Here is a 57671-nt window from a genome sequence, read left to right as displayed (position 1 = left end):
AAGATCTGCTCTGCACCCCTGCGAGGGATGGGCTAGGGTTGAACTACCAGAGCCTACAGCCTGAGTAGATCGAGTGGTTTTTCTGGCCTCGCTCCGGCAGGGCAGATTGAGAACTGTTAAGGTTGCAGGGATCAAAACTGCCATAGCTCAGGCAACCGTTTACCGAGAGCGGGCTTCTGGTTATCCTAAAATTCGGCCTAGGGCAGATGACACTTTTTTTGCCCGAACATTCACTCTGGCGACCTGAAACGCTGAGAGTTGTAGCTCAAACCCTGACTATCGTTGCCGTTGAGGATTTTCTTTGGAAACGCCCCCTTCTAGTTCCCAGTTTTTCAGTTCTCAACTGCCTAACCTGCCTTTAGATATAACCGTTGCCGATCTGCTAGAGCGCTACGCGGCGGGAGAACGAGACTTTCGCGGCATTCAGCTAATTGGCGCTGACCTGAGTCAACAGAACCTCAGCGGGGCAAATTTTCGTCAGTCTAATATGCAAAATACGACCTTTGCTGGAGCCACTTTGGTGGGGGCTAACTTCCGCGAGGCTAAGCTCACCGACGTCAATTTTGACCAAGCCACGCTGATTTTAGCCAACTTAATTGGGGCTGACCTGGCCGATGCTCGCCTAGTAGGAGCCGACCTGAGCGAGGCGGGTATGCGCAGCGCTAACCTGGTGCGAGCCAACCTAACCCAGGCGGTTTTACGCGAAACCAACCTCAACGAAGCCGTGCTCGACCACGCTACGCTGCACAAGGCCATGCTGAGCGAGGCCAGCCTCAGCCGGGGTAGAATGCTGGCGACCGACATGGAAGGCGCTAACTTGGAACACGCCAACATGACCAGCGCGCTAATGAACCGAGCCATCCTGCGGAGAGCTGTGCTGGTGGGGGCGGTGTTCACTGGAGCGACCCTTGAGGGAGCTGATTTTCAGGAGGCCGACCTGAGTCGAGCGAAGCTGACAAGCACAAACCTGGTGAATGTTAATCTATCCCACGCCAATTTGCGCGGGGCCAACCTGAGCTGGAGCTCGCTGCGGGGGGCCAATCTGCGAGGGGCAACCCTATATCGCACCCGTCTGAGCTGGTCAAACCTAAGTGGAGCTGACCTCACCGATGCGGTCATGATCAACGCTAAGCTCGACTACACTAACCTGCGGCGTACCGATGTGCACGGCACGATTATGCCAGATGGGTACACCATGGATTCTTAGGAATAGTGGGTTTTGGGTTGATATCGCTGGCTTCTGCCGACGGGGCTAAGGGGCCAAAACGTAGACCGTCACTGGGAGGCGGCTGGTTTGCTGCCGGGCTGATTGGCCTGCATAGGCAGCTGTGGTACTAAAAAGGGCCAATACACCGCTGTTAGGGAGGGGGGGGAATGACGCAGATAGGCAATCATCTGACGCTGTAGCGCCTGAACCTGGTCTTGAATTGCCAAAGCCTCAAGATGGAGGAGAGAGGGCAGGTAGCTGATCAATCCTTCTTGGCGGTGTGGCCCGCTTTGGCGCAGCCGGGGCCATGCGGCCAGTCCCTCGGGTACGGTTTGACTCAGGCGCAGTGACATTGTAGTAGTCGAAAACGCATGGGCTACTGCGGAGTCCAAAGCTGGAGCGTAGTCTTCGGCTCCAGGAGTCTGTTGCATGATAAAGCTGAAACTCACCCCTTGGAGAAAAATGCGCAGGGGGGCGGTGGTGACGTCGGGCAACTCAGCCATAAACGGAATGCGACCCAAGTCGGCGTTGAGGTTGTTGGGATCGCCGACGCTCAGGTGAGACCCACCCACCACGGTAACGAGATATTTGTCGGTAGGTAGCTGCATGAAGGGACGCAACTGCTGGCTGGCCATGGGCGTGACGGTATCGTGGGTGCCGGCCAGCACCAGGGTGGGCACCCGCACCCGGCTCAGCCCTGCCTCGCCAAACAGCACTCCGGTGAGGGGGTTAGCCACTATCAGCTGGGTAATCCGGTCGTCGCGCAGATTAGCGTATTTGACGGGCAAATCTTGGGCCGCGCACTGAAGCCAGTCAGCGGGGGAGACGGTGACTGGGTTGAGGGTTTGGCAGTAGGCCTCAAGCGATCGCAGATCGAGCGCCGCCCCGGCAAGGGCCAATCCCGTATAGCCGCCGAGGGAATGACCAATGAAGGCTACCTCATCAGTGTTGATGCGATCGCGCAGACTATAGGAGTAGGTGTTGAGTTTCTCCAGGCGATCGAGCACGTAGCTGATATCACGGGGCCGGTCGAGAAACTCGGTGGCGGGTAAAATGCGGCTTTGAGCAGCGGCCTCAGGCAGGTTATCGGTGGGCAGCGAGAGCAGAGCGGCAACATTGCTGCCGGGGTGCTCTACCGAGACTACCGTTAGCCCGTGGGAGGCCAGATGTTTAGCTAAGTAGGCAAAGAAGCGGCGATCGGCCCCAAACCCGTGAGAGATGACCACCAGAGGGCCATGGCTGTCTTTGCTCCAGTAGATATCGAGGGGAATGCTGCGATCGCGGCTGTGATCACGCAGCACCAGCTCCCAGCGCTCGACCTTTGAAGAGCCTGTAGAAAAGGGATCAGTCCCCAGCAGCGGGGCAGGTTCGGCCGCTTCGGTCATGGGGTCTTCACGCAGGACTCGGCCGAGGGCTTTGCTCTCCATCTGCGCCAGGCGAAACTGAGAGGCCAGGGTGAGCAGAGTGCCCACGTCAATCTCTAGAGTGTCTTGGGGCATGGCCCGCAAAATGCCCAGCAGGGTTAGACCAGCCTCCGCCTCCGACACCTGCTCTAGAGTGACGCGCAGGTCGGCAGCAGCCAGGTTGGGCGCGATCGCCCGCAGGGTGTCAAGCAGCCGCGCTCCACCGGGGGTCTGCAAAATTTCATCTAAAATTACCTGACCCACCTCGGGCTCTAGGGCAATTTCGCCCTGAAGCACTTCTTGGAGGCTGGCGTTGAGCAGCGGCCGGTAGAGCCGCAGCGATGGAGGTACCTCACCCGTGGCAGCAAACGCCTGGAGATCGTCAAGGCTCACCGTCTGAGACAGTCGCCCCAGACGCACCGTCACCGAATCCGCTGCCGCTGCCGGGGAGGCCATCGCTAGCCCGCCCGCAAGCAATCCACCGGCTGCGATCGCGCCCCAGCCCCATCGACTAAGGGGGGAGAGAAGACTCAAGCAAGACACTGTAGATCGCACGGCAGAAGGGTTAAACGCAGGGGGCAGCGGACCAGGGTCGAGCAATAGTACAGAGTTAAGCTAGGAGTACAGTACCCAAATTTTCTCTAATCGTTAACTTAATCTAGACGACAGCTCCCCTGGCTGGTGGAAATTCATCGTCAAGTTTTTTTGCGATCACCCATCCGATCAGGTCACCGCCCTTGCCTGCTAAGGGGCCAAGCCAACGGCGCAACTTGGTCAACCACCACCGCACTAACAACCATAACCCCACTGATTAACCAATGGCCTACATCATTATTGGCGTCATGGGACCGGGGATCTCGGCAACCCCGACTCAGATGGAGACAGCCTACGCCCTTGGATATGCCATCGCCTCTAGCGGATGGGTATTGCTCACCGGAGGACGTCAGGTGGGCGTCATGGAGGCGGCCTGCCAGGGGGCCAAGGCAGCGGGCGGGCTCACCGTGGGCATTTTGCCCTCCAACGACGGGACCGATCGGTCAGCTGCTGTAGACATTCCTATACTGACCGGATTAGGGGATGCCCGCAATGCCATTAACGTGTTGTCGAGCCAGGTAGTGGTGGCCTGCGGGCTCGGCCCCGGCACCGCCTCTGAAATTGCCCTTGCCCTCAAGGCCCAGCGACCCGTCATTTTGATGGCAATGCCCCCTGGCGCGATCGCCCTGTGGCAGAGTTTAGCGACCGGGCCATTGGCGATCGCCGGCACCGTTGCCGCTGCCCTAGAGCAAATTCAGCAGTGGCTGGCGTCGTGACCCTGTTGACCGGCAGCAGCTAGCACGCCAATGTTCTCGCCAGGCGCTGTTACACGAAACCAGCGGTGGGTATTGCGAACGACAGTTGGGTCGCGATCGCCGCCAGTAGGGAAGAATTTATCTAATGTAAGGTAAGAGCTATGCCCTCCACCCGCTGGTGCCATGACCGACAACCAACCATCCCCTAAGGAAAATTTTCTCTTCCCCCGCAGTAAGTACTGGGGTGAATTTACGCCGCAGCAGCTAGCCTTTAACGCCAACTTGCAAGAGTTTGCTCAGCGGGTTTCCTTAGTTTGTAATCTTGAAACCGGTGGCAAAATGTCGGCTGACGAAGCCTACGACGAAATCAAGCGCCTGTGGAAAGACCTAAAGACGTCTAAGGCCAACCTACTAGATACCAAAGCCTCTCCGCCAGAGCTACCCCCCGAGGTGTAGCGATCTGTTAACGAGAAGAGGGGAGCATAGATTTTTCTGGATGGAGTGTCAACCGCAATAGGCCTTCATCTTTGGTTCTGATGACAGTAGTTAGGGCAAGCCCAAAGGCGTTGCTACAACAGGTCAGATTCCCTTGGTTTTAATGGGCAGAACTGGGAACCTGTTCAGCATTTTGCATAGATGACGATTGGCTAGCTTCAAAAGGCCGAGGAGGCCAACCAAAAGCTCACTAAAAACCCAGCAATAGTTGAGAAGGTCACCGAGCCGCCACCCATTTCGTAGGCCTCGGGCATCATGGTGCTGGCGACCATAGCGAGAATGGCACCACCGGCGGTGGCCTTGGCCATGGCCAGCATCCATTCAGATACCACCGGCACCAGTTGACTGCCGCCCATGGCCACCAACCCGCTAAGCAGCACGGCACCACCCCATAGGGCTAAAATGCGACTGGCCGAGGTGCCCGCTTGGCGCATGCCGATGGAGCTTGACATCGCCTCAGGAATGTTGGAGATAAACACCGCCATCAAAAACGACGCTCCCGTATGGCCTGTGCCTACGTGAAAGCCGATCACCAGGGCTTCAGGAATATTGTCGATCATAGTGCCCACCAAAATGGCCAGAGGGGCAGAGCTTTGGGCCAGCTCCTTAAACTGCTGCTCCGAGATAGGGATATCGACTTCGACGCTGTCGAGCACCTGTCGCCGCCACTGGTCATCATCCACCGGAGCAAGCTTGGCGGTGGACTGGGTGGTTTCACGCAGCCGCCGGGCCAGAATGCGGCTCAGCCCGCTGGAGAGCTGAGGGGCGTAGGTGAGCATGGCGTCAAAATCAGTTTTATCGAGTTCGTAGAGCTCCATGGGGGTTTTGGCCACCACCGTCGCCGATCGCTCCTCGCCGGTCAGCAGCGCCATTTCGCCAAAGATTTCCCCAGAGCCCAGAAAGGCCAATCGTTGGGAGCCTTTGTAGATCTCAGCATCCCCCTCCACAATCAGGAACATGGAGTCACCGGGGGCACCCTCTTGACACAGCACCATCCCCGCCTCGACCTGGAGCGGCTTAAGCAGAGGAATAATCGCCTGCATTTCGTCAGGGGAGAGACTGTGGAGCACTTCGATGTGGCCGATGCGATCGAGCACTTCCGAGGCTTCGTCCTGGCGGTGGTGGTAGAGAAACCGCCGCGACGACGATGGGTGGCGAATAAAGCCCCCCTGGTTGTCGATATAGCCCACGATGACGGTAAACAGGGTGCCGCCCAGAGCAAAGCCCGCCACCAGCGGCAAAAAGCCGCTGCTCTGGTAGGCGGGCAGGGTGATGTCGAAGGCGATCGCAGAGAGCAGAGTGCCGCTGCCAAAGGCCATAATTGCCGCTGTGAGCGATCGCGCGGGTCGCCAGGCAATTCCTAAAATCGCCCCTACCAGCAAACTAGAGGCAGCCAACAACCCTTGAACTAGCGCAGCAACGGGAACACTCATTGACGACATGACAGGGATTATGATCAGGTTACTGCACAATGCTCCGCTTCCTGGCAAACTAGAGCCTAGGATTTTACCGGTCTATGGTCTGTCTGCTATGAACCAACCGACCCAGCGCCGTCGCTCCGGCTTCAACCGTCAACCGCGTCAGCGCGCGGCGAGGCGACCCTCTACCCGCCGTCCTTTTTTTGGGCTGTGGCTGCTGTGCGGCCTGCTCTATGCTATCGCCGGGATGCTTTTGACCGCCCTGGCCAGTCCCTGGGTGTGGCCAGTGGCCGCCGGTGGCACCGTCGTGCAGGGGGTGACCCTGGCGGGTCCCGAGGCGCTGAAGCGGTTTCGGTGGCTGACGGCCAACCTGCTGGTGCTGGGCAGCATTGTGGGGGGCACGGCCCTGGCGGTGGCGCTTTCGATCGCCCTCAACCACCTGGGCACCAACAACCTCGATGAGCTGACCATCGGCAAAGCGTTCCTAGAAATCGCCCTCTACAGCCTGCTGGCAGTACTGCTGGCGGTGCTGTGCAGCCTGACGACAGCAGCCCTGGGCGATCGCCTGCTGCGGCGCAACAAGGGCAGCAAAACCAGTCTAATTTTGCTGCTGACTTGTCTGCTCGGGATGGGGATAGGGGGTGCGATCGGGCTGCTGATTGCCTAGCCTGCCTGTCGCTCAAACATCATGGCTCAGGCAATGGCGTAGCGAAAACTCAGGGTGGCCCAGCGATCGTGGTGCAGGGCGTAATAGTCGGGGGCAGGCTTCTCCTCGTCAGAGCTGGCGCTGAGGTCTTGCAGCAGTGCTTGGGCCAGCTGCAAAGGCTGGGGTACTGGGCGAAAACCCGTGGCCAGCGATGGCGGATCGTCGCCCAGCACAGCCAGGCACTGATCGAGGGGCTGGGTGCTGAGAATGACATAAGCTTCTACCCAAGTGGCTGCCCCCGGCATGGCCCAACCAGCCCCATCGGCGGGGATAGACACAAGCTGCCCCGGTGCTAGGGGCGTGGCAGCAGGGGGCACTTCGGCTCCGTCAGCGGCGATCGGGTCGGGCAGAGTCATCAGGGCATTGCATTCACCCCGGCTGTCAAAACTAATCCACAGCAGGTGCAGGGGCTGGGTCGAAGTGTTGGCCAGGCGGTAGGCAATGCGGCCATCGCGGGGTAGCGTAATTGGGTCATCGGTTGCTGCCTTCTGAGCCTGGCGAATCGCGACTGGCCAGGTGACGGCGGGGCTGCGCTCAGTAAGCTGCACCAGCAGCGGCATGGGCTTGGGCTGCACCGCCTCAAGCAGCGCCGCTATCCCCACCTGAGAAGCAGTGTGGTTTTCGGTCAGTCGCACCAGCTTGAGGGCCAGTAGGGTTTGCAGATAGGGGGCGAGCCGGTTGACTGTTGTTTTCACCGCCTCTTCTTTGGCCAACATGGTGCCGGGCAGCAGGGTGCGGTTAGGGGCAAATAGCCCGTAGCTGCTCTCGGCAGGGCGACTGCTACCTAGCTTGGTTTGGGCCTCACCCGCACTGGACAGGGCAGCGGTCAGAGTGGGAACCGGGCCAATGGGCAGGCGACCAAACAGACAGTCGGCGGCTTTTTCTCCAGCGGTCACCGAGGTCACCAGGGAAATACCCGACAGGGCGCTAGTAGCGTCAACTCGCTCCACCCGCTTGAGCTGGCTATCGAGGGCAACAATTAGATCGATGGTTTGGGGCAACCGCCGCACCTGCTCGAACAGGGGCTGATGGGCGATCGCGGACGGTTCGACCTCACTCTCCAAAGGTCGAACCACGGCTTTTAGGCCTGTACGCGACTCCAGCCGCAAAAGCACGGCCGGTTCACCAGCTCCGGCAACTAAGCGGGAGCCGGGCTGAAGGTAACGCAGCACATAGGGCGGCACACCACCCAGCCACACGGTTAAAGGGCGCTCATCGCTGACCTGCAAAATCACTCCTGCCGCTGGCGGCAGCTGAGGTGGTAGGCCGTAGGTCGCAGGGCTGGTGTGAGGTGGCAGGCGATCGCTCAGACTGGGCTGCTGGTCGGCCCCCACCCATCGCTGTAGTCGCGAACCAGCGCGCTGTATCAACTTAGCCGTGGAGTCAGGTTCTGTTTCTGTTTCCCACAGGCTTTGGGTGAGGGCATAGGTGAAAACCCCGGCGCTAAACCCGTCCCAATGGCTCTCTAACACCAGCCGACCCATGTCAGCCGCCCGCAGCACTAGCCCTGGCCAAGGAGCATCTAACGGGGGGGATATCCCCGTGGGCGACGACACCAAACCCGTGGGCACCGTAGGCCGAGATCTAACTCGAGAATTTCCCCAGCGCAGGTAGCCCGCATCCTGACTGCCGGCATCGATGACGGTGGTCAGGTTGGCAGTGGCCAAAGGTTTGAGCTGAGCAATAATTTCGGCCTCAAGCAGATCGCCCAGGGCAGGATTGGCTTCGCTGGGTAGGCGGCTATCTACTGTTACCCAAGCGGCCTGTAGAGATTCCGAGGCTTCGGCCTTAGCCAGGCGCACCTGACTGCCGTAGCCACTGAAGTGCAGCAGCACCACATCGTTGGCTTGGGCCTGCTGCACCAGATGCTCGTCAATGGCCGTCAGAATGTTGGCGCGGGTGGCCTCTTGGTTGGTCAGAGTAACGACATCGGCGGGCTGAAAGCCGAAGCGATGCACCAACAGCTGTCGCTGTAGTTCCACATCGGTCACGCAGCCTTTCAGAGCGATATCTTGAGCAACACCCGGGTCGAGGGCGCGATCGGGGTAAGCATTAATGCCAATCAACAGAGCCAACCGCCGCTGGGCGGGCTTGGCCAGCGCCGCCTGGTAGCGACTGTAGGTTGCCAGCCAAGCCGACCCGCCTACCCCCAGCGCTCCTAGGGCCAAGCTTGCCTGCTGCAAAAACGCCCGTCGTTTGAGTGTCACCGAGTTGATTGCATCCTACTAGCTGATGGCTTCGGGAACCCGCATGGCCTTAGCCAGCTCCGCCGCCACCTCGGGCCGAGAAAACTCAGGGGGGGGAAGCTCGCCGCGGCGCAGCATCTCCCGTACCTTAGTACCCGACAGGTGAATCCGCTCGTCCTTAGTGCTGGGGCTGGTTTTAGAGGTGGCCATGCCCCCGGTGCGGGTGCAGTAGAAGGCGTGCTCAAACTTCATTGGCACGATGCCCAGCTCCGTCGGCCCAAACTCGTCGAAGATGTACTGAGCGTCGTAGGTGCCATAGTAGTCGCCCACCCCAGCGTGGTCGCGACCCACAATGAAGTGAGTGCAGCCATAGTTCTTGCGGATCAGCGCGTGGAAAATCGCTTCCCTAGGGCCAGCGTAGCGCATTGCGGAGGGATTGATCGCAAGAATCACGCGGTCTTGGGGGAAGTAGTGCTCCACCATAATCTCGTAGCAGCGCATGCGCACATCGGCGGGGATATCGTCGGATTTGGTGGCCCCCACCAGCGGGTGCAGAAACAGCCCATCAACGGTCTCTAGAGCGCATTTTTGAATATATTCGTGGGCCCGGTGGATGGGGTTGCGAGTTTGAAAGCCGACGACGGTCTTCCAGTTGCGATCGCGAAACAGCGTCCGTGAGGCCGCCGGGTCAATCTGGTAGGCGGGGAAGAGGGGATGGGGATCGCGCTGGAGCAGCCACACCGGGCCAGCCAGGTTCACCGCTCCCTGGTCGTAGACCACCTTGACGCCGGGGTGTTTTTCATCGTCGGTGCGGTAGACGTTGACGACCTCGCGGGCTTTGTCATAGGTATATTTTTCTTCCAGTTCCAGCACGCCGACAAACCGACCGCTGGGGTCATCCAATCGCACCAGGCTGCCCTCTTGGAGTGGAGCGGCGGTGGCTTCATCCACTGACAGGGTAACCGGAATTGCCCAGGGCAGGCGGTTAGACAGGCGCATGTCGGTGACCACGGTGTCGTAATCGGCCTGCTTCATAAAGCCGTTGAGGGGGCTAAAGCCGCCGATGGCAATCATGACCAGATCAGAGAAGGCCCGCTCGTCAAGGCCGACCCGAGGCAGGGTGTCGGCCTTGGCTAAGAACTGGGCTTTTTGGTCGGGTGTCGCCAGGCGATCGACCAGAGTGCCTCCGTGGGGGGCAATACCGTCTTTGTGTAGAGTCATGGAGATACCGCTGCCTTCTGCTGATGAAACACGAAAAATTTGAGGCTAAGCCATAGCCTGGCTGACCAAAGCAACTCCGGTTTCCCGCTGGGGAAACGGGGTTAACCGTCTTGTTCTATGAAATTACATCTTGGTACTAATGTCACGCGAGCGCTGAGCCGTCTCTAGGCTGGCCGCCTTTAGTCCTTGATCAAACCGACAGTTCTAGTCGCGATGGATCTGTTTCCAAAGCGGATGGGATGGGCCCTGGGCGGCGATGCGATCGCATAGTTTTTCGAGCCGCTGCTGCTCGTCCTTAGTTATGCCCCACAAAATATAGCGGCTCTCGGCCACCAGTAGGGCAACGGTAAGGCCTACGCACAACCCTAGCCCTACAGCAGCAGGACGGTTATAGGCCAAACCCAGCCGTACTGTTGACCAGGTAAAGTACTGGCGCAGTTGCGCAATTTCAGGCCGCAGGCTCCACAGACTGAGGGGGGCTGCCGTCAGCCACAGCAGGCCGCTAATCGCCCACCAGCGGCGTAGCATAATGGTCCGCAGACGCTCTAGGGGCGCAGGATAACTAGGGGTGCCCATGGTTAAATCGGTCAGCTCTGGGTTTCAGGCTGAGCTTCTACTAAGTCAGGGTCATCGCTGTAGGCTTGACCCGTGCGTTCTCGCCACAGAGCGAGCAGCGAACTGGCCACAAAAATGCTGGAGTAGGCCCCGGCTACAAAGCCCACAATCAGCGCCAGAGCAAAATATTTCAGGGTTGGGCCACCAAAGATGACGATCGCCACCAGCGGCAGCGTTGTCGTCAGCGAGGTATTGAGCGAACGGGCCAGGGTTTGGTTAACAGCGCTGTCAACAATGTCGTTGATGTGGCTGCCAGGGCTGAGCTTCATGTTCTCGCGCACGCGATCGTAAATCACCACCGTGTCATTAACCGAGAAGCCCACGATGGTGAGCAGCGAGACGATGAACAAGCTATCGACCTCGACGCCTAGCACCAGCCCCAAGATGGCAAACACACCAGCGGTAATAGTCACATCGTGGGCCAGGGCCAAAATCGCCAGCAGCGCATAGTCAAGCTTAAAGCGCAGGCTCATGTAAGCCACAATCCCCGCGAAGGAAACCAGCAGAGCCAGCAGGCCCGACACCAATAGCTGTTTTCCCACTACCGGCCCGACGGTATCAATCTGGGTAGAGCCGCTGTCAAAGGGGCCAATGGCCTCGTCGAGCGCGCTTTGCAGAGGGGCCCGCTCCTCTACATTCAGGGTGCGGGTGCGAATCGAGAGCACCTGCTGGTCCTCCCCCAAAAGCTGAAGGCTGCTAGAGTCGAGACCCTGATCCCCCAGCACCTGCCTAACCTCAGCCAGATCTAGCGCTTCGGTACAGCTGTCGGTAGCCACGCAGGCCCGGGTCAGCTGGAGCCTGGTGCCACCAGCAAAATCCAGACCCGGCCTCAGGGGCGCACCCAGCTGCTGCCACGAGATCGCCATAGCCACCAGACTGACCAGCACCAGTACCGTCGAGATTCCCCACCAGAGACCGCGCTGCTGAATAATGTTGAGCTTCATGGGGCACTCCTAGGGACGAACGGGGTCAGGGCGAACGGGGTTTAACCCGGGGCAAAACAGCCTAGGCCGCCGAAACTGCGGCAGGCTAATGGCTAAGAACATCAGAGTACGGGTGCAGGTCAGGGCAGTAAACATGCTGATAATGACGCCGATAGCCAAGGTCAGGGCAAACCCTTTGACGAGCCCGGCTCCAAAGTAAAACAGCGCCAGACAGGAGATTAGGGTAGTGACGTTGCCGTCTAAAATGCTTGAAAAAGCGCGGTAGAAGCCCGATTCAACAGAGCGGTAGAGGGTTTTGCCCGCTTGCAGCTCTTCACGGGTGCGCTCAAAAATCAGCACGTTGGCATCTACGGCCATGCCGATGCTGAGAATAAACCCAGCAATCCCAGGCAAGGTGAGGGTCACCCCCAGCAGGTTGAAGGCCGCCCAGGTGAGCAGGGCGTAGATGACCAGAGCGATATCGGCCAAGATGCCGGGCAAACGGTAGTAGATAGCCATAAATACCAGCACCAGGCCGAGCCCAGCGATGCCAGCGTAGAGGCTGCGCTGAATGCTGTCGCGGCCCAGGGTAGGCCCCACGGTGCGATTCTCGACCACCTCTACGGGTAGAGGCAGGGCACCACCGCGCAGCTGAATTTCCAGGTCGCGGGCTGACTCGGCGGTAAAGTTGCCAGAGATAACAGCGCTGCCCCCGGTAATGCCGGTCTCGGCGTACTGCACGTTCACCGTTGGCGCGCTCAGCAGGCGGTTGTCGAGGAAGATGCCGATGGTGCGACCGGTACCGGCGATCGCCTTACTAATCTCAGCAAATTCGTTGCCGCCCTCGCTGTTGAACTGAATCACCACCTCCCAAAGGGTGCCGCTCGTGGGCCGGGCGATCGCATCGGTTAGCTTATCCCCGCCCAAAGTACTGGGTTCAAACAGAGCCGCCACGGCCTTTTCGCTGCCCGTAATATCGGCCTGGAGCTTGTCGATGCGAGCCTGGGTATCGCTGTTAATCTCCCCATTTGACGGCAGGGAGGCCTGGAGCGCCGCCAGTTCGCCTAGATGACCTTGCAGCACCTGATTTTCAATCTGAAGCTGCTGGTCGGTGCCGGGCCGCTGGGCGCGAAATTCGAGCTGAGCCGTGCCCCCCAACACCCGCTCGGCCTGTTGTGGGTCGCTGACGCCAGGCAGCTGCACCAGCAGCTGGTTGTTGCCTAGCTGCTGCACTACCGCCTCCGAAACGCCCAGGCCGTTGACTCGGCCTTCGACCACGGTTTGCACCGCCTCTAGCTCCCGCTCAGTAATGGTGGGGATAGCTGCGGTGGGCTGCACCTGGATGGTGAGCTGAGAGCCCCCCCGCAGGTCTAACCCTAGACGGGTGGGTATCTGGGTTATCACCACTATAGAAGCGATGGTAAGCACCAAAATAACCCCTAGCCAAGCTCGATATTTTGCCATTGCGATTTGCTGCGGTGTGGGTGCGGATAGTGATCCCTTGGAATGGGCTATGCCCTGGGATCGCGGCGTCAGTTGGGAAGGCTGTTCCTAGGAATTAGGCGGTGGTGGGTGGTGTCCACGCTACAGCGGTCCCTAGACCTTGAGGGCGACCATGTTTTCGACGGCAGCCTCGATTTGTTTGGGCTGCACAATAGTCAGTGTCTCTAGCTTACCGTTGTAAGGGGTAGGGATGTCTTGGGACGACAGGCGCACCACCGGGGCGTCAAGTTCGTCAAAGTAGCGATCGTTAATAGAGGCAATGATTTCGGCACCGATACCGCCGGTTTTCATGCACTCTTCCACAATAATGACCCGGTGGGTCTTCTTAATGGAGGCTCCGATGGTGTCGAAATCTAGCGGCTTGAGGGAAATCAGGTCGATCACCTCAGGGTCAATGCCCTTTTTCTCTAGACCTTTGACCGCCTGGGTGACGTGGTGGCGCATACGGGAGTAGGTAAGAATAGTGACATCCTTGCCGGGGCGCACAATTTCGGCCTTGTCTAGGGGCACTACGTACTCGTGGTTGGGCAGGTCTTCTTTGAGGTTGTAGAGCAGCACGTGCTCAAAGAACAGCACTGGGTTGTCGTCGCGGATAGCGGCCTTGAGCAGCCCCTTGGCGTTGTAGGGGGTCGAGCAGGCCACGATCTTCAGCCCCGGCACTGCCTGAAAATAGGCCTCGAGCCGCTGGGAGTGCTCGGCCCCCAGCTGCCGCCCTACGCCGCCAGGCCCGCGAATCACCATGGGAATTTTGTAGTTGCCGCCCGAGGTGTAGCGCAGCATGCCAGCGTTGTTGGCGATTTGGTTGAAGGCCAACAGCAAGAAGCCCATATTCATGCCCTCGATAATCGGGCGCAGGCCGGTCATGGCAGCACCGACAGCCATGCCGGTGAAGCTGTTTTCGGCGATCGGGGTGTCGAGCACGCGCAGCTCGCCATATTTGTTGTAAAGGTCTTTGGTGACCTTATAGGAACCGCCATAGACACCGACATCTTCGCCTAGGACAAAGACGGTGTCGTCGCGGCCCATCTCTTCATCGATGGCCTCGCGCAGGGCGTTAAATAGGAGGGTTTCTGCCATTGCTTTGGTCTAAATAGGGTAGAGAGTGAATGGGTAGGCAGATGAAGCATCTGCTGAGAGGATGCCGCTGTCCTGAGGACTACTCGTCGGCGAAAATATATTTATAGAGGTCGTCGGGGCTGGGCTCAGGGCTCTCTTCGGCAAAGGTGAGGGCATCGTCGATGCGGGTCTGGATGCGATCGCGCACTTCTTTCAGCGTCCCCTCGTCAGCCAAATTTTGCTCTAGCAGGTAGCCCTCAAATCGCTTGATCGGATCGCGGGCCAGCCAGGCTTCTTTTTCGGCCTTCGATCGCAGCTCGTCAGGGTCAGCCAGCGAGTGGCCCCTAAAGCGATAGGTGAGGGCTTCAATCAGGGTGGGGCCTTCGCCAGCGCGGGCACGGGCGACAGCCTGCTGGGCAACCTCGCGCACGGCCATCACGTCCATGCCATCGACTTCGACGCCGGGCATGCCAAATACTGCGGCTTTTTTATAAATCTCGGGCTGGGAGGTGGCGCGCTCGTGGGCCATGCCGATCGCCCACTTGTTGTTTTCCACCACAAATAAAATCGGCAGCTTCCAAAGGGCAGCCATATTCAGGCACTCAAAGAACTGGCCGTTGTTGGTGGTGCCATCGCCAAAGAAGCAGGCAGTCACTTGGTCGGCGTTGGGATCACCTAGAGCATCGCGGCGGTAGCGCGACTGAAATGCCGCCCCCAAAGCCACGGGAATGCCTTCCCCAATAAAGGCAAAGCCCCCCAGCATATTGTGCTCGCTCGAAAACAGGTGCATCGAGCCGCCCCGCCCCTTGCTACAGCCCGTTTCTTTGCCAAACAGCTCGGCCATGACGTTCTTGGCAGGCACCCCGGCGCTGAGGGCGTGGACGTGATCGCGGTAGGTGCTGCAGACGTAGTCGTCAGACCGCAGCGATTTGATCACCCCGCTAGAGACCGCTTCCTGGCCGTTATAGAGGTGTACGAAACCGAACATCTTGCCCCGGTAATACATCTCGGCGCACTTGTCCTCAAAGAAGCGCCCCAGAATCATGTCTTCGTAGAGCCTCAGCCCTTCTTCGGGGGCAATCTGGGCTGCTGGAGCGTGGAATTGGGGTAACGTCCGTTCTTGAACCATGGGTTTGCTGGGTCCTACGCCGCGATGTCCAACATTTGACTATACCGAAAAGTATCCCCCCTTGGGCAGAGAGCCGGCTGGGATATGCCCTTCATCATACTGACCAAGCCGCTAGGCAATGTGTTCGACTTGATCATGGAGCCAAGATTAACCCCCGTCTGAGGTAACCATACTGATCAATTTTCTCGGCCTCTTTAGGTGCCTGGCGATGGGGATCGGATCTTTATTCAACTTTGCTATATGGATGATGCACCCCAGCAAGCAGTCTTTACCCAATGAGCTTGGACGCTGATACCGCAAACTCACCGAAGCACCTAGCTGATTTAGACTGACTTAATATTGATAAAGCTGCTGGATGTTGTCGGCTGGATTGGTCAAGGGTTGCGATAGCCCTGGCAGCGGCGACGAACATGTGTTATAAACTTCACTTTTGTCCTGATTTTGAGGCAAACGCGATAGGGTGTAGCTATTTCCCAGGCTTCCGTTGGGCCACACAGTGGCACAGTCTAGGGAAAGGGATGGCTGCAATTAGGCCTCAGGCCAGGGATGCAGGGGGCGGGACGTGTTGAAAGTTCGGCGGTTTAGGCAGTCCGCAATAAATCTTTTCGGATACTATTTCGAGTGAATTCGCCGTTGGGGACGTGAGCTGTGCAAATTCCGTTAGACTACTACCGAATTTTGGGATTACCCATCCAGGCGACCGCCGACCAGCTGAAACAGGCCCACCGCGATCGCGGCTTGCAGCTGCCCCGGCGCGAATTCTCCACGGCCGCCATTGAGGCCCGTAAGCAGCTCATCGACGAAGCTTATACGGTATTGTCTGACCGCGATCGCCGCCGCCATTACGACAGCAAGTTTCTGGCCAGCGCCTACACCGTCGACATGTCTCCCGAGCCCCTGCCTGAGGGGCGCATTCCCGGCATAGAGGTGAGTGCCGATGTGGGAGAGGCGGCGCTTAGGTCGCTCGCCACCGAGCCTAGCGGCAGCGAGTCCCAAAGCTCCAGAATTGAGATCGAGAGCGATCAGCTGGTCGGGGCGCTGCTGCTGTTGCTAGAGATGGGCGAATACGAGCAGGTGCTTCAGCTAGGTCAGCCCCAGCTGGTCAACCCCTACGCCAGCGGTGGTTTGGCCACCCCAGAGCCTGCCCAGGATGACGTGGTGCTCACCCTGGCGCTAGCCTGCTTAGAGCTGGGCCGCGAGCAGTGGCAGCAGCGTCAGTACGAAATTGCCGCCGAGTCGCTGCAAACTGGCCACGAGCTGCTGGCCCGAGGCAACCACTTCCCCGCTATTCGAGCTGAAATTCAGACCGAGCTGTACAAGCTGCGGCCCTACCGGGTGCTGGAGCTGCTGGCTCGCCCCCTCGATCAGACCCGCGAGCGCCGCCAGGGGCTCAAACTGCTCAAGACCATGCTCGAAGACCGGGGCGGCATTGAGGGCAGCGAGGACGACCTCTCAGGTCTCGCGATCGACGACTTTTTGCGCTTTATTCAGCAGCTGCGCGACTACCTCACCGCCAGTGAGCAGCAGGAGCTGTTTGAGCACGAGGCCCGTCGGCCCTCGCCCGTGGCTACCTACCTGACCGTGTATGCCCTGCTGGCCCGAGGCTTTGCCCGCCACCAGCCTGCCCTGGTGCGCCGCGCCAAACAGCTGTTGCTGCGCCTAGGGGCTCAGCAAGACGTCCACCTAGAGCAGGCGGTGTGCGCCCTGCTGCTAGGCCAAACTGAAGAGGCTAACCGCGCCCTGGAGATGAGTCAGGAATATGAGCCCCTGGCCTACATTCGCGAGCACTCGCGCCAGTCACCCGACCTGCTGCCGGGGCTGTGCCTCTACGCCGAGCGCTGGCTTAAGGACGAGTTGTTCCCGCACTTTCGCGACTTCAAAGACCAGGAGGCCACCCTCAAAGACTACTTCGCCGATGTTCAGGTGCAGGCCTATTTAGAAACCATGCCTACCGGTTCGGGTGCGGAGCTGCGATCGGAACCGCGCCCGTCACCTGCTTCCCAGGGGGTGTTCGAGCAAACCTCCTTAACCAACGCCTCGGGAACCGGCCAATTTTCAACGGCTCAGTTTCCAACGATTGAGGGGTCGTTGCCCATTGGGGCACCGACCATGCCCAACCCCGCGAATCCATTGGTTCAAGGTGCTCGTCGCCGTCCGCCTGAGCCGGCCCACGGCAGCAGTCGCCGTCCGCCTGAGCCAGCCCACACCAGCAACGGCAACGGTGCTTATCCTACACCGACTGCCCGCAATGGCAATGGTCGCCCCAGTCAGCCCGAACCCCGACTCAGAGTGGCTGAGGAAAATAGTCCTGACCCCGAGCTTTGCAGCGACTACGACGACGAGGATGATCTCTCGGTGGCCGAACGGGTCGCCCAGCTGTCGCCCGAGGGCAAAATGACCGCACCGGGGGGTGAGGCTCCGACTAAGCCCCTGCCCGAACGGCGACCTAGGCCAGAACCAACCGCCTTAGCGTCAGGGCAGGCTCTACCGCCCGCCGTTGCCCCTGGGCGGCGCAGTCGTGGGACGGCCCCTCACTGGGGTCGGTTAGCCCTGGTTGGAGGGGCGGTTGTGCTGGGCATCGGCATTTTGGGCTTTGGCACCATGCAGGCCTTGGGCTGGGTTACGAGCGCCTTCAGCGGCCCTAGAATTTCGGGCAGACCCCTGGCTATTCGCGTTGACCAACCCGCCTTTGAAATTCCAGAAGCGCCGCCTGCCCCCACCGAGATTGGCGTCAACGATATGGCCGGTCGGGTGATCAACGAGTGGCTAGAGATTAAACGGGGGGCGCTAGGCGAAAGCTACCAGGGCGATCGCCTCGACGATATTTTGCTTGAGCCGGTGCTCACCCAGTGGACTCGCCGAGCCGATGCCGCCGCCGCCGAAAGCTGGTATTGGGAATACGAGCACAAGGTGGAGATTGAATCGGTCACCCCCGATGACCCAACCGCTGACAGTTTGCAGGCGATCGCCGTAGTGTCCGAAAAGGCGCAGCTGTTTGAGTTTGGCGTCGAAAACGCTAACGCTGCCTATAACGACACCCTGAGAATGCAGTACGACCTGGTGCGCCAGGATGGTAAGTGGTACATAAAGGGCATGAATAAGTTAGCCGATGTGAATTAGTAGGTAATGATTGGGCTTTCTGTCAGAGGCCGGTTATTGCCCTGACCGCTGCATGAGTTACCATAAACGCCCCTTTCAAAGGCTGTGTTCGGCAATTTCTCCGGACGGTCAGAGCCTGACTGTGTTTTGATAGAATGCTGTTCGTATTAACCCTAGAGCTGAATGCCAGTAGATAGCCCGCCCGCTCCCCAGCCGCCCCTAGTGCTCGACACCCTTGTTAACCCAGGGCTGCCCAGCGATGAATGCCCTCGTCGGGCACGCATTCAGATTGACCTGCTGCTGCTCGCCATTGAGGCCCTCGACCTCGGGGGTGGCGAAGCCATGTTGGGCACCGTCCGCGACCTTGGCTTAGAGGGCTTGGTCAAAGGCCGGGTGCATCTGTGGTTGCTGCGGGGCACTAACCCCATGCGCCGGTACAGTCAGCGGCGGCCTCTAGATATTGAAGAGGCCAAAGCCCTGGTGATCATTATTTGCACCCTGGCGCGGCGGTTGACGGTGGTGGTGCGCCAGCTGCTGGTGGGCTATCAGCAATTGGCCGACAAACAGCTCTCCCCCGAGCACCATTTTCGCTTGGCCGACTACCTGAGCCGCTTTCGCAGCCATTTTCGCGCCCGCATGAACCCGCGCCGGGCCGGGGTGATTGCCTACAGCAGCGACGAAAAACTTGACGAGCTGGCCCTTGAGCTTTTGCAAGAACTGTTGCTTTGTGCTGGGGTGCTCGGCCCCCAGCGTCTGTGGAATAGCCTGTTTGACGGAGAAGTATCATGACCGTTCAACGGCAATACACCTTGCCCCACTGCAACCTGGTTTTGGAGGGGCTCAGCGCTGACGCCAACGACCCCCTGTCGCCCTTGGCGGTGCTGATGAATGCCGAGTGCCACCTGCCCGGTGCCACCGATACCACCCTGACCGGGGGGCGCGAATTTTTAGACAGTTTAGTGGCCGCTGTAAGCCGCTACGGTCAGCAGTTGCTCAGCGGCGTGCCCTACCCCAGGGCGACGGGGGCAGCGCCACCCATGGTGGAGATCAAGCCAGGCGATCTCCCCTACCACCACCATCTAATTGTGCAGCAGCGCCCCCTAGGCGAGCCCATCAACGATGTCAACGCACTGCCGCCGCTAGATATCCAGCTCACCACAGTGCAGTTCTATGACCTGATGGAAGCGGTTGACCAGCTACTGGCTGATACTCAAACGCTGCCCGACATGAAGGCCCAGTTTCAGGCGGTGTCGCGGCGACTGGTGCGGCCCACCGAACCCATGACGAAGCGGGCAGCCCCCGCAGCCCTGGGAGCAGCAGCCCTGGCTGCCGCCGGATTGGCCCTGTTCTTTGTGCCCCTGCCCGAATTTGAGCCCACTCGCCCAGAATCTGAGGCCTCAGCCCCAGCGGCAGCCAGCGCGGTGCCGGGAGATCCCCCCAGAGCCGACGGTGAAACTGGCGCGGCGGTCGCTTCTGATGGCGATGGCCTAGACCGCCTGGAGGGTGCCCCAGCGATTACCGACGCGGCCACCATTGCCCTGTTGCAGTCTGACGTGACCCAGCGGTTGCAGGAGGCCTGGGCCGATGCGCCGCGACCCAGCGGCGACCTGGCCTATCGCATGGCCGTTTCTGAAGACGGCGATATTTTGGGATACCAATACGAGAACGATCTGGCGCTCGAAGAGGTCGATAATACTCCGCTGCCCCAGCTCACCTTTGTGCCCGTAGCAGGCGCAGAGCCGGTGCGGGAGCGCGTGGCCCAGTTTGTTGCAACCTTTACCCCTGACGGGGAAGTGCGGTTAGAGTCGACAGAGACCCCGACGGAGGCTGATGCGTCTGAGGCCGATACGTCTGAGGCCGATGCGGCTGAACTGCCAACTTTAGAGGATAAGGTGACCGACGGCGATCGCATTCGCGAACTCAACAGCGACCTTTACGACAGCATTTTGGCTGAGCTAGAGCCCCTGTCGGCCAATGAAGACCTGCGGTTTCGGGTGCGCTTGACCGAGGCGGGCGAGGTGGTGGGCTATGAGCCTGTGAACGCTGCTGCTGGCCTGTTGGCAAATGAGACCCCCCTGCCCAATTTGGTTACTGCGGCCGACAGCACCGCTAATCAGGCTGACTTTCAGGTGGTGTTTACCGAGAGGGGGGTGCTAGAGGTCAACCCCTGGGATGGCTGGCCCCAATAGCTCCGCTCCTAGCGCTGCCGATGCCCTTATAATGCTGGCCCAATGTTTCTAGCCCGATCGCGTCATGGCTGATTCCCCTGATCTGCCACCGTTGCCCTCAGACCCTGCTCCGGCAGCTCCCCGCTCTGCCCCACTGCCTGCGCCCAAGTCTCGACCTTGGGCGGGGCTGCATGCGCTGTGGACTGTGGTGGTGCGCCTGATTATTTTGGGTGCCGGGGTCAGCTTGGGCTGGCTGGTGGGTATGCTGGTGGCCCAAGCGATGCCCTCCCGTAATCCCGACCCGCCGCTGACGGAAGTGATCCTGCGCCAGGGCAGTCAGACCGGGCGCAAGCTGCGGCAGCTGCCTAGCTGGTGGCAGAGCGATGGCCCAGTTGACGGGGTTGTCGATGAGGTGGCTCCGGCACCAGAGGCTTCCCCATCAGAAGCTTCTGGCGTCACGGCTGCACCAGAGGCTTCACCGCCTGTACCTGAGGCTGAGCGCGATCGCATTCAAACCGACCTCACCGCCCTGCGCCAAGATCTAGCTGGCCTTAATGCCCGCCTGAGCGAGCTAGAAACCAGCCTGGGTGCTACGCCCACCGGTACGCTTGAAGATCGCCTACAGCGTCTTGATCAGCGACTCGGTGCCGAAACTGTACCCAGGGGCGCACCCCAAGCTTCTGCGGCAAAGACTCCAGCGCCTGAGCCACCGCCTGAAGCTGGAACAGATGAGACAGCACCAGCGGCTCGGGTGCCTTACCAGGAGCCGCGCTTTCCGCTGGTGCGCGATCGCGTCGTATTGCCCAGCGCCCTGCTCTTTGCTCCGGGCAGCAGCATTCTCACTCCCTCTGGTCAGCAGCTGCTCGACAGCATTGCCTCCGATCTGCGCCGCTACGGGGCCGCGACCCTGCTAGTGGGCAGTCATACCGACGGTGCGTCATCCCCTGACCTGGCCAGTCAGCTCACCCTGCAACAGGCCGTGGCGGTGCAGCAATACCTGAGCCCTCAGCTAGAGGGCTCAGGTATTCGCTGGGTGCCGGTGGGCTATGGTCAAACCCGGCCCACAGCTGTGGGCACCACCCCCGCCGACCAGCAGCGCAACCAGCGGGTTGAAATCGGCATCGTGCCAGGTAACTAACCAATGCGACTTGTATTTTTTGGAACCCCTCACTTTGCTGTGCCCAGCCTCCAGCGGCTGCTGGCCGAGCCAGGGTTTGAGGTGGCCGCCGTTGTTACTCAGCCCGATCGCCGCCGGGGCAGGGGGAGTCAGGTAGATGCTTCGCCTGTAAAACAGATCGCCCTCCAGGCCAACTGTCCAGTCCTGCAACCCACCCGCATCAAAAAAGATGAGCCGACCCTGACCGCCCTAGAAGCCATCCAGGCCGATGCCTTTGTGGTAGTGGCCTACGGTCAACTGCTCTCCCAACGCATTTTGGATATGCCTCGGCTGGGCTGCATCAACGGCCACGGCTCGCTACTACCCGCCTACCGGGGAGCCGCCCCAATTCAGTGGTGTATCGTCAACGGCGACACCGTCACCGGCATGACCACTATGCTGATGAACCTGGGCATGGATACCGGCGACATGCTGCTCAAGTCAACCTTGCCCATTGGTCTGCTCGATACCGCTGGGGAGGTGGCGACAGCCCTGGCTCAACAGTGCGCCGGTTTGCTGGTAGAAACCCTGCACGGCTTGGCGGCTGAGGTGCTCAGCCCAGTACCCCAGGATGAGGCCCTGGCCACCTACGCGCCCCTGATTCAAAAAGACGATTTTGAGCTGGACTGGGGGAAGACTGCGATCGCAATTCACAACCAGGTACGCGGCTTCTACCCCAACTGCGTCACGACCTTTCGCGGGCAGCCGCTCAAGGTCATGTCTACGGTTCCCCTAGGAGAACCTTACTGGGCAGAACTGCCGTCAGATTTGGTGGCCATGCGGGAGGCGGGGGAGGCAGCGATCGCTGAAGCCATCCAGCACACTTCTCCCCCCGGCACCATCGTGGGATTGCTCAAGGGTCAAGGCCCCCTGGTGCAGACCGGCGACGGGCTGCTGCTGCTGCGCCAGGTCAAACCCAGCGGCAAACAGGCTCAGGTAGGGGGCGATTTCGTCAATGGCAGCCGCCTACAAATTGGCGAATCCCTCGGCTAGGCCAACCGCCTCAAACTCTATGTAGTCAGCTAGATCTATTTGGCCATCCTCTCCGCAGAGATAACGATCGATGGAAAAAGCGCCCTCAGTATCTGCGGCGGTCTATGGCCCCGTACCGGAACATCTGCAAGCCCGCCGAGAAGCCGTGTTTTTGGTGCTGGGAGGGCTGTTCCTTGGCACCCTAGGGATGCTCAACATTCTGGGCATTAGCCGGTTCATTAACATATTCACCTGGGGCGATTTTGCCGTCACCGTGGCGGTAGGGGTGCTGCCCTACCCCCTGACCTTTCTCTGCACCGACCTGATCTCAGAACTCTATGGCAAAGAGCGGGCTAATCAGGTGGTCTGGGTAGGGCTGTTGCTCAATCTGTGGGTGCTGTTTATTGTTTGGCTGGGGGGCGTGCTGCCAGGGCTTGAGGCCACCGACCCAGCCACGGGCGAGCTATTGCGCGATGCCGCCGGGCGACTGCCAGTCTTCTTCGAGATTCGCAATCTCACCTTTGGGGCGGTAACAGCCTCCATGCTGGCCTATCTAATGGCCCAATTTGTCGATGTCTACCTGTTTCACTTCTGGAAGGAGCTGACCAACGGTAAGCATCTGTGGCTACGCAACAACGGATCCACCCTGGTTAGCCAACTGGTCGATACCACCGCCGTAGTGCTGATTACCCACTTTCTCGCCGGAGCGCTGCCCATCGATGCAAGCCAAGAGCTGTGGCCGCAGCTCATTCGCTTTATAGGCTATGGCTACTTGTTTAAGCTAGTAGCCGCCTTGCTCGACACAGGGCCGTTTTACCTAAGCGTATTTTGGCTATCAAACTATTTGGGGTTAGAATCTCCCATTGCCGAAATCAAAGCACCTTCGCCTGAGCCGCCTAGGGCAAAACTAACCGATGGTTCCCGATGATTTTTCTCTAGGATTGTACCTCTACAAGAATTTTTCCTATAAACCATTGCTGGTAGCTCCAGGCATAGTGACTTGGTCTAAAAATGAAGCTCAAAATCAGAAAAATCCATGACTTAGCCATTCTTCCGTCCTATGCTCATCCAGGAGATGCTGGGCTGGATCTCTACTCCATTGACGACGTAGAAATTGCTGCTGGTGATGCCGCTCTCGTCCACACTGGAATCGCGATCGCGCTACCCCAAGGCACTGAAGCTCAAATACGTCCTCGAAGCGGGTTAGCGCTGAAGCACTCGGTGACAGTGCTCAATACCCCAGGCACGATTGATGAAGGGTATCGAGGCGAAATTGGCGTAATTTTAATTAACCATGGCAGGCAAGCCTTTCAGGTCACCAAGGGCATGAAAATTGCTCAAATGGTTATTAAACCAGTACTTCGAGTTGAAATTGAAGAAACCAATGAGCTAACTCAAACCCTAAGAGGCCCGCAAGGATTTGGCTCAACGGGAATGTCATGACCTGATTGTTTTAGAAAACAGTCAGGTCATCGCTAGATCGACTCAATAGAGTTAAATTGGCAGTACAGCCGGTAGGTCTGACACTTTGTTAATCTGCGCTAAGCTGCGGCTCTTAAACTCGGTTTGGGTCAAAAAGCGAAAGGTCTCCTGATACATAGGCTTCCAGTATTCGTTGCTCATGTTTTGGCTCACCTCTAGCGGGTCAACCATCGGATGGGGTACCAAGGCCTCGCTGGGGAAAGTGTACAGGTAGTGGTTGTCGTAGCGCTTGAACATTGAGGGCTGACTGAGAGACTGCGCAAATTTTTGGTTGGTTCGTAGGTCAGCGGCATCTTCGTTTTCGGTCAAAATCATCAGCGTTGGCTGGGAGCGCAGGGCTGCAACGTTGTCTTTACTTTGCACAAACGAACCAAACCGATTGGCGGCCGTAAAACAGCCCAACGGAAACCGTAGTTCATCCCAACCAAATTCTTTGACATCCAACGGGCCAGCTAGGTTGATGTAGCGCTCGCGGGTTTCTCCGCCATACACCTCTAGCAGCGGCGCAAAGGCCACCACTTTGGCAACTCGCTGGGGGTTTTTGGCCCCCAGGGCCAGGGCCACGGCTCCACCAACAGATAGGCCCACTGTATAGATGGGGCCAGGTAGCGCCTCTAGCTCGGCCAGGCGAGCCTGGGCGTCGCTTAGGTAGGCCAGGTGAGACGATACAAAATAGCGGTCAAAGTCAGGGTCGTTTTCGCGCTCGATCGCCGCAATAATATCCAGCAGGCGGGGTTCTAGCTTGCTAAGGCGGGCCATCAGCCCAACCATCTGTACAGGGGTCGGGGTGGTGGCACCCTCGCCCGAGGCCGCCAGGTTGGCAAGAAAGTGTTGCAGCACCGGGTCGGCGCTGACTTTTTTCCGTAGGGGAACCAAAATTTCGGGTTTGAGGTCAACCTGGGGCCAGTTTTGGTCGGGATTGATATAGGCATGGCCCGCCAGCGTCGCCTGATAAACATTGAAGCCATTGCGAAACAGATAGTCGGCCAGACGCGACATCTGGTGGGGTTTGGCACTGAACCCGTGGAACATCAAGACGGTGCCCTTAATTGGGGTGTTGGCCTCGTGAAACAGGTAGTAGGGAAAAGCGCCATCTCGCCGGTCGGGACGGGCGGCAATCGTTTGTACGTAGGTGTCAATGCGCTGCCGCGTAGTCTGGAGCTGATCGTGAGTCGGTGTCGTGGGGCTGGTTTGCAGGGTGACCATGAGCCTAGGGGGGTGAGGACTACATCTGAACTACCGTCGGAAGACTAAAGCCGCCTCCCCCGGTTGCTACAGAGACACTAGCCCAAATTCCACCAGGGCGGGATAAAAATTGCGGTTTTCGTGGCTAGGGCGGCTGAGCTTAATTAGAGCGAAGCGTTGCAGGGGCCGCAGCGATCGCCACTGCTCCAGCCCAATTTCAGCCCCCAGCACCTGCGCCTGCGCCTGCACATCTTCGGGGATGACCTCCCCATTGTGCCAGGGAGGTTGGGGGTCGATGGCGAGGGTAGAGGCGGGGGTGCCCTGAACGCGGTGCACCAGCGTCTGCACGTAGGCGGTATAGGCCACCGTAGAGTCGCGATCGCTGCACTGGAGCTGGGTGAGTTGTTCGCGATCGGCCTCGCTAAACCGATGCCAATGCTCTAGCTTGAGCTTGACGCCACAGGTGTCGAGCTTGAGTCGCACCTGCATGGGAATGCAGCGCAGCGACTCCACAAAGTCAGCCTCAAACTGAAAGAAATCGTTGGTTTCTAGGGATGTATTGGCCTGGGTCATAACGTGTTGGGGCAACGGTCCTAACGGGGCTGAATTGAATGCACGTCGAGCCGATAGGTCTGCCCCTGGTGGGTAATAGTCACCGGGGTAGGGCCAGTCCCAGTAGGCGGTGGCGGAGCCGGTATGGGGGTAAAGGTGACCCGCTCAACCTGGGCACCAGCGGCAGGGGTGAGCGACCCAGCCACCTGGCTGGCCTGCTCTAGCTGGTTGGTCAGCGATACTAGACTATTGAGCCCGTTGATCAAATCGCGCAGGTTGCGACGCAGAACCGGGTCACCGGTCAGCTCATCCACGTCGGCCATCACCTTGTGGGCGCTTTGAAAGACGTTGCGGGCCGAATCTAGGGTTTGCTGGAGCATGACCAAGTTTTCAGCGCTGTTGAAGGTGCCTGTGATCGAGCGAATATCGGCGGCAGCCACAGCGGCATCGGCGGAGAGGCGCTCAAGGTTGGCAATAAATTGGCCCTCCTGAAAGGCCGGACTGAGGGTGGTGGTAATGGACTGAATTTGGGTGGCGCTGCGATCGAGATTGCTGAGGGTATTCACCAGGGTGCCCCGGTTAGTGACCACCAGACGGTTGAGCTCAGTGCCGGTAATTTGAAACTGGGCGGCGGCGCTGCTGACATTGTCAGTGGCCCGGTTGGCTGAAGCCATCAATGGCCTTAGGTCGGTCTGTAGCTGCCGCGACAGCACAATCAGCTCCGTTGACAGCAGGCTGGCGCTCTCGGTCAGGGTGGTGGCATTGTTGAGGGTAACTTTGAGGTCGGCAATCAGCTCTGGATCGGCAAAGGCATTGGCGAGCCTTTCGGCCGAGAGAAGCAGTGACTCGTAGCTGGCTCCCACTTGACCGTTGAGGCGATCGCCATCACAGATAACCATCTGTCCGAGACAGCTCTTCCCCCTTGGGTCGACAGCTAGCTCTTGCTCACTCAGCCGCCGCTGGGGAGTAATGTCGATGGTGGTATCGCCAATCAGCCCCGACTGGTTGACCATAACCACGGCATCGCGGGGAATACGCAGCTCGCTGCTGCCAATTTCCACCGCCACGTCTACAGCATTGGTAGTAGGCATAATCCTCAACACCTGCCCTACGGGCACTCCCCGGTAGCGCACGCTGGTGCCCTCCTGCATGCCCAGAGTGTTGTCAAACACAATAGTGGCTCGGTAGGTCTGTTTGCCTGGGTTTAGCCCCCGCAGCCACAGCACCAGACCGGCAAACAGCCCTACCGCTATGAGAATTAACAGTCCCACCGATCCTTCTCGAATTGCCCTTGCCCGCATGGTGCCCCTTAACTCAGCCGCTCAACGGCTTACTCACAATTCCATTCTCTACCGAATCAGCTCTACCTGAGCGAGGTTAACAATGGCGCTGCCAGTCTAGGCCTACTGCACCATCTGAATTGGCCCCTCCACCCGGCCGCTAAAGAACTGCCGCACAAAGGGGTTATCAGTCTCGTCGACGGCGGCGACCGGTCCCTGCCACTGAATCTTGCCCCGGTGCAAAAAAATCACCCGATCGGCAGTGCGGCGAATGGTGCTGTCCTGGTGGGTGACAATTAAGTACGAGCTGCACCCATTGTTGCGCTGAATGGCACGAATCAGATCTTCGATCACCGTGGAGGCGATCGGGTCGAGGCCAGCCGTAGGTTCATCGTAGAGCAGCAGTGCCGGTCGATCCTGAGGATTTTCAGGGTTTGAGACAATCGCCCGGGCAAAACTCACCCGCTTGCGCATGCCCCCCGACAGCTCCGCCGGGTAGCGGCTGCCCGTACCCGGTAGCCCCACCATGTCGAGCACGTCATCGACAATCTCGCGAATCTGGTGGGCGGGCAGTCGAGAGTGCTGATAGAGCAAAAACCCTACATTCTCAGCTACTGAGAGAGAGTCAAACAGCGCTGCTTGCTGGAACACCATGCCAATGCCCACCGGATCTGGCGAATCTTCGATTAGCCCATTCCGCCGGTTCCCCTGCACATAGATCTCGCCTTCGTCAGGGGCAAGCAACCCGGCAATGATTCTTAAAATAGTCGATTTCCCGGTGCCTGAGGGGCCAATAATGGCCACCGCCTCGCCTCGGTGTAGCGTGAGATCGACGTTATCAAGCACCTGATTGTCGCCAAACTGTTTCGAGATGCCCTTGAGCTCTAGCAGAACCTCGTCGTCGCAGCCCACCGCACCGGGCTGGGCGGCACGGGGAGACACAGGCACACTGGATTGCCCTGGGATAGTGCTGGAATCGTGGAGATCGGCCATAGGCTTTACCGATGGGAGTACCCGTGTCTGCTCAGCGGTCTGGTTGCCTAGGTTTGGCGGGCCAAGCGGTTGAGTTTACCAACCATTAACAGCCCCTGGGCATATCCATGCCTTGACTCTATCAAATAGCCGCTAAAATCGAAGGCGCTGGTGCTCATCCTATCAAAGGCTGTTTGAAACACCTGGGCAAATTTCATCCACCCATGGGAAAGTTGCCTGGGATAAGTGATGGGGCTAGGTACAAAAGCCCGATCGCCTGCAGCCCTACTGTCCGTTGCAAACCGCCGCTCAGGTTGGTCAGATCGCTATCGACCTCCTTTCATGTTCTTAAAACCTTTTTATATGGCCCTGACCCGGCTGTTTCGTCGGGTCAGACGGGAGACGTTAACCCTGGCCCCGCCGCGGCGGGTTAATCGGCTCGTGTGGTGGCTGGCACCGGGGCTGCTAGTTAAGCGCTGGCTGTTGCTCAGCATGGCTGGGGTGCTGCTGGTCGGGGTTGGCGGCATGATCTGGCTCAAGCTGACGCCGGTATTTTACACGGGGCGGCTTCTCGGGGCGGCGCTGCGGGCTTTTACGACCCACGTGCCCAACTACGTCAGCGGCCCCCTGGGCATCTTGCTGGGGCTAGGGCTGATTTTTTGGGGCCAGAGCCGCACGGTGGGGGCCATCACCGATGTGTTAATTCCAGGGAATGCGGAGGATCTGCTCGACGCCCTGCTGGCCCAGCGGCGGCTGTCGCGGGGGCCAAAGATTGTGGTGGTGGGCGGCGGCACCGGGCTATCTAACCTGCTGCGGGGTATGAAGCGCTACAGCTCGAATATTACGGCCATTGTGACGGTGGCAGATGATGGCGGCTCGTCGGGGCGGCTGCGGCGCGAGATGGGAGTGCTGCCGCCGGGAGATATTCGCAACTGCCTGGCGGCCCTAGCAGACGAAGAAAAGCTGCTGACGGAGCTGTTTCAGTATCGGTTTGAGTCGGGCAGCGGTCTGGTAGGCCACAGCTTTGGCAATCTGTTTTTGACCGCTATGAACGAGATTACGGGGGATCTGGAGCAGGCGATCGCGGCCAGTTCTAAGGTGTTGGCGGTGCAGGGCCAGGTGCTGCCCTCGACCTCAGTGGATGTGCAACTGTGGGCCGAGCTAGAGGACGGTCGCCGAATTGTCGGTGAGTCAAAAATCACTGAGGCGCGGGGCCGGATTGTTCACATCGGCTGCCTACCCCCCAACCCGCCCGCCTTAGCCAAGGCGGTCAAAGCCATTGAGGAGGCCGACTACATCGTGATTGGCCCCGGCAGTCTCTATACCAGCATTATTCCTAACCTGCTGGTGCCCGATCTAGTAAAGGCGATCGCAGCGCGGCAGGTGCCTCGCATCTATATCTGCAACATCATGACCGAGCCGGGCGAAACCGACGGCTTTTCGGTATCTGACCACATTCGAGCGATCGACTCGGCCTGCGGCTGCTACCTATTTGATGCCGTGCTGGTGCAAAAGGTGATGCCTTCCGATCCGATAATTAGCCACTACGCCAAGGCGGGGGTAGGGCCAGTACTGCTCGATCGCGCCGCCATTCTCGACTCGGGCCGTCGCATTATCGCCGCCAACGTGATGGAAGAGAGTGCGGATCTGACGGTGCGCCACCACAGCGAACGGCTGGCGCGGGTGCTGCTGCGGTGGTATACGCGCACGCAGCGGCTTTGGTAAGCAGGGTATAAGGTCTAGGGTCTAGGGTCTAGGGTTCAGAGCCGCGCCCTTATACCTAATACCTTGAACCCTAAACCTGTAATTCCTAGGAGGCGTCGGCGTTAAAGCGGCGACCAACCCAACCGACGATGCCGCTGGCGATTGCCCCGGCCATCAGCACACTAAGAGCGGGCATAATCAGCGGGTTCCAGAGGGAGTACCAGAGGTCTAACCCGAGGTCAACATTCATGCTGTGCCCCAGCACGGCCACCAAAAACCAGCCCAGGCTAAGCAGCACCAGGCCCAAATCGGCCACCAGCACCCAGCTGATCAGGTTAGAAATGCGTTGTGTCATGGGCGTTTGTTTCATAGGGTTGAGGATAAATCAGCCTAGATGAAGGAGACAGTGGGAGAGATTGAGCTGACGAGCCTCGATCTCGGTCAGCACCAATTTTAAGTCAAAAATAGGCTGCTCTAAGGATCTAGAGCAGCCTACCAAAAAGACTAAAGCGTATTAACTGATTGATACAAAATTGCCTTGGCTAAGGCAGGTAGCTGGCCTGGAGTTATCTTAAGCTTCAAGATTCTGAATCAGCAGATTGTCGGGGTCAACGTAGTGACAAACGGCATCATCCACGCAAATGAGGGCCCAGCCAGAGGATTCGATACTGACCAGTTCGTAGTCTGCATCTTGTACAAAAAATCCCTTGTGATTCCGGGTTTCGGGCTTAATTCCAACAGGGCTATTAGACATGATTAAGAATCTCCAGATAACAGCGACCAGCAACGGTAAGAAAAGCTTATGGCTTACTTGAGGAAATCCTATCACCGCCTTCATGAGAATTTTATTAAGTAATCTAAGGCTTTGTTGCAGAGAAGCCGTGTAACTGGATGTTACGAGGCGATCGCACCCCCGGTGTAGCTTGTCAATCCCTTGATTTACCGTTTACTGGTCGAGGAATCACATAATTTTTGCCATCAAAGGAAGGTTAACTAAAGTTTTATGAATTCTCTATCAGTTCCGCAAAATCACTGAAGAAGCAGTAGAAATACTCATAGATCGCGGCAGTTCTTCTAAGGTTTATCCGGTTTTTCTCGGATTCCTCCTTAGGTTAGATGCATTCTCGGCGGCGGCATGATCAGTTGGGTTGTTAACTTGAATTCGGTCACTGTTGCACGATTCTAAATGTTCGCCAAAACCGTGCATTCTTCTCCGTCAGACGGCCGCCAACATGTCAGAATTACAGGAATTTGAGTTCAGTACCCAAAGCCAAGCCCTAAACTTTGGGTGACTCAAATCGATGGATTGATCGCTTCCTATGACTTCTCCATGGCTAGGCTGGATTCAGCAACTTCAGGGCATTGCCCAAACCGGACTGAACTATAAAAATCATCCCTTTGACGTAGCGCGTTACGAGCAGGTGCATCAGATTGCCGTGGCCATGCTCGCCGCCCAGGCTGAGGCTGACCCCGCCACCATCGCCGATCTGCTCCGGCAGGATGTCGGCCACGCCACTCCTAAGGTCGAAGTCCGGGGCGCAGTGTTTCGAGACGGCAAAATTTTGCTCGTGCAAGAAAGCTCCGATGGTCTGTGGGCCCTGCCCGGTGGTTGGGCCGACATTGGCGACTCCCCTAGCCAGGCCATCGAGCGAGAAATCTTTGAAGAGTCAGGCTACCAAGCAAAGGCCACTCAGCTGCTGGCCGTGTACGATCGCGCCAACCCTCTCCACGGCCATCCCCCCGCCCCGTTCCATAGCTACAAGCTCTTCTTTCGCTGCGAAATTACCGGCGGTCAGCCCACCCCCAGCTACGAAACCACCACCATGAGTTTTTTTGGCCCCGACGACCAGCCCCCCCTCTCCCCAGGCCGCACCAGCCTCGGCCAGCTCCAGCACTGCTTTGCGTGTCTCAACGACCCCACTCTCCTACCCCACTTCGACTGATGGGTGATCACCCTAGACGATGACTAATGGACAATACATGTCGCCGTCCCCTACCCCACCTCCCTCACCTCCCTCATCTTCCCTATCCCCCAACCAAACCCCTACCCCTTACCGCCAGCCTTGCGCAGCGACCCCTGAAAAACCCGCTGACCGACAGGTTCTCTCCCCGAGGGCACCAGCCGCAGCGGGCTTGGTCCATTTGCACTGACCATCAAAGGTTCGTAGGCAACGGCAATGGGAAAATCGCGCTGGTCAAAGGCCTCTAGCAAGGTTTGTCGAGGCAGTTCAGCCGGGTCGACAAAAGCCGGATCGTAGTCAAAAAAGGCCTGGCGCTGGCTCTCGATCTCTACCCCGCTAGCTCGCATTTCTTCGTCGTAGGCCAGGGTGTAGTTGACGAAATCAGGCTGGCGTTCCCCGAGCTGAATGCGGTCTTTGATCACAATGCGATTTTTCACGGTGAGGGCGTACTGGCTAGAGGCTAGAGTATCGTCGGCAAAATAGAGGCGCTTGAGGTCGGTGTTGGCAGCTAGGGCAACACGCTGGCCCGCTGGCAGCTTGAGTCCGCTGAGGTCAAACCCAGAGCTTTTAGACACCTGGCGATCGGTGATCGAAAACCCGGTCTCTGGACTGGAGGAGTTGAACTGGTAAGCGCTGGTGTCATCGGTAAGACTGATCGACAGACGAGGCAGGTCGGTGGCTCGGTTGGCAACCAGGGTAATCTCCGGGCCAGTGGCGTTCGCCACCAAAAACAGGGTGAGGCTTTGGCTGGGGTCAAGCCTGAGTTCCTCAACGTTGGCCGTATACCCTGGCCCCGTAAGCTGGAGCGTGGCGGTCTGGTCGGGTGCCGTAGCTACCCCAGTCAGGGTGACCTGGAGGGGATGCCCCAGTTGGGCAGCGGACAGCCGATAGCTGGCGGGCACCTCGCGGTTCAATCCACCTTTGAAGGGCACCAGTTCTACGACATCTTGACCGCTAAGAGTGAGTGGGGCTAGATCAGCGTCCGCCGACTCCTCGTAGGGAATGACGGTGAGTAATCCTTCTCCAATGAGGGTGATGTCTACGGTAGGAGCAGCTTTTATCCCAGCCTCGGCCTCAGTTTCGGCCCCAGGGTAACAGAAAGGGCAGGTGAAGGGGCCGGTGGCGGCCAGCGGTTGCTCGTCCGGAGGCTGCCGCCACGATCGCTGAGTTAGATCGAGGGTTTTGCTCTGGTCGTCGCCTTCAAACACTGGGCCGCTAGCGATGGGCTGGTAGGTCCAGGTGTCGGCCTGGGTGTCAAACTCTACGTGGAGGTCGGTGGGGCCGCCGGGGCGACCGGCGGGGTAGTTGCTGTCATAGACATAGACCCAGTATTTGCCCTGGCCCTGGTCTTCGACGCGGTAAGGGGTGAGACTGTGGCCCTCGGTCAGGGCACCCTCCAGGCGGCGGTAGACTCCCATGGTGAACGGGTCGAGGGAGCCACCGAGGAAGACCCCTAGCAGCGATCGCAAAATTTGAGTCGGGGTAAAGGTGTCGCGCACGGTCTGGGTCTGCTGGGCCACCTCAGTCACCCCCTGCATCAAAAACAGGTTAGCGATGAAGGTTTGCAGGTCAAACAGGGTGCGCACCAGGCCAAACACCGTGCGACCCAGCAGGGCATTGACCAACCGCTGCCACCAGGGCAGGCGCGGCTGACCGGGCTGCCATAGGTCGAGCACCGCAGCGGCCATGCCCTCTGAGAGACCCTGGTTCATGCGGCCCAGTTGGGTTTGTAGCCAGCTTTGGGCAGCAGCGGTCAGCACACAGGTGGTCGATTCGCCCCCGATACAGACCTGAGTGCCGAAGAGCTGTTGCAGCTGCTCGGTCAGCACCTCTTCCCAAGCCTGGGGGTTGCGGGTGATATCGATGGCCTGGGTTAACTCCTGGTTAGAAAACTGAAACCCATTCACCGCTGGGTCAAAATTGGGCAGGGCCACGCTGCCGCCGGGCAGCTGTTCGAGCTGAGCCAACATATCCAAATAATTAGGAGTTGGGTCAACCGCTGGAGTCTGCCTGGTTGCCCAGGGCGAAACCGCAGCCAGCGCGCCGTAGGGCACTAATTGCACGGTGATATACGTTGTGAGCAGCATGACCGCCAACCACCGCCACCGCCGCCATGAACCCAGTTTGATGCCGTGAATAATTGCCACTGCCATGCCCGCAACGCACTGCCTGGTGATTGTAACTAAAGGAACCATTGCCTTTAGTCAGTGACTAGGGCAGATAAGCTATTGGTCAGAATAATTCACGGGGCTGGGACTTAGGCTCACCGGGTATTCTCTGCTGGCATGGGCAGTCTACGGCTTTCGTTGGGGATTGCAGGATACAGGTATGAACCAAAAAATCAACGGTTCTCGCAGGGGCAAACGGCCGTAAAGCCTTTGGCTTGGCTGCGCCGATACCCTATCCAAATTGATGCCACCGGTCAGCAATGCCCTCACTCTGTTTTGCAGGGATCGGCTCGTCGCTTTTCATGCTTTACGAGAGCCTGATTATGGGTGTATTTGAGTGAAGTTTTAAGCTTTGTAACAGCATCAGTGGTTCTGGCTAAAATGATAGTCCCCTGCGATCGCCGAGTTGGCTAAAATGGCGACCACATCAGGCTGACTATAGGAATTAACTATGTTTTTTCAGCTACCGCCGACTCTGCCTCCCGCCGCTACAGTTTCCATGGTTGAGATCATGGCTGAGTGCAAAAAGGGCAGTCGCGACTGTTTCCCTGAAGATCGAGTTGGGGTTACGGTTAAAACTACCAAAACGACTGTTCTTGACCTCAGAACGGAGGCCATTACCGCCGTATTTCACCGCGAAGTGAACACTTAAATCAGCTAACTGCTGCCATCACCGACCGCTGGGAATTGGCCTAGCGGCTTTTTGCTAAGTTCGGTGCCGTTGCTGGATAAAGTGCCTCTAACTCTAGATTGGCCGCTGCTGCCGCCAGGGCCGTCGGTGACTCTGGGGTAGATAGGTAGGGCAGCACGCCCAACACAGGGGTCTGGGCCAGGTTGGCGATCAGCCCCGCTGGAGCCCACTGATCGAGCTGCTCAGGGGTACAGGGCTGAGGACAGTTGAGCACAATGCCCCGCAGATCGATGGCGTTTTGCCGAGCCAGGGCCACGTTGGCGATCGCCTGGGCGATCGCCCCCAGCCTGACCGGCACCACCAGCACCACCGGCAGGTGCCAGGCCGCCGCCAGATCCGCCACGGTGAGTTCGTAGGTGACTGGTGACCCCAGCCCCCCCAACCCTTCTACCAGCACCCAAGAATGTTGCTGGGTAGCGGTTTCCAAGGTGCGCCAGGCCGAGGTGAGATCTACCGAGCGACCCTCTAGGGCGGCAGCCAGGGGTGGAGCCAGGGGCGCATCAAAATATTGGGACGTAATGGCATCCAGACTCATGTCAGGAAAAAAGAGGCGCTGGTATAGCTCGCGATCGCCTACCCCCGACTGAAATGGCTTCAGCACAACCGGGGCCTGGGCTGGCCGATGCTGCTGCCAATAGGCCAATAGAGCACTGGTAAGAACAGTTTTACCCACTTCGGTGTCGGTACCGGCTACCAGTAGCGCATTCAAAGAAACCATATGCCCCTTTAGAAAAAACCTGAGTCAAGGAATGAGTTTAGGGTGCAAGGTATAAGGTCTAAGGCTGCCCCCTGAACCTTGAACCCTAAACCTTGAACCTCTACATCACCCCTAGTTTGCCGATATCGTCAGCACGTAGTTAGACGGGCGGGGCGAAGACACATCCACAATGTAGTTGCCGCTGCTGGGTAGTTGCCCCTGCCACGACAGCACCCGCGATGCGTCAGGAATCAGTTCGCCATTCGGGAAACGCACGTCTAGCGTGACCGGGCCGCTGACGCTGGGTAGCTCTAGGGCCAACACTTGGCCCTCCTGGGCATTGACGATGTAGCGGCGAGAGCGGTCTTGGTTGACCTGGCCCGACACCTGCACGCTGGTTTGCCCCGGCGGAATTTGCACCCGCTGCTCAACCACGTTGGCGTTGGGGTTTGGCGCGGGCGCGGGTTCGGGTTGAGGCTCAACCGTAGGCGACGGCTCGACGCTGGGCTCGGGCTCGGGCTCAACCGTGGCTTCAGGGTCAGGCTGGGCACTCAGGCTCACCTCTAGCTCGTAGTCGCTCTGTTCTAGACCCTGAACCGGGCGCAGCTGCACAATATATTCGCCATCGACGGGTAGGGTGCCCTGCCAGTTGAGCACCCGCTGGGCCGAACTATCCACCGGCTCTCCTTCGGGAGTGAGCACAGTAACCAGCACCCCTTCGCCGGTCATGCGGGCTAGCAACACCTGACCCGCAGTGGCGTTGAGGCGATAGTTAATGGTTTCGTTGCTGCGCAGGCTGCCCCTGACGGTGCGATCGCTCCCCGGTGCGATCGACAGATTTTGGCTGTACTCGACCGGGCTGGTTTCGGGAGTGGGTTCAGCGGTGGGTTCGGGGGTGGGCTGGGGCTGCTGGGGGTCAAGGGTAATCTCGGGGCTAGGCACCGGGGTAGGGGCTGGGGTGCGGTTGAGCACACTCACCAGCGTCCAGCCGCCGAGGCCCGCCAGCAGGGCCAAAATGCCGCCGATCACAGCTACGGCCCAGGGGTTTTCCCACACGGAGGCGGGCTCGGCAATGGGCACCGGAGCGGTGTAGTTGGGCGCTTGGGTGGCAGCACCGACCCTGGTCGGCTGATACTGTCGTCCCACGGCCACCGTGCGCACCTGGGAGGGCGACGCGGCGGCCGTGTCAGACGCTGTGACGCCAGCACCGAGGGCCTGGGCCATTTCGCTCACCGATTGGTAGCGATCGCCCGGTCGGTAGCTGGTGGCCCGCCGCAGCACCTGAAGCAGGCCGGGGCTAAGGGTAGTAGGCAAATGCCAGCTGAGGTTGACGTCGTCAAAAATTTCCTGGGGCTCTTTGCCGGTGAGCATCACAATGGCGGTCACCGCCAGAGCATAGAGGTCGCTGCTGGGGTAGGCCCGGCCCGACTGCATTTGCTCGCTGGGGGCATAGCCCAGCTTGCCCACTGAGGTGGCCTGGCTCAGGGTGCCCGGTGGCTGAATGCGGGTGACGACTTCTTTTACCACCCCAAAGTCGATCAGCACCGGCAGACTGTCGGGGCGGCGCTGCATGATGTTGTCAGGGCTAATGTCGCGATGAATAATCCCCTTGTTGTGAATGTGGGCCAGCACTGGCAGTATCTGCTGCAAAAACTGCCGCACCTCCGCCTCTGAGAAGGCTATGCCCTGCTGGATACGCTGGTTGAGCAGGTCGCGGTAGGTGACGCCATCTATATAGTCTTGCACCAGAAACAGGCGCTGGTTTTCCTCAAAAATGGCCTGAAACTTGGGAATCTGCGGATGCTCAATGCTGTAGAGAATAGCGGCTTCGCGCTGAAACAGCTGGAGCGCCTTGTCGGAAAACTGATCGCCCTGCTGGGGTTCGAGTTCTTTAACGGCACAGCGTTCGTTAAAGCGACCCAGGTCTTCGGCCAGGTAGGTGCGCCCAAAGCCACCATGACCCAGCTCTTGCAGCACACGGTAGCGGTTCTGAAGGGTGGTACCAGGGGTCAGGGTGGGGTGCATAGATGTTGGAACAATTCAGGGCTGAAAATAGGCAGCCAGTCTGCCAGAGCGATCGCTACACCAGTTTACAGTAGGATTACCGACCGCTTCATGGGTACCCTGGGCGGGCGTCTACGCCTCCCGTGGGGAGGAAGACCCTACTGGAGGAATGCTAACCCCTTTGCAACAATAGTAAAGCGGGCACCAAAGCTAGGACAGACGCTTGGAACAGAACGGAGCGAGCTGACGCGATGCTGAGGGCAGCGATCGCAGTTCAAGGCTAGAACAGGGGCAACAGCACAGCAAACAGTGCCGTCATCACCACTTAATTGCAACCCATATTAGGAAGGCAGTGAGGCCATGGGGCTAGGGTTAACGGGCAAAAACGATATCTCAACAGATTCCACCAAGGTAGATCCGGTGAATCCAGGCCCCAGTGAGGAAGGGTTTCCCCTCAAGTTTCAGCCGAGGTTGGCCCTGCCAGCGCTGCTGAAGCGACCGCTGCTGGTGGGCGGTCTAGGCCTTTCTGCCACCCTGGCCCTGCTGGGCAGCACCCACATCAACCCGCTAGATAGCTCGACGCTGCTCAGCGCCATTGCAATGGGCTCGGGTCTGTGGTGGTGGCGGCGGGGTGTGCCAACGCCTACGGTCCCCAAGCCCATTGCGCCTCCCGTGGTCGATCGCTCTCGGGTTGAAATCGAGCTAGCGACCCTATCGGCCCTGATCGACACCCTGGCCCAAGAAGCCGAGTCAGCTGGTCAGGTAGCCCAGTCTGCGCCGCTCACCACCTATCGCCAGGGGCACCTGGCTCTGGGGGCAGAACTCGATCGCTCGACGCTGCGGGTAGCGATCGCAGGCGAACCCCGCACCGGCAAAACCACTCTGCTTACCCTGCTCACACCCCCAGCCGACGCAGCCGTTGAGAAAGACTCTGCCCTGAGCTTTGAAGAAGTGGCCTTAACCGCCACCCCTGACTGGCTCGACTATGACGGCCTGCTGCTGATTACGGACGGCGACATTACTGACAGCGCTCTCACCCTGCTGCGAGAGCGCGCGATCGCCGGTCAGGGAGCGGTGCTGGTCTTCAATAAGCACGATCACTACGACGCTGCCGACCAGCAGACAATTTTGACCCAGCTTCAGCAGCGGGTGGCGACTCTACCCGCCGCTGTGCCCGTCGTCACCGCCGCCGCTGCCCCCCGACCGATCAAGGTGCGCCGCCACCAGGCCGACGGCACATTTATAGAAACTATGGAAACGCCTGAGCCTGCGATCGCCGGACTTCAAGCTGCCCTCGATCGCGCCCTAGTGGCTGAACGGTCAACCCTGGTCGCCGCCACGGTGCTGCGCCGCAGTCAGGCCCTGCGCCAGCAGGTGCAAACCGACCTCAACCGCCTGCGCCGCGATCGCGCCCTGCCGCTGATTGAGCAGCTTCAGTGGGTGGCCGGGGCCGCCGCCTTTGCCAACCCCGTGCCCACCCTCGATCTGCTGGCCACCGTCGCCATCAACGGTCAGCTAATTCTCGACCTGGGCAAAATCTACGGCTTTAACCTCACTCTCAATGAGGCAAAAACCGCTGCCGGTACTCTGGCCAGCCTTACCGTCAAGCTAGGCCTGGTCGAACTCTCGACCCAGGTGCTCACCGCCGTGCTCAAGAGCCACTTCGCCACCTACCTAGCCGGGGGGCTAGTGCAGGGGCTCAGCGCTGCCTACCTCACCCGCATGGCTGGCCTCAGCCTGGTTGACTACTTTGAGCAAGCCGCCCTGGCCGGCACCCCCACTAGCGAACTGTCGTGGGACGCGATCGCCCAGCGCCTGCAAAGCACCATCCGACAAAACCGCCAGCTCAGCCTGCTGCAAACCCTCGCCAAACAGGGCATCGATATTCTCAAGCCCTCCCCCGCCCAGCTCCCCGCCAGCACCGCCCCACCTCTAGATCTGGACACAATGGCTGTCGATGCGATCGCCGAAACCATCCCCGCAACCGCCGTCCCCCTCGAAACCACCCCACCCCACAACTAGCCCCATCCCCCTTATCTCGCCCACCCCTAACTCCCCACCCCCATGCCCCCCTCCCCCCTCCTCTCCCGCGCCCGCCAAACCCTCAGCCAGGCAGTTGTTCGCTACTCCACAGCGGCGCAGGGTAGCGCCAACCCCCACCAGGCAGCGGTGAAGCAGGGTCTGGGCCAGCTTCAGAGCCTCAGCGCCAAACTGGAATCCCGCTGTTTGCGGGTGGCGGTGTTTGGACTGGTGAGCCGAGGCAAGTCGGCAGTCATCAACGCCCTAGTGGGAGAAAGCATTCTTGAAACCGGCCCGCTGCACGGGGTCACCCGCTGGCCTCGGTCGGTATACTGGCAGCCCGAGGTGGATAGCGACCTGCCCTGGCAAATCGAGCTGGTGGATACCCCCGGCCTGGATGAGGTCGGGGGAAATATTCGCGCCGACATGGCTCAGACTGTGGCTAACCAGGCCGATTTGATTCTGTTTGTGGTGGCGGGGGAGATTACCCAGCTTGAGTACGACGCTCTGGCAGAACTACAGCGGGGGCACAAGCCGCTGCTGCTGGTATTCAACAAAATTGATCTGTATCCAGAAGTTGACCGACAAGCGGTATACGACACCCTCAATAGCCTGCGGACTGAGCTAGGCCGAGACACCCCAGGGGCCAAGCTGGCTGTAGAGGAGGTAGTCATGGTGGCTGCCAGTCCGGCCCCACTTCAGGTGCGGGTTGAATGGCCCGATGGTCGCACCAGCGACGAGTGGGAACCTCAGCCCCCTCAGATTGAGCCGCTGCGCCAAGCGCTGTTGGCGATTGTGGGCCAGGATGGCTCTGCCCTGGTGGCCCTCAATGCTTTGCGCCACGCCCGCTCGATTGAGGGCGATATGGTGGGCCATGTCAGCCGTCTGCACGGCGATCGCGCCAACGAGACCATCTGGCAGTTTGCTAAGTACAAAGCCGCCGCTGTGGCCCTCAACCCGATCGCGGGGCTTGACCTGCTGGGCGGCGTGCTGATTGACCTGGTAATGATTCGCACCCTGGCGCGGCTCTACGGCTTTCCGATTACGGGCCACGAGGCGGGGCGGCTGTGGCGGGCGATTCTCAAAAGCTCGGGCACGCTGCTGCTGAGCGAGTTAGGCAGCGGGTTGCTGGGGGCAGGCAAAACCACCGCCGCTTTGGTCGCTCTGGTGGATAGCGCTTCGGGGATAGCTGCCCTAGCGGGGGCAATGACGGCCCAGGCCAGCGCTGCCGGGTACGGGGCATACACCGTTGGCCAGGCCGCTAAAACTTACCTAGAGCAGGGTTGCACCTGGGGGCCAGAGGGGGTCAGCGCTACCCTAGCGGCCCTGCTCAACGACACCCAGACCTCGGCTACCCTAGCTCGTCTTCGCCAGGAGGTCGAGGCCGATCTAGTAACGGTTTCAGCATCCAACAGCTAGCGGTTCCTTATACTTTTGAACCCTTGTATCAACGTCTTAAATCTGGTCGTCGCCGAATTGTTACCGAAGACTCACTCTAACTCCAGAGACATCTTGATTGACAAGTTCTTGAACGTGAGCTGGCTTTAACCCAAGCCAGCTAATGGTTTGCGCTAAGTCCCAATCTTTGTATTGAGCGATCGCCCGCAGATGGTTCAGGGTGATGGCAAGCGAAGATTTGGTGAGCCAAGGCTTAGTCTACATGTCGTTCTCCTTTTAATATGGCTTCCAAGTCTTGTTGGTGTGGTGACGAAGTTCTTGATTGAGCCAATCTACTAGAGCCTGAGTATTCCAGGGATAGGGATTTGCCTAATAAAAAGCTTTTAACAGCTATTAGGTTTCAGCTTGGAAAAATGAGTTGGTTTGATCATAAAAGCGTACACAAACCCTTCGAGCAGTTACACCGCTAGGAACTCTTGAATGATGTCGTTGGTGAGTTCGCTGGTGGGGCCGTTGGCCACAATGCCGCCCCGCTGCATGGCGTAGTAGTAGTCGGCCTGGCGCACAAAGTGCAGGTGCTGCTCCACCAGCAGCACTGAAATACCGGTGGTTTTAATGATCTTCTTCACCGCCGCCTCAATGTCGAGAATAATTGAGGGCTGAATACCTTCGGTAGGTTCATCCAATACGAGCAGTTTGGGCTGGCCCATGATAGCGCGGGCGATCGCCAGCTGCTGCTGCTGACCACCGCTGAGGTCACCCCCCATGCGATCGAGCATGTCCTTCAGCACCGGAAATAGCGCATAGATCTCTTCGGGCACTTCTTTCTGCGCCTTGCCACGACTGCCCAAGGCCTCCTGACCAATGAGCAAATTCTCTCGCACCGTCAGCCTCGGAATCACTTCTCGGCCCTGGGGCACGTAGCCAATGCCCAACCGCGCCCGGCGATCGGGGGGAAAGCTATTCACCACCTGTCCCTCAAAGCGAATTTCGCCCGTGCGCGGCCGCAGCACTCCCATGATGTTTTTGAGCACGGTGGTTTTGCCTACGCCGTTGCGGCCAATCAGGCAGACCATTTGCCCCCTGGGGATAGTCATGCTCACATCGCGCAAAATGTGGCTTTCACCGTAGTAGAAGTTCAGCCCCGAAACCTCAAGCATGGGCGCGGTCATGGGGTCTTGTAGAGCCGGGGCGGGGAGGGTGGTGGTCATGGAGGTTTGGAGTTTTGAGTTCTTAGGGTTGAGTTTTGAGTTACGTCTCTGGAGGTTAGCTTGAGTCTGAATTCAAAATTCAAAACTCGAAATTCAAAACTTACCTCCGAGCGGCCAATTCCTCTAGGGCGGCAGCTTCTAGGCGGCTAACGATCTCGGGGGGCAGGCCCAGCAAATTCAGCAGTTTTTGGTAGACCATTGCCTCGGTTTGATTGATCTGGTTAGAGCTAATCACCTCGTAGCTGAGCATGAGGGCTTCTTCACGCTGGGTTTGGGTGGTGAGCTGAGGTACCAGCTCTTCTAGGGGGATTTCGGTGGCCAGCAGGCTCTTGAGATCGTTCCGAAGCTCGGCTTGCTCTTCGGGTGCGTGGGCAAACTTGCGGCTGAGGCGATCGAGAATCACCGCCTGCTGCACATCGGCGAAGTTGTCGTCGGCCCAGGCCATGGTGGCGGCAATGCGCAGCAGCAGCATTTGCTCGGGGGTGAGACCGGTTTCTTTGCCCAGGTAGACTTCAATCACCTTGGGGTCGGTCTGCACCTGGTCCATGGTGCCTTCAAAAAGAACGCTGCCCTGGTGCAGCACGGTCACCTGGCGAGCAATCTGGCGCACAAACTCCATGTCGTGCTCAATCACCACAATGGAGTGGCTTTCGGCTAACGACATTAGCAGCTTGCCGGTCTGCTCAGTTTCTTCGTCAGTGAGGCCCGCCACTGGCTCATCCACCAGCAGCAGATCGGGCGACTGGGCCACCAGCATGCCGATCTCAAGCCACTGCTTCTCGCCGTGGGAGAGCAGCGCAGCGGGAATATCGGCTTTGTGGTCGAGACCAATGGTTTCGAGCAGGCCACCGACGGTGCGCTTTTCGGCGAGCGGGGCCTTTTTGAAGAGCGTGGAGAAAACGCTTTTATTGCGATTGCACGAGAGATCGAGGTTTTCGCGGGGGGTGAGGTTGAGGTAGACGCGGGGAGTTTGAAACTTGCGACCAATGCCTAGGCGGGAGATCTCGTGCTCTTTGTATTTGCGCAGATCTTGACCTTTAAAGTAGGCCGCGCCCTCGGTGGGTTTGGTTTTGCCGCTAATGACGTCTAAGAAGGTGGTTTTGCCCGCGCCGTTAGGGCCAATAATCACCCGCAGTTCACCCTCATCCATGCTGAAGTTGAGGTTGTTGATGGCCTTAAACCCATCAAAGCTGACGGTGACGTCTTTAATCTCTAAAACTTTGGTGCTCATGGGGGAGTGAAGGAGTGATGGGTAGGGTGGGCACCGCCCACCATTAGACTGTGGGGCTGATCGAGGTGTTTTTGAGTTAGGTGAGCAATGCCCACGTAAGGGGTTATTGCCTTAGCTAGGCTGTGGAAGCCTCAATTAAATGGTGGGCAATGCCCACCCTACTTCTCAGCAGACTACTTTTCGGCAAACTCGGGGACAGCTTCAACGACCGAATCGCTATCGCTGGCGTAGGGCACATCTGTAGGAGTGAGACCTAGAGCCGAGCTAACCATAGAGCCAAACTGGCGACGACCCCAGCCAATGATGCCGTCCGGCAAAGCCGTCACCACAATCAGGAACAACGCCCCTTGGAAAAACAGCCACACGTCGGGAAAGCGCTCGCTGAGCAGGCTGCGGGCCATGTTCACCAGCACGGCACCCAATACAGCACCGACTAGCGTGGCGCGCCCACCCACGGCGACCCAGATCACCATCTCGATGGAGAAGGCAATATCCATTACCTGGGGAGAGATGATGCCCGATTGGGCTGTGTAGAGGGCACCGGCTATGCCTGCGATCGCCCCTGAGACCGCAAACACCAGCACCTTAAAGGCCGTTGGGTCATAGCCCGAAAAGCGCACCCGGTTTTCGTCGTCGCGAATGGCCACCAGCATGCGGCCAAAGCGCCCGCTGGTGAGCCAGCGGCAGAGGGCATACATGGCGATCAGAGCAATGACGGTGCTGATGTAAAAGAACATCCGCATGCCGTCGCTGCCCACCTGCTGATTCATAAACACCGAGGTGGAGGTTTTAAGACCATTGGTGCCGTTGATCAGCTTTTGCTGACCATTGAACAAGTTAAAAAACACCACCAGGGCGGCCTGGGTCAAAATCGAGAAGTAGACCCCGCGAATGCGGTTGCGGAACACCAGATAGCCCAACAGTCCCGCCACGATCGCCGGGATGGTAAAAATCGCCAGCAGCGTAAACGGCAGCGAGTTAAACGGCTGCCAAAACCAGGGCAGCTCCGTCACCCCGTAGAGACCAAAAAACTCCGGCAGTTGCCCCTCGCCCAGAGTGTTTAACTCCAGGTACATGGCAAAGGCATAGCCCCCCAGGCCAAAGAAGATGCCGTGGCCCAGGCTGAGCAGGCCAGTGAAGCCCCAGATTAAATCGACCCCTAGGGCCACAATACCGAGGGCCAAAAAGCGCCCCAGCAGATTCAGCCGAAAGCCCGTCAGCAGCATCGGCATAATCAAAATCAGGATCAGGGCGATCGCAATGACCGCGATCGCCTCAATCATAAACTTGCGCTTTTGGCTGGCCTTGGCGGCGCGGCGCGGTTGAACGGCCATATCTGTAGTCATAGCCCTATAGCTCCACCGAACGGCCCTTCGGCGGGAACAGCCCAGCGGGCCGCACCTGCAAAAAGGCAATAATCAACGCAAACACCATCACCTTGGCCATGCTGGTTGTGGCAAAGAACGTGAAGAAGTCAATCGCAGGCTGAAAGAAGCCTGTAGGCGGAAACAGCAGCGCCATCGTACCCGACCCCACCAGGTAGGTCGTGATGCCAATCACCAGCGCCGCCACAATGCTGCCCACCAGTTTGCCGACTCCGCCTACCACCACCACCATGAAGGCATCAACGATGTAGTTGGACCCCAAATTAGGGCCGACCGAACCCAGCAGCGTCACCGCGCACCCAGCTATCCCCGCCAACCCCGACCCCAAAGCAAACGTAATCGCATCTACTTGCCCGGTGGGAATACCCAAGCAGGCACTCATACCTCGATTTTGGGTGACAGAGCGAATCCGTAGCCCCCAGGCTGTGCCATTGAGAAACCAGTAAACCGCCACCAGGCAAAGAATGGTGAGCACAATGATGAACAGTCGGGCGGAGGGAAATTGCAGCGTATCGCCCAGCGTGATGCCCCCCCGCAGCCAGCTTGGCGGTGTAACATCCACGTTGCGGGTGCTAAACCAGGCCCGCGAGAATTTAGCACTGCCGGCGTTGCCAATCAAAATCGAGGCCAGCACGGCGATCGCCGCTGACAGCCCCAAAAACACCGGGTTTGCCCAGGGCCGAATGCGTTCCCAGTCGGTGTAGCGCGTCGGCACCCAGCGACCGACCAAAAACAACACCCCAAAGATGCCCAGGCCAATCACCATCGGCAGGCTAACGCTGCGGATGAACTGAATCAAAATCAGGCTCACTCCCCAGGTGGCCAGCAGCGTTTCTAGGGGGCGTCCATACAGATAGCGAATCACCGTTCGCTCTAGCAGCAAGCCCAGCAAAGCGGCCACCAAAAACGCCAGAGGCAGGGCCGCAAAAATGTATAGATCAGGAGCAATCCCCCCAATGCTTTTGGCCACATTTTGCACCACAAAGGTGGTGTAAGCCCCAAACATCATCAGTTCGCCGTGGGCCAGATTAATGACCCCCATCAAGCCAAATACAATGGCTAAGCCCAACGCCACAATCAACAGCACCGCACCAATGCTAATGCCATTAAAAAGGCCACCAATTAAGCCTTCCAACACAGCCTTTACCGATTTAGGGACAACGCGCTACTTAACAAATATTAATTAAACCGCCATAAAAACCGGAACCAATCTCAGTGGAATACTAAGGTGCCCCACAGAGAAGAAATGTTCACCTTTTACAATTTTCGTCTGTTCCAAAGTTTGGTCTCTACCGTCACTTGGGGCCTATTTTAACCCTTTACTTTTTTGAGAAATTAGCTAGGCAAAAAGCCAAAGCTCTAAGTCGAGAGGCTCAATCTTCTAGCAACTCACCGAACGGCAAGAATAGGGCTTACCTAAATATTTGACCGACTCTATAGCAAGAGCGGGGACACAGCTTGCTGCACCCCCGCCAAACTACTGTTCGACAGCACCGCGATCGCGGCTACAGTCTAGCCCTAGGCCTCAAACTTGCCGCCCTTAGCGGGGTCAGACCAGTCGCAGGCAAAACCAATGGTGTCAGGAACAAACTGGTTCCAAGGCTCCGGATCAATCGGACCCTCGGTTTCCCAGACGACATTAAACATGCCGTCATCCATAACTTCCCCAAGCCGCACGGTCTTAGACAGGTGGTGATTAGCATTCATCGTCACGGTACCTTCAGGTGCCGCCATGCTCTGACCGTAGGCCGCTGCCCGCACCTCAGGAATGTCAAAGGTGCCAGCAGCTTCTACCGCCTGCTTCCACAGATAAACCATGATGTAGGCGGCTTCCATGGGGTCGTTGGTCACCCGGTCGTCGCCAAACTCGGCCTTGAAGTCGGCAACCCACTTTTCGTTTTCAGGGGTTTCAACGGTTTGGAAGTAGTTCCAAGACGCCAGGTGGCCCACCAGAAACTCGGGGCCAATCTGACGGACTTCTTCTTCGGCCACGCTCACCGACATCACAGGATAGAGGTCTGGCCCCATGCCCGCGCCCTGGAGCTGCTTGAAGAAGGCCACGTTGCTGTCACCGTTGAGGCTGTTGAAAATCACGCCGCCGTCGGGCATGGCGGCCTTAATTTTGGTGATGATGGGGGTAACTTCGGTGTTGCCCAAGGGCAGATAGTCTTCACCCAGGGTGTTGCCGCCCTTAGCCGTCAGCTGTTCTTTAATGATGGTGTTGGCGGTGCGGGGGAAGACATAGTCAGAACCCACCAGGAAGAAATCTTTGCCCTTGTTCTCAAGCAGCCAGTCAACCGCCGGCTCAATCTGCTGGTTGGGGGCAGCCCCGGTGTAGAAGATATTCTTAGAGCACTCTTGGCCCTCGTACTGCACGGGGTACCACAACATGTGGTCTTTTGACTCAAATACGGGCAGCACGGCCTTGCGGCTAGCGGAGGTCCAACAGCCAAACACGACGGCTACTTGGTCATCATCGATCAGTTTTTCAGCCTTTGAAGCAAAGGTAGGCCAGTCAGAAGCGCCATCTTCAGTGATGGCCTCGATTTGCTTGCCCAAGACACCGCCAGCCTCGTTGATTTCTTTAATGGCTAGCATCTCAGCATCGACCACAGTGGTTTCACTGATGGCCATGGTGCCGCTGAGGGAGTGAAGAATGCCCACCTTAATGGTTTCGCCATCGGCAGCAGCAGTGTCGGTGCCAGCATCGGTGGAACCGGTATCCGTGGTGGTGCTACCGCCACAGGCTTTGAGCAGCATAGAGGTGCCCAGGGTCGCAGACCCGTACACCAAAAACTTCCGTCGATTAAATCGAGTTACCATTCAACCTCGCTCCTGACTCTTTAACGAAAGACTTGTCTTATTCGAGAAATTACATAGACCGTCAGAGTGGATATTAGGAGGTGTGATTGGCAGTAAATGTAGCGTGAGGCACAAAAGGCCTCAACTTCTTTGTAACGTTTCTGAGATATATAGCCTAAAGTGACCTCTTCCTAAAGGCTGATTTTGGGCGATCGCTACCCAGATATGGCCCTGTGACCTTGGGAAAGACTCTATAGAAGCCCTGCTCTACACTCTCAAACCCGCTTCAGCTAAGGAACCGACGTCACTGGTTCAACCGCCGCGTGGTAGCTAATAAAATTGATAATGGTGGCTAAACCAGCCTGGGTTTTGAGGTTGGTAAAGCCAAAGGGGCGATCGCCCCGCATCTTGAGCGCATCTCGCTCCATGACCTCCAGGCTGGCCCCTACCATCGGGGCCAGGTCAATTTTGTTGATTACCAAAAAGTCAGATTTAGTAATCCCCGGCCCGCCCTTGCGGGGAATTTTATCTCCGGCGGCCACATCGATCACGTAGAGGGTCAAATCGACCAGTTCGGGGCTAAAGGTGCTGGCCAGGTTATCGCCACCGCTCTCCACAAACACCAGGTCGAGGGGATTCAATCGAGCTTCAAGATCCTCGATCGCCACCAGGTTCATTGAGGCATCTTCGCGGATGGCGGTATGGGGGCAGCCGCCGGTTTCTACCCCAACGATGCGATCGGGGCTGAGAGCCTGGCTGCGCACCAAGAACTGGGCGTCTTCCTGAGTGTAGATATCGTTGGTGACCACAGCAATCGAGTAGCGATCGCGCAGCGCCTTGCATAGGCTATCTACCAAAGCCGTTTTGCCCGAGCCCACTGGGCCTGCCACACCAACACGAAAGGGAGTTGCCATGTACGCTTAAGCCAACATCAGAATGCTTGGTATCTTACATCGCCTGTTGGACGCTCTGGTGGCAAGCAGAATATCCCAGGGCCTTAGCAGCCCTGGGATATGGTTAGCTGACACTAAAAACTCGGTTGCTAAGACGCTAGCTGTACTTCTCGTTGGAGGCAGTCTCTAGGTCAAACAACACCTGTAGAGTCTGCATGGCGCGCTTGCGGGCCTCAATGTCTCGCTGAGCGCGCAGCTGCACCATGGGGTCGTGGAGAATCTTGTTGACGATGCCCCGAGTCAGCGCCTCAATCACTTCCTGGTGCTTTTCGGCAAACTCACTGCCCAGGCGCGACAGAGCCTTCTCTAGTTCCTGCTCGCGGATAGTCTCGACCTTGCTGCGCAGGCTGCTGATCGTGCCCACGGTGTCGAGGGAGCGCCACCAGTCCATAAAGCTCTCCACCTCCTGGTCGAGCAGCACCTGGGCCTCCATGGCCATGCGGCGGCGGCTGGCCTGGTTTTGGGCCACTACCGCTTTGAGGTCGTCCACGTTAAAGGCGTGGACGTTGTCAAGCTCGTTAGCATTGGTGTGGACGTTGAGGGGAACCGCAATATCAAACAGCATCAGGGTGCGGTTGGACGCCACTAGCGGCTCCAGATTTTCGCGGTGCAGCAGCGGCTCGGTAGCCGAGGTGCAGGTAAACACCACATCACAGGCCTGCACCGTTTCCAGCATGGTGTCGAGGGTGCCGGTGCGAATGTTGGCATCAGGGAACTGCTTGGCTAGCTCGTTGGCCCGGTCGATGGTGCGATTGAGAATGGTGATGGTGCAAGAGTCTTTGGAGATCAGATGCTGCACTAGCAAGCGAGCCATTTTGCCTGCGCCCAGAATGCTGACGTGGCAGCCATTCAGGTGAGGTACCTTCATGCGGGCCAGTTCCACCGCAGCGGAGCTGATGGAGACGGCCCCGGTGCCGATGCTGGTCTCACTGCGCACGCGCTTACCGGCCGTGAGGGACTGTTTCAGCAGGCGGTCTAGCACCCGGCCAATGCTCTTGTGCTGCTGGGCCAGCTGGTGGGCGTGCTTGACCTGGGCCAAGATTTGCCCTTCGCCCAGCACCAGGCTGTCGAGGCCCGCTGCCACCCGCATCAGGTGGTTGACGGCATCTTGATGCAGCAGGATGAACAGATGCTGGCGCAGCTCGTGGAGGGGCAGGCCACTGTGCTCGGAGAGAAACTGAGTTACTTCGCGAATGCCCTGCTCAGTTTCCTCGGTCACGATGTGGATTTCGAGACGGTTACAGGTGCTGAGGATGGAGACTTCGTCGATGTGGGGACAGTGAGTGAGATGGGCGATCGCGTCACCTGTCTGAGCCGTCGGAATGCTAAGTTTTTCGCGAATTTGCACTGGGGCAGTTTTGTGGCTCAGGCCAATTACGGCGATATTCATTCTTCCTCCACGCGTTTAGTAATCACCTAATTTATGGTGTCGACAGATTCTTTAGGAGGCCAAGTCACCGTGAGAATGGCCACGCCAAAGGTTGCTGCGTACACAATTGCCAATATGTTTGAACTTAGAGATAAATAGGCCCTGACTCAAGGAAACTCAACAAAAGTCCATCAAAAACTGTGAACAAGGCCTAAAAAAAGAGATGCAGAATCCCCGCATCTCTAAGCTAACGAATTTAACCCGTACCTAAGACGTTTTTTGCGCCCGTCGGTGTTTATTTGCCAGGGCTAGAACCCCCCAAAGCCATGCTGTCTAAGGCAGCCTTTTACCCTCCTCATTAAGGAGGTAGGGGGGATTAAATCGAGCATCCGCTAGGCCCAAGAGTGCCTAGTGCAGTTGGAGAGCCTTGGGCTGGTCAACCATGTGGATGGTGTCCACAAAGCGAGCGGTCTTGGACTGGCTAGAGATTACCAGCGACTGAGTTCGCATTCCGCCGTGGAAGAAGCGCACCCCTTCCATCAATTCGCCTGGGGTGATGCCGGTGGCGGCAAACAGCACGGTGTCGCCGGAGGCAAGCTCATGGGCATCGTACACTTTGTCGATGTCGGTAATGCCCATTTCGTTTAGGCGGGCGATGTTGGCCTCCTTGCTTTCGCCGATCAGGCCGGTTTTGACCACGGCGGGATCGTAGATCAGCTGACCTTGGAAGTGGCCACCCAGGCAACGCATGGCGGCGGCGCTAATCACCCCTTCAGGAGCCGCACCGATGCCCATCAGCGCGTGGGTGTTGGTGCCCGAGAAGGCGCAGGAGATAGCCGCACCAACGTCGCCGTCAGCAATTAGCTTGACGCGGGCACCGGCATCGCGGATTTCTTTGATCAGGTCGGTGTGGCGATCGCGTTTCATCACCACGACTACCAGTTCGTCGATGCCGCGATCGAGGCACTCGCCCAAAATTTTCAGGTTTTCGGTGGCCGACTTGTTGATGTCAACTTTGCCCTTGGCCTGGGCCGGAGCCGCCAGCTTCTTCATGTAGAAGTCGGGAGCAGCGAACAGACCACCCTTCTCAGAAATCGCCAGCACGGCCATAGAACCGTTTTGACCGTAGGCTACCAGGTTGGTGCCTTCGCAGGGGTCAACGGCAATGTCAATTTCGAGCAGTTCGTCGGGGTTGCAGAAGTCGGTAGCATTGGGCTGGGTGCAAATGCCTACTTCTTCACCGATGTAGAGCATCGGAGCATCGTCCCGCTCGCCCTCGCCGATCACAATGCGACCGCGCATGTGGATCTTGTTCATGCGCTCCCGCATGGCTTCTACCGCCACCTGGTCAGCAATGTTTTTTTCGCCTTTGCCCATCCACCGGGACGATGCGATCGCAGCCTGTTCGACAACCTCAATAATCTCAAGACCGAGGGTACTTTCCACGGGATCAATCCTCCAAACTGCCTATATTTAGTGGGTTTCGCGTTCCCCATCTCGATTTCCCAGTCTATCAGACGGTGGGATCAAGGCATAGGAAATTGTGCTGGGCAGAGCAGAGAATGAAGGAAACATGGGGAAGATAAGGAGGTGAGGAAGAAGAAAGCTGTTTCTCCTCACCTTCCCCATGTTTCCCATCCCCTCATCTGTTCCCTAGGGCACCGTATACTCCGACTCCACCCTCGGTAGCTCACCCTGTTGCACCAGGGCCTGATGAATCATGGCGACAATCTCGGCGCGGGTAGCCGCCTGGGCGGGCTTGAGCTGATCGCGATTGGGGTAATTCACCACCAAGGCGTTGTCGGCAGCGGCGGCCACCTTAGGTCGGGCCCAATCGGGCAGCGAATTGAGGTCAACAAAGGCTTGCAGCGTTTGGTCTGGAGCGGGCGAGTCGGCTAGGCCTAGCCCCGAGGCGAGGGAAACCAACACCTCGTAGCGGGGCACTGCCTGGTCAGGGCGAAAGTCGCCTTCGGGGTAGCCGTTCATAAAGCCCTGAGAAACGGCACTGTTGATCGCTGGAGCGGCCCAGTAGTTGCTCGGCACATCAACAAAGGCGCGCACCGAGCCCTCCCGGGGGACATCGCCAAAGGCCTGATTGAGAAAAGCCGCTAGCTCAGCCCGGGTCACAGGTTGATCTGGCTGAAAGTTGCTCTCAGGAAAATCGGGCAGGTATCCTTCATCAAACATGGGCTTGATGAAGGGGTAGGCCCAGTGAGTAGTCGGTACAGCAGAAATATCAAGGGGTTGAGTGGACTCGATGACCTCGGTTGAGGGGTCGCTCGGTGCCTCATTAGGATTAACGGGAAGTACGACACCCGACGTTGATTCCCTGGAAACTACTGAAGAGCGCCGATCCTCAGGGCCAAAACTCGGTGGCCTAGTAGCCCCAGCGGGGGGATCCTGCCGGGTGCGTTCGTCCCGTTCAAAGGTGCGCGGCTCAAACGCCTCCCCCGCGCCGTCCGGTTCTGCCTGGGTAAGGGAAGACGGTTCCCCAACTCGGCGCGACAGCAGATCCGGATCGGCCAGTAGCCCCTGGCTGCGGGTCAGGCCCCACCACAGGATGGAGCCTATACCCAAGAAGGCCAGCACCACCGCCAGCAGCTCGTCAGGCTCAAGGGTGCGACGCGCTCGGGGCGCAGTGTCTACGACGCGGCGACTGGCGTCAGACGGATTGGGCGGGTCGGGGGGTAGATTCACCATGGTTCGGCAGGCAGCAACGTCCAGGGTTATCCTACCAGAGCTGGCTGGCGCTGGGGGGTAACAACCGGATTACCGGCCTCGTCAATGTCGAGGTGGGCGCGATCGCCCTCTTCCAAAGCGCCAGACAAAATGGCCTCGGCCAGGGTGTCTTCTACCAGACGAGCGATCGCTCGACGCATGGGGCGAGCCCCGTAGCGCTGGTCGTAGCCCTCGCCCGCTAGCCGCGTGCGGAAGGCGTCAGACAAGGTGACCACCATCTGGCGATCGGCCAGGCGCTTATTGACCTGCTCCAGCATGAGGTCAGCGATCTGGTTAACTTCGTCGCGGGTGAGCTGACGGAAGACGATGATCTCGTCAATTCGGTTCAGCATTTCCGGCCGGAAATACTGCTTCATCTCTTCGTTGACCAGGTTGCGGATGTTGTTGTACTGACTGGTGGCCGCGTCAGTAGTGGCGAAGTCAAAGCCGAGACCAGCACCACCTTTCTCAATCACTTGAGAGCCGATGTTTGAGGTCATGATGATCAGAGTGTTCTTAAAGCTCACCACCCGACCCTTAGCATCGGTCAATCGGCCGTCGTCGAGCACCTGCAAGAGCACATTAAAAACCTCAGGGTGGGCCTTCTCGATCTCATCCATCAGAATGACGCTGTAGGGCCGGCGACGCACCGCTTCAGTGAGCTGACCGCCCTCGTCGTAGCCCACAAAGCCCGGAGGCGAGCCAATTAGCTTTGACACCGTGTGGCTTTCCATAAACTCCGACATGTCGAGGCGAATCATCGCCTCTTCGGAGCCAAACAGCGCCACGGCCAGAGCCTTAGACAGCTCGGTTTTGCCGACTCCAGTGGGGCCAGAAAACACCAGGCTGGCAATGGGGCGATCGCCGCTGGCCAGGCCCGAACGCGCCCGCCGAATTGACTTAGCAGCCGCCATCACGGCTTCGTGCTGACCAATCACCCGCTCGTGGAGCACGTCTTCTAGGTGCAGTAGGCGCACGGCCTCAGTTTCGGTCATCCGGTTCACCGGAATCCCCGTCCAGGCGGCCACGATATCGGCGATGTTTTCTTCATCGACATTGGGCAGCGCAGGCAGACTGTCGGTCACCGCTTCACCGTACTCGGGAATGTCGGCCTGGAGTTGCTGAATCAGTGCCTGACGCTTCTCCCGCAAGGTTTTGGCCTTAGGGAATTCTTGCAGCTGAATCGCTTTATCCAGCTCTTTATTTACCTCTCGCAGCTGCTGCTTGAGTTCTTTGGAGGGATATTTGGGCATGAATCGCAGCTTCACCTGGGAGCCCGCTTCGTCAATCAGGTCGATGGCTTTGTCAGGCAGGTGGCGATCGCTGATATAGCGATCCGACAGTTTGGCGGCAGCTTCCAGCGCCGCATCGGTGAAGTTCACCTGGTGGAACTGCTCGTAGCGGCTGCGCACCCCTTGGAGAATTTCAATCGTCTCGTTCACCGAGGGCGGGCTTACAGTAACAGGCTGAAAGCGACGCTCTAGGGCAGCATCGCGCTCAATATATTTGCGGAACTCATCGATGGTGGTAGCCCCGATACACTGCATCTCGCCTCGCGCCAGGGCGGGCTTGAGCATGTTGGCAGCATCAAGGCCACCTTCGAGGGAACCAGCCCCAATCAGAGTATGGATTTCGTCGATCACCAGCACCACATCGGGGTCTTCGCGCACTTCCTGCACAAGCTGGGTGAGGCGCTCTTCAAAATCGCCTCGAAAGCGCGTGCCCGATACCAAAGAACCCATGTCGAGGCTAATCACCCGCTTGGTGATCAGCGCTTCGGGCACATCTTGGTTGACGATGCGCTGGGCCAAGCCCTCAGCGATCGCCGTTTTGCCCACCCCTGGCTCACCCACCAAAATAGGGTTGTTTTTGGTGCGACGACCCAGAATTTGCACGACGCGCTCGATTTCCTTGGCGCGGCCCACCACGGGGTCAATTTTACCGGCGGCGGCTAGAGCGGTCAGGTCGTGGCCAAACTCAGCGAGAATTTTACCGGTCTTACGGGAGCTATCGCGATCGCTCTCACGACGGACACCAGCAGGCATAGCGGCCACCTCACCAATATCTTGAATAATGCGGGTGCGCACCTTGGCTGGGTCAACCCCAAGGTTGGTGAGTACCCGATAGGCTACACTCTCCGTGTTTTGGCAAAGGCTAAGCAGTAAATGCTCGGGCTCAATGTAGGGTGAGTCCATCTTGCGGGCCTCTTGAAAGGCCTGCTCAAACACCTGCTTAACTTTAGGCGTGAAAGGGATTTCAGGCGGTACGCTGCCGCTGCCGCGGCCAATAATGGCCTCAACTTCGGCGCGGGCATCGTCGATGTTGACGCCAAACTCACTCAGCACTTTAGCCGACAGAGTTGATTCTTCTTTGATCAGGCCTAACAGCAGTTGCTCGGTGCCGACGAAGTTGTGGCGCAGCCGACGGGCCTCTTCCTGGGCCTTCATGATGACGGCGATCGCGGTATTAGTAAAATGTTCAAACATGGCAGTTAAATCAGTACCAATGGCGTGAGGAGTGACAGAGGCCGAAATTGACTGGGCAAAAACGGGCTGCGACTGTGGGTAATGTCGGGGCCATGGATCCCCAAAGCATGAATATGGACCTACTGAGTTATTAATACTTTACGTAGATGCACGCATAATCCGCAGTGAGGAGAACCGTAGGAAACGGGTCGGCTTAGGCATTCGTTGACCAAATCGGCCTCATGGGTGAGATGAATCACCAGCAGCAAAAATCACAAGCAATAGTTTTTCCTTAGAGATTATTTACATTACTTAACCTTATCTTATAACCTAGACTCCAGTTCGGCAAATTGCTGAGGTTGACCCGCAAAATAGCGGAACCGCTTTAAAAAAATCGCTCTATCATTGCAGCACTGTTGCAGAACCAACCTGCTAGCAGCTAAGTGTTCGAGCGATTTTCGATCTCAAGACCAGATCTCGCTTTAATATTGGTACATAAGAACTATATCTCCCTGGGCCGACCGTGACCGTTGCCATAGAACTTGCCAGTGCAGAAGACCTTCGAACCGCGCTAGGGCGCTGGCTAGAAGACTATGGCCATAGCGTTCACCGCCAGGTGCCCTGCCCCGAGGAGGGAAATGTAGACCTGCTCACACCGGCCTACGCTATCTATTGCCCCCCAACCCTCACCCCCCCCGACCTATGGGCGACAGTCGACAAAATTCAGCTCCACCAGCCGCACTTTCCTGATCAGCGATCGGTGATCGCGGGGCTCACTCCCGAGACCGACTGGGAGTCGGCCCAGGCTATTGCTGAGCAAATCCAGCCTAAGGGTATTGAGATTTGGTTTCTCGATCAGATGCCGCAGTTCGTGGATTACTACAGGCAGATCAAGGCCGAGCCTCTGTCCCAGCCGTCAGGGCGATTGACTCGGCGCAACCCCCTAGCTGGCTGCTTGATTTCCCTAGGGATGGCGGCAATTTTGAGCGCCAGCTTTTGGTTGGCTTACCGCATTTTGGATCGCCATCAGCTTCGAACGGCTTCTGGTAGCCAGGAAAATCGCCTGTGGGAACAGCTGCACAACTCTGTAGAAGTCTGGGACATGAACACCACCCTGACCACCCTAGAGCGCCTGCGTACCAGCCGCAGCCCCTGTGCGTCGCAGTTCGCCGAACGGTTTGAAACTAGCCTGAAGCAGCAGGGGGCCGAAGGGTTTAGAGACATTAACCCAATTAAGCGGGCCCTCAACTTACAAGATGGCTGCCGCTTGGAGATTCGAGAATACGACTTTTCGCAATAGCTAGTCTCGATAGTGAGCTGTGGAGGCGATCGCCCCTACCTCGGCTTGTAAAGGTCGAGATAGACGCGATCGCTCTAGCCAATCTATTGCGCCTAAATAGCAATAGATACTGCCCTAGAGCGCTTGAAACCTGCCCCAAAGCCTTGGCTGGTAACAAGGCTACTCTTATCATCTCTCTTTTCGAAAGACGTCTAGTTATAGCTGCCTGAGCAGACTTAACAAAACTTAATCTTTATCTATTGAGAATGATTCTGATCTGTGGTGAAATCTTCTTATTGAGTATTGTTCTCAACAGATGTCTTATGGATATTGACCTTGCTAAGGATCCATTGGCTGTGCGAACCCATGGCAATCCTGAAGTGAGCTGTGCGTTGGGTTAACTTCTCCTCTCTTGGGGGGCATATAGGGCTCCAACATCCTGCCCCCCTTTTCTCATATCTAAAAATTTTGCATCCGATGACTGCACCCACCTGCCCCGATGCCCTATGGCTAAACGTCAGCCCTGGTTTTGAGCGGTTTGACCACAAGCTACTGGGCTGCCTAGCTCGCCATGTTGAAGTTGCCCACTGGGCCTATCGTCAAACCCCCGATGAACCGAGTTCCCTCGATATTGCTATTACCTTGCTGCACGATTACCTTAAAAGTCACAATCGACCGGTACATCTCCTGGGCCATGGCCTCAGTGGACTAGTGGGGTTGCTCTATACCCGCCAAAACCCTCACCGGGTTAAGTCGCTAACGCTGCTGTCGGTAGGCGTTAACCCTATGGTCGATTGGCAAGCTCACTACTACACTCAACTCGAACGTCTGCCCTGCAAACGGCGGCAGGTGCTCACCCAAATGGTCTATAGCCTGTTTGGTCACCAGGCACAACCGTTAGTACGGGGCTGGGTCAACCTGTTAGAGCAAGATTTGCTGCACTCAGTATCGCCTCACTCGCTGCTCAAGCGGGTTAGCCTCTGCCCCGGTAGGGTGGCGGTGCCCCTGCTCGTTTGCGGTGGCGAAGCAGATGCTGTCGTTAACCCGACTCAAATTCAGGGATGGCAGCCCTGGCTCAAAGGGAGCGATCGCATGGCTCTATTTCCCGGTCGCCACTTTTTTCATGCTACGCATCCCCATCCTGTGGCCAACCAAATTTTGAGCTTTTGGGGAACGACCGACAACCTGTTAGTCACGCCCCAAAGTCTAAGAACAGTTCCCTAATCTCTGTCACTGCTTTTAGCGTGGCAGGCCGTTGAGTAGCCACAAACTAGGGCAATTCTCTGCAAGACCTGCTACGGCTTGCCGCTAAAAACAGGCTGAGAAGAACGCAGTCTGGATCTTAACGATCTCGGCTGACGGCGGGGGAGACAGGAGACTCGATGGTCTCAGCCTCAAACACTTCGGGTACGCCGCCATTGAGCACCGTGAGCACCTGGGGCGGAGTGGCATCAGGAGGATAGACCAGATCAACCTCCAGATCTTGGCGGGCTTCGGCGGGAATGTTGAGCTTGAGCAGGGCTTCGGCCTCCTGTCCCCGGCGCTGCACCAGGTGAACGTAGTGGGTGCGCTCTAGCCCCATCTGATTTCTAAATTTCA

At 58.2% G+C, this 57671-nt stretch carries 47 protein-coding genes (1 of these 47 only partly in view); 18 read left to right on the top strand and 29 right to left on the bottom strand.

All coding sequences use genetic code 11. The annotated features are described in order from the left end of the window. Positions 1-301: 301 nt before the first annotated feature. On the top strand, positions 302-1207 hold the full coding sequence (locus H6F57_RS12760; protein ID WP_199289830.1) for a pentapeptide repeat-containing protein: 906 nt from the start codon (positions 302-304) through the stop codon (positions 1205-1207). Between the two features lie 68 nt (positions 1208-1275). On the opposite strand, the gene H6F57_RS12755 is transcribed toward H6F57_RS12760, so the two are convergent. Further along, positions 1276-3144, bottom strand: coding sequence for an alpha/beta hydrolase (locus tag H6F57_RS12755; RefSeq protein ID WP_190629110.1), 1869 nt, complete (start codon positions 3142-3144; stop codon positions 1276-1278). Between the two features lie 284 nt (positions 3145-3428). Between H6F57_RS12755 and H6F57_RS12750 the strand changes: the two genes are divergently transcribed. Then, entirely contained in the window at positions 3429-3920 is a 492-nt protein-coding gene (locus tag H6F57_RS12750; RefSeq protein ID WP_190629109.1) for a TIGR00725 family protein, read from the top strand. Between the two features lie 162 nt (positions 3921-4082). Beyond that, complete coding sequence (locus tag H6F57_RS12745; RefSeq protein WP_190629107.1) at positions 4083-4355, top strand: hypothetical protein; 273 nt, start codon at positions 4083-4085, stop codon at positions 4353-4355. A 197-nt stretch (positions 4356-4552) separates the two neighbouring features. Here the strand turns inward: H6F57_RS12745 and H6F57_RS12740 are convergent, their stop codons facing one another. Then, positions 4553-5827, bottom strand: coding sequence for a cyclic nucleotide-binding domain-containing protein (locus H6F57_RS12740; RefSeq protein WP_190629104.1), 1275 nt, complete (start codon positions 5825-5827; stop codon positions 4553-4555). A 97-nt stretch (positions 5828-5924) separates the two neighbouring features. On the opposite strand from H6F57_RS12740, the gene H6F57_RS12735 reads away from it, so the two are divergent. After that, positions 5925-6479 (top strand): hypothetical protein, encoded by a 555-nt coding sequence (locus H6F57_RS12735; protein ID WP_190629101.1) that lies wholly within the window; start codon positions 5925-5927, stop codon positions 6477-6479. 26 nt (positions 6480-6505) lie between these two features. On the opposite strand, the gene H6F57_RS12730 is transcribed toward H6F57_RS12735, so the two are convergent. The 7 genes from H6F57_RS12730 to pdhA all read right to left on the bottom strand — a co-directional run bounded on the left by H6F57_RS12730 (position 6506) and on the right by pdhA (position 15151). Then, positions 6506-8725 carry a caspase family protein gene (locus tag H6F57_RS12730; RefSeq protein ID WP_190629099.1) on the bottom strand — a complete coding sequence of 740 codons (2220 nt, stop codon included), beginning with the start codon at positions 8723-8725 and terminating at the stop codon, positions 6506-6508. 18 nt (positions 8726-8743) lie between these two features. Further along, positions 8744-9925 (bottom strand): sulfate adenylyltransferase, encoded by a 1182-nt coding sequence (gene sat / locus H6F57_RS12725; RefSeq protein WP_190629096.1) that lies wholly within the window; start codon positions 9923-9925, stop codon positions 8744-8746. A 204-nt stretch (positions 9926-10129) separates the two neighbouring features. Next, complete coding sequence (locus H6F57_RS12720; protein ID WP_190629094.1) at positions 10130-10501, bottom strand: hypothetical protein; 372 nt, start codon at positions 10499-10501, stop codon at positions 10130-10132. An 11-nt stretch (positions 10502-10512) separates the two neighbouring features. Continuing rightward, positions 10513-11484, bottom strand: a complete 972-nt coding sequence (secF, locus tag H6F57_RS12715; protein WP_190629093.1) for a protein translocase subunit SecF — start codon at positions 11482-11484, stop codon at positions 10513-10515. Positions 11485-11493: 9 nt separating this feature from the next. Beyond that, complete coding sequence (gene secD / locus H6F57_RS12710; protein WP_190629091.1) at positions 11494-12927, bottom strand: protein translocase subunit SecD; 1434 nt, start codon at positions 12925-12927, stop codon at positions 11494-11496. A gap of 132 nt (positions 12928-13059) precedes the next feature. After that, complete coding sequence (locus H6F57_RS12705) at positions 13060-14043, bottom strand: alpha-ketoacid dehydrogenase subunit beta (protein ID WP_073607835.1); 984 nt, start codon at positions 14041-14043, stop codon at positions 13060-13062. A 79-nt stretch (positions 14044-14122) separates the two neighbouring features. Beyond that, entirely contained in the window at positions 14123-15151 is a 1029-nt protein-coding gene (gene pdhA, locus H6F57_RS12700; RefSeq protein ID WP_190629089.1) for a pyruvate dehydrogenase (acetyl-transferring) E1 component subunit alpha, read from the bottom strand. Between the two features lie 648 nt (positions 15152-15799). Between pdhA and H6F57_RS28380 the strand changes: the two genes are divergently transcribed. The 7 genes from H6F57_RS28380 (at position 15800) to dut (ending at position 23989) form a co-directional block, all read left to right on the top strand. Continuing rightward, entirely contained in the window at positions 15800-18271 is a 2472-nt protein-coding gene (locus H6F57_RS28380; protein WP_190629086.1) for an IMS domain-containing protein, read from the top strand. A 162-nt stretch (positions 18272-18433) separates the two neighbouring features. After that, positions 18434-19039, top strand: coding sequence for a DUF3038 domain-containing protein (locus H6F57_RS12690; RefSeq protein ID WP_190629084.1), 606 nt, complete (start codon positions 18434-18436; stop codon positions 19037-19039). Further along, positions 19036-20439, top strand: coding sequence for a DUF4335 domain-containing protein (locus tag H6F57_RS12685; protein WP_190629081.1), 1404 nt, complete (start codon positions 19036-19038; stop codon positions 20437-20439). The genes H6F57_RS12690 and H6F57_RS12685 overlap by 4 nt, the downstream gene beginning before the upstream one ends. 64 nt (positions 20440-20503) lie before the next feature. Continuing rightward, positions 20504-21556: an OmpA family protein gene (locus tag H6F57_RS12680; RefSeq protein WP_190629079.1), complete on the top strand. Its 1053-nt coding sequence runs from the start codon at positions 20504-20506 to the stop codon at positions 21554-21556. A gap of 3 nt (positions 21557-21559) precedes the next feature. Continuing rightward, entirely contained in the window at positions 21560-22567 is a 1008-nt protein-coding gene (gene fmt / locus H6F57_RS12675; RefSeq protein ID WP_190629077.1) for a methionyl-tRNA formyltransferase, read from the top strand. A gap of 70 nt (positions 22568-22637) precedes the next feature. Further along, on the top strand, positions 22638-23474 hold the full coding sequence (locus H6F57_RS12670; RefSeq protein WP_190629075.1) for a queuosine precursor transporter: 837 nt from the start codon (positions 22638-22640) through the stop codon (positions 23472-23474). Between the two features lie 83 nt (positions 23475-23557). After that, complete coding sequence (gene dut, locus H6F57_RS12665) at positions 23558-23989, top strand: dUTP diphosphatase (RefSeq protein WP_190629074.1); 432 nt, start codon at positions 23558-23560, stop codon at positions 23987-23989. Positions 23990-24040: 51 nt separating this feature from the next. On the opposite strand, the gene H6F57_RS12660 is transcribed toward dut, so the two are convergent. The 4 genes from H6F57_RS12660 to H6F57_RS12645 form a co-directional block, all read right to left on the bottom strand. Beyond that, entirely contained in the window at positions 24041-25234 is a 1194-nt protein-coding gene (locus H6F57_RS12660; RefSeq protein WP_190629071.1) for an alpha/beta fold hydrolase, read from the bottom strand. Between the two features lie 66 nt (positions 25235-25300). Further along, the gene (locus tag H6F57_RS12655; RefSeq protein ID WP_190629068.1) at positions 25301-25786 is read right to left on the bottom strand and encodes a nitrate reductase associated protein; all 486 of its coding nucleotides are present in this window, start codon (positions 25784-25786) and stop codon (positions 25301-25303) included. Positions 25787-25806: 20 nt separating this feature from the next. Further along, a complete protein-coding gene (locus H6F57_RS12650) occupies positions 25807-27036 on the bottom strand; it encodes an MlaD family protein (RefSeq protein WP_199289829.1) in 1230 nt (409 codons plus the stop codon). A gap of 132 nt (positions 27037-27168) precedes the next feature. Continuing rightward, positions 27169-28038 carry an ABC transporter ATP-binding protein gene (locus H6F57_RS12645; RefSeq protein ID WP_190629065.1) on the bottom strand — a complete coding sequence of 290 codons (870 nt, stop codon included), beginning with the start codon at positions 28036-28038 and terminating at the stop codon, positions 27169-27171. Positions 28039-28380: 342 nt separating this feature from the next. On the opposite strand from H6F57_RS12645, the gene H6F57_RS12640 reads away from it, so the two are divergent. Then, the gene (locus H6F57_RS12640; protein ID WP_199289828.1) at positions 28381-29742 is read left to right on the top strand and encodes a gluconeogenesis factor YvcK family protein; all 1362 of its coding nucleotides are present in this window, start codon (positions 28381-28383) and stop codon (positions 29740-29742) included. 85 nt (positions 29743-29827) lie between these two features. On the opposite strand, the gene H6F57_RS12635 is transcribed toward H6F57_RS12640, so the two are convergent. Both H6F57_RS12635 and H6F57_RS12630 read right to left on the bottom strand, forming a co-directional pair. Then, positions 29828-30076 (bottom strand): hypothetical protein, encoded by a 249-nt coding sequence (locus H6F57_RS12635; RefSeq protein ID WP_199289827.1) that lies wholly within the window; start codon positions 30074-30076, stop codon positions 29828-29830. Positions 30077-30292: 216 nt separating this feature from the next. Further along, positions 30293-30475, bottom strand: a complete 183-nt coding sequence (locus tag H6F57_RS12630; protein WP_190629060.1) for a hypothetical protein — start codon at positions 30473-30475, stop codon at positions 30293-30295. 565 nt (positions 30476-31040) lie between these two features. On the opposite strand from H6F57_RS12630, the gene H6F57_RS12625 reads away from it, so the two are divergent. Further along, positions 31041-31664, top strand: a complete 624-nt coding sequence (locus tag H6F57_RS12625; RefSeq protein ID WP_190629058.1) for an NUDIX hydrolase — start codon at positions 31041-31043, stop codon at positions 31662-31664. A 101-nt stretch (positions 31665-31765) separates the two neighbouring features. On the opposite strand, the gene H6F57_RS12620 is transcribed toward H6F57_RS12625, so the two are convergent. Then, complete coding sequence (locus tag H6F57_RS12620) at positions 31766-33835, bottom strand: hypothetical protein (RefSeq protein ID WP_190629056.1); 2070 nt, start codon at positions 33833-33835, stop codon at positions 31766-31768. 466 nt (positions 33836-34301) lie between these two features. On the opposite strand from H6F57_RS12620, the gene H6F57_RS12615 reads away from it, so the two are divergent. Next, entirely contained in the window at positions 34302-34502 is a 201-nt protein-coding gene (locus H6F57_RS12615) for a hypothetical protein (protein ID WP_190629054.1), read from the top strand. A 40-nt stretch (positions 34503-34542) separates the two neighbouring features. On the opposite strand, the gene bioD is transcribed toward H6F57_RS12615, so the two are convergent. Both bioD and H6F57_RS12605 read right to left on the bottom strand, forming a co-directional pair. Beyond that, entirely contained in the window at positions 34543-35259 is a 717-nt protein-coding gene (bioD, locus tag H6F57_RS12610; protein ID WP_190629052.1) for a dethiobiotin synthase, read from the bottom strand. 111 nt (positions 35260-35370) lie between these two features. After that, positions 35371-37263 carry a serine/threonine-protein kinase gene (locus H6F57_RS12605; protein ID WP_190629049.1) on the bottom strand — a complete coding sequence of 631 codons (1893 nt, stop codon included), beginning with the start codon at positions 37261-37263 and terminating at the stop codon, positions 35371-35373. A gap of 339 nt (positions 37264-37602) precedes the next feature. On the opposite strand from H6F57_RS12605, the gene H6F57_RS28005 reads away from it, so the two are divergent. Then, entirely contained in the window at positions 37603-39264 is a 1662-nt protein-coding gene (locus H6F57_RS28005; RefSeq protein ID WP_190795008.1) for a YcjF family protein, read from the top strand. A 42-nt stretch (positions 39265-39306) separates the two neighbouring features. Next, on the top strand, positions 39307-40680 hold the full coding sequence (locus H6F57_RS12595) for a GTP-binding protein (protein ID WP_190629046.1): 1374 nt from the start codon (positions 39307-39309) through the stop codon (positions 40678-40680). A gap of 437 nt (positions 40681-41117) precedes the next feature. Here H6F57_RS12595 and urtE read toward each other — a convergent pair whose 3' ends face one another. The 10 genes from urtE to H6F57_RS12545 all read right to left on the bottom strand — a co-directional run bounded on the left by urtE (position 41118) and on the right by H6F57_RS12545 (position 54814). After that, entirely contained in the window at positions 41118-41870 is a 753-nt protein-coding gene (gene urtE, locus H6F57_RS12590) for an urea ABC transporter ATP-binding subunit UrtE (protein WP_199294739.1), read from the bottom strand. A 100-nt stretch (positions 41871-41970) separates the two neighbouring features. Next, a complete protein-coding gene (urtD, locus tag H6F57_RS12585) occupies positions 41971-43101 on the bottom strand; it encodes an urea ABC transporter ATP-binding protein UrtD (RefSeq protein ID WP_190629044.1) in 1131 nt (376 codons plus the stop codon). A gap of 173 nt (positions 43102-43274) precedes the next feature. Then, the gene (urtC, locus tag H6F57_RS12580; RefSeq protein ID WP_190629042.1) at positions 43275-44447 is read right to left on the bottom strand and encodes an urea ABC transporter permease subunit UrtC; all 1173 of its coding nucleotides are present in this window, start codon (positions 44445-44447) and stop codon (positions 43275-43277) included. Between the two features lie 4 nt (positions 44448-44451). Further along, positions 44452-45624 carry a branched-chain amino acid ABC transporter permease gene (locus H6F57_RS12575; protein WP_190629040.1) on the bottom strand — a complete coding sequence of 391 codons (1173 nt, stop codon included), beginning with the start codon at positions 45622-45624 and terminating at the stop codon, positions 44452-44454. A gap of 380 nt (positions 45625-46004) precedes the next feature. Continuing rightward, a complete protein-coding gene (urtA, locus tag H6F57_RS12570) occupies positions 46005-47309 on the bottom strand; it encodes an urea ABC transporter substrate-binding protein (protein WP_190629038.1) in 1305 nt (434 codons plus the stop codon). A gap of 269 nt (positions 47310-47578) precedes the next feature. Then, positions 47579-48202, bottom strand: a complete 624-nt coding sequence (ureG, locus tag H6F57_RS12565) for an urease accessory protein UreG (RefSeq protein ID WP_190629035.1) — start codon at positions 48200-48202, stop codon at positions 47579-47581. Positions 48203-48338: 136 nt separating this feature from the next. After that, positions 48339-49631: a glutamyl-tRNA reductase gene (locus H6F57_RS12560; RefSeq protein ID WP_190629032.1), complete on the bottom strand. Its 1293-nt coding sequence runs from the start codon at positions 49629-49631 to the stop codon at positions 48339-48341. A gap of 387 nt (positions 49632-50018) precedes the next feature. Next, positions 50019-51056: a class II fructose-bisphosphatase gene (glpX, locus tag H6F57_RS12555; protein ID WP_190629029.1), complete on the bottom strand. Its 1038-nt coding sequence runs from the start codon at positions 51054-51056 to the stop codon at positions 50019-50021. A 207-nt stretch (positions 51057-51263) separates the two neighbouring features. Next, positions 51264-52310: an S-layer homology domain-containing protein gene (locus H6F57_RS12550; RefSeq protein ID WP_190629026.1), complete on the bottom strand. Its 1047-nt coding sequence runs from the start codon at positions 52308-52310 to the stop codon at positions 51264-51266. A gap of 26 nt (positions 52311-52336) precedes the next feature. Beyond that, positions 52337-54814 (bottom strand): ATP-dependent Clp protease ATP-binding subunit, encoded by a 2478-nt coding sequence (locus H6F57_RS12545; protein WP_190629024.1) that lies wholly within the window; start codon positions 54812-54814, stop codon positions 52337-52339. Between the two features lie 502 nt (positions 54815-55316). Between H6F57_RS12545 and H6F57_RS12540 the strand changes: the two genes are divergently transcribed. Beyond that, a complete protein-coding gene (locus H6F57_RS12540) occupies positions 55317-56093 on the top strand; it encodes a hypothetical protein (RefSeq protein WP_190629021.1) in 777 nt (258 codons plus the stop codon). A gap of 456 nt (positions 56094-56549) precedes the next feature. Then, on the top strand, positions 56550-57296 hold the full coding sequence (locus H6F57_RS12535) for an alpha/beta hydrolase (RefSeq protein ID WP_190629018.1): 747 nt from the start codon (positions 56550-56552) through the stop codon (positions 57294-57296). A 118-nt stretch (positions 57297-57414) separates the two neighbouring features. Here the strand turns inward: H6F57_RS12535 and H6F57_RS12530 are convergent, their stop codons facing one another. Next, positions 57415-57671, bottom strand: partial view of a DUF3370 domain-containing protein gene (locus H6F57_RS12530; protein WP_190629016.1) — the 3' end only. The gene runs 1372 nt beyond the window's last position; only the last 257 of its 1629 coding nucleotides appear in the window; its start codon lies off the right edge, out of view; the stop codon is at positions 57415-57417.

This window comes from Leptolyngbya sp. FACHB-60 (genome assembly GCF_014695775.1).
Classification (GTDB): domain Bacteria; phylum Cyanobacteriota; class Cyanobacteriia; order Phormidesmidales; family Phormidesmidaceae; genus Nodosilinea.
This window is presented reverse-complemented; position numbering and strand designations above follow the sequence as displayed.

Excerpts from the sequence above, each read along its gene's own strand:
- secF (WP_190629093.1), bottom strand. The coding sequence starts at position 11,484 with ATGAAGCTCAACATTATTCAGCAGCGCGGTCTCTGGTGGGGAATCTCG.
- H6F57_RS12595 (WP_190629046.1), top strand. The coding sequence starts at position 39,307 with ATGCCCCCCTCCCCCCTCCTCTCCCGCGCCCGCCAAACCCTCAGCCAG.
- dut (WP_190629074.1), top strand. The coding sequence starts at position 23,558 with ATGAAGCTCAAAATCAGAAAAATCCATGACTTAGCCATTCTTCCGTCC.
- H6F57_RS12660 (WP_190629071.1), bottom strand. The coding sequence starts at position 25,234 with ATGGTCACCCTGCAAACCAGCCCCACGACACCGACTCACGATCAGCTC.
- H6F57_RS12750 (WP_190629109.1), top strand. The coding sequence starts at position 3,429 with ATGGCCTACATCATTATTGGCGTCATGGGACCGGGGATCTCGGCAACC.
- urtD (WP_190629044.1), bottom strand. The coding sequence starts at position 43,101 with ATGAGCACCAAAGTTTTAGAGATTAAAGACGTCACCGTCAGCTTTGAT.
- H6F57_RS12645 (WP_190629065.1), bottom strand. The coding sequence starts at position 28,038 with ATGGCCGATCTCCACGATTCCAGCACTATCCCAGGGCAATCCAGTGTG.
- sat (WP_190629096.1), bottom strand. The coding sequence starts at position 9,925 with ATGACTCTACACAAAGACGGTATTGCCCCCCACGGAGGCACTCTGGTC.
- H6F57_RS12740 (WP_190629104.1), bottom strand. The coding sequence starts at position 5,827 with ATGAGTGTTCCCGTTGCTGCGCTAGTTCAAGGGTTGTTGGCTGCCTCT.
- H6F57_RS12550 (WP_190629026.1), bottom strand. The coding sequence starts at position 52,310 with ATGGTGAATCTACCCCCCGACCCGCCCAATCCGTCTGACGCCAGTCGC.
- H6F57_RS12625 (WP_190629058.1), top strand. The coding sequence starts at position 31,041 with ATGACTTCTCCATGGCTAGGCTGGATTCAGCAACTTCAGGGCATTGCC.
- urtC (WP_190629042.1), bottom strand. The coding sequence starts at position 44,447 with ATGACTACAGATATGGCCGTTCAACCGCGCCGCGCCGCCAAGGCCAGC.
- H6F57_RS12655 (WP_190629068.1), bottom strand. The coding sequence starts at position 25,786 with ATGACCCAGGCCAATACATCCCTAGAAACCAACGATTTCTTTCAGTTT.
- H6F57_RS12745 (WP_190629107.1), top strand. The coding sequence starts at position 4,083 with ATGACCGACAACCAACCATCCCCTAAGGAAAATTTTCTCTTCCCCCGC.
- H6F57_RS12605 (WP_190629049.1), bottom strand. The coding sequence starts at position 37,263 with ATGCACCCCACCCTGACCCCTGGTACCACCCTTCAGAACCGCTACCGT.
- H6F57_RS12685 (WP_190629081.1), top strand. The coding sequence starts at position 19,036 with ATGACCGTTCAACGGCAATACACCTTGCCCCACTGCAACCTGGTTTTG.
- H6F57_RS28005 (WP_190795008.1), top strand. The coding sequence starts at position 37,603 with ATGGGGCTAGGGTTAACGGGCAAAAACGATATCTCAACAGATTCCACC.
- pdhA (WP_190629089.1), bottom strand. The coding sequence starts at position 15,151 with ATGGTTCAAGAACGGACGTTACCCCAATTCCACGCTCCAGCAGCCCAG.
- H6F57_RS12635 (WP_199289827.1), bottom strand. The coding sequence starts at position 30,076 with ATGACACAACGCATTTCTAACCTGATCAGCTGGGTGCTGGTGGCCGAT.
- bioD (WP_190629052.1), bottom strand. The coding sequence starts at position 35,259 with ATGGTTTCTTTGAATGCGCTACTGGTAGCCGGTACCGACACCGAAGTG.
- H6F57_RS12735 (WP_190629101.1), top strand. The coding sequence starts at position 5,925 with ATGAACCAACCGACCCAGCGCCGTCGCTCCGGCTTCAACCGTCAACCG.
- H6F57_RS12630 (WP_190629060.1), bottom strand. The coding sequence starts at position 30,475 with ATGTCTAATAGCCCTGTTGGAATTAAGCCCGAAACCCGGAATCACAAG.
- H6F57_RS12690 (WP_190629084.1), top strand. The coding sequence starts at position 18,434 with ATGCCAGTAGATAGCCCGCCCGCTCCCCAGCCGCCCCTAGTGCTCGAC.
- H6F57_RS12640 (WP_199289828.1), top strand. The coding sequence starts at position 28,381 with ATGGCCCTGACCCGGCTGTTTCGTCGGGTCAGACGGGAGACGTTAACC.
- urtE (WP_199294739.1), bottom strand. The coding sequence starts at position 41,870 with ATGACCACCACCCTCCCCGCCCCGGCTCTACAAGACCCCATGACCGCG.
- H6F57_RS12560 (WP_190629032.1), bottom strand. The coding sequence starts at position 49,631 with ATGAATATCGCCGTAATTGGCCTGAGCCACAAAACTGCCCCAGTGCAA.
- H6F57_RS12680 (WP_190629079.1), top strand. The coding sequence starts at position 20,504 with ATGGCTGATTCCCCTGATCTGCCACCGTTGCCCTCAGACCCTGCTCCG.
- fmt (WP_190629077.1), top strand. The coding sequence starts at position 21,560 with ATGCGACTTGTATTTTTTGGAACCCCTCACTTTGCTGTGCCCAGCCTC.
- H6F57_RS12535 (WP_190629018.1), top strand. The coding sequence starts at position 56,550 with ATGACTGCACCCACCTGCCCCGATGCCCTATGGCTAAACGTCAGCCCT.
- H6F57_RS12670 (WP_190629075.1), top strand. The coding sequence starts at position 22,638 with ATGGAAAAAGCGCCCTCAGTATCTGCGGCGGTCTATGGCCCCGTACCG.
- ureG (WP_190629035.1), bottom strand. The coding sequence starts at position 48,202 with ATGGCAACTCCCTTTCGTGTTGGTGTGGCAGGCCCAGTGGGCTCGGGC.
- secD (WP_190629091.1), bottom strand. The coding sequence starts at position 12,927 with ATGGCAAAATATCGAGCTTGGCTAGGGGTTATTTTGGTGCTTACCATC.
- H6F57_RS12545 (WP_190629024.1), bottom strand. The coding sequence starts at position 54,814 with ATGTTTGAACATTTTACTAATACCGCGATCGCCGTCATCATGAAGGCC.
- urtA (WP_190629038.1), bottom strand. The coding sequence starts at position 47,309 with ATGGTAACTCGATTTAATCGACGGAAGTTTTTGGTGTACGGGTCTGCG.
- H6F57_RS12620 (WP_190629056.1), bottom strand. The coding sequence starts at position 33,835 with ATGGCAGTGGCAATTATTCACGGCATCAAACTGGGTTCATGGCGGCGG.
- H6F57_RS12705 (WP_073607835.1), bottom strand. The coding sequence starts at position 14,043 with ATGGCAGAAACCCTCCTATTTAACGCCCTGCGCGAGGCCATCGATGAA.
- H6F57_RS12615 (WP_190629054.1), top strand. The coding sequence starts at position 34,302 with ATGTTTTTTCAGCTACCGCCGACTCTGCCTCCCGCCGCTACAGTTTCC.
- H6F57_RS12720 (WP_190629094.1), bottom strand. The coding sequence starts at position 10,501 with ATGGGCACCCCTAGTTATCCTGCGCCCCTAGAGCGTCTGCGGACCATT.